The 57,104-nt window shown below is 71.8% G+C and carries 49 protein-coding genes, 1 tRNA gene and 2 pseudogenes (1 of these 52 running past the window's edge); 28 read left to right on the top strand and 24 right to left on the bottom strand.

The genetic code is table 11. From position 1 onward, the window contains the following. A protein-coding gene (locus ACTWQH_RS23765) for a sulfatase-like hydrolase/transferase (protein WP_443288742.1) crosses the window boundary here: on the bottom strand, positions 1 to 1,345 show its 5' portion. Its footprint begins 101 nt before the window's first position; the window shows 1,345 of its 1,446 coding nt (coding positions 1–1,345); the start codon lies at positions 1,343 to 1,345; its stop codon lies beyond the left edge, outside the window. Positions 1,346 to 1,366: 21 nt separating this feature from the next. Next, positions 1,367 to 2,329, bottom strand: a complete 963-nt coding sequence (locus tag ACTWQH_RS23760) for a TauD/TfdA dioxygenase family protein (protein WP_443288741.1) — start codon at positions 2,327 to 2,329, stop codon at positions 1,367 to 1,369. Between the two features lie 226 nt (positions 2,330 to 2,555). Here ACTWQH_RS23760 and ACTWQH_RS23755 point away from each other — a divergent pair, with 226 nt between their 5' ends. The 10 genes and pseudogenes from ACTWQH_RS23755 to ACTWQH_RS23710 form a co-directional block, all read left to right on the top strand. After that, the gene (locus tag ACTWQH_RS23755; protein ID WP_443288740.1) at positions 2,556 to 3,806 is read left to right on the top strand and encodes an ROK family protein; all 1,251 of its coding nucleotides are present in this window, start codon (positions 2,556 to 2,558) and stop codon (positions 3,804 to 3,806) included. 33 nt (positions 3,807 to 3,839) lie between these two features. Beyond that, positions 3,840 to 3,938 carry a putative leader peptide gene (locus ACTWQH_RS23750; RefSeq protein ID WP_443288739.1) on the top strand — a complete coding sequence of 33 codons (99 nt, stop codon included), beginning with the start codon at positions 3,840 to 3,842 and terminating at the stop codon, positions 3,936 to 3,938. A 181-nt stretch (positions 3,939 to 4,119) separates the two neighbouring features. Beyond that, the gene (locus ACTWQH_RS23745) at positions 4,120 to 5,658 is read left to right on the top strand and encodes an ABC transporter substrate-binding protein (protein WP_443288738.1); all 1,539 of its coding nucleotides are present in this window, start codon (positions 4,120 to 4,122) and stop codon (positions 5,656 to 5,658) included. 5 nt (positions 5,659 to 5,663) lie between these two features. Next, positions 5,664 to 6,610: pseudogene (locus tag ACTWQH_RS23740) on the top strand (ABC transporter permease). 4 nt (positions 6,611 to 6,614) lie between these two features. Further along, positions 6,615 to 7,505: an ABC transporter permease gene (locus tag ACTWQH_RS23735; RefSeq protein ID WP_443288737.1), complete on the top strand. Its 891-nt coding sequence runs from the start codon at positions 6,615 to 6,617 to the stop codon at positions 7,503 to 7,505. Next, positions 7,502 to 9,421, top strand: coding sequence for an ABC transporter ATP-binding protein (locus ACTWQH_RS23730; RefSeq protein ID WP_443288736.1), 1,920 nt, complete (start codon positions 7,502 to 7,504; stop codon positions 9,419 to 9,421). The genes ACTWQH_RS23735 and ACTWQH_RS23730 overlap by 4 nt, the downstream gene beginning before the upstream one ends. Further along, positions 9,418 to 10,359 carry a formylglycine-generating enzyme family protein gene (locus tag ACTWQH_RS23725; RefSeq protein ID WP_443288735.1) on the top strand — a complete coding sequence of 314 codons (942 nt, stop codon included), beginning with the start codon at positions 9,418 to 9,420 and terminating at the stop codon, positions 10,357 to 10,359. Before ACTWQH_RS23730 ends, ACTWQH_RS23725 begins: the two co-directional genes overlap by 4 nt. A 5-nt stretch (positions 10,360 to 10,364) precedes the next feature. Continuing rightward, a complete protein-coding gene (locus ACTWQH_RS23720) occupies positions 10,365 to 12,227 on the top strand; it encodes a sulfatase (protein WP_443288750.1) in 1,863 nt (620 codons plus the stop codon). Then, entirely contained in the window at positions 12,224 to 14,554 is a 2,331-nt protein-coding gene (locus tag ACTWQH_RS23715; protein ID WP_443288734.1) for an arylsulfatase, read from the top strand. The genes ACTWQH_RS23720 and ACTWQH_RS23715 overlap by 4 nt, the downstream gene beginning before the upstream one ends. 126 nt (positions 14,555 to 14,680) lie before the next feature. Beyond that, positions 14,681 to 15,775, top strand: a pseudogene (locus ACTWQH_RS23710) (glycoside hydrolase family 43 protein); the annotation flags it as partial. Between the two features lie 104 nt (positions 15,776 to 15,879). On the opposite strand, the gene ACTWQH_RS23705 reads toward ACTWQH_RS23710, so the two are convergent. The 3 genes from ACTWQH_RS23705 to ACTWQH_RS23695 form a co-directional block, all read right to left on the bottom strand. Continuing rightward, complete coding sequence (locus tag ACTWQH_RS23705; RefSeq protein ID WP_443288733.1) at positions 15,880 to 16,692, bottom strand: LLM class flavin-dependent oxidoreductase; 813 nt, start codon at positions 16,690 to 16,692, stop codon at positions 15,880 to 15,882. After that, complete coding sequence (locus ACTWQH_RS23700; RefSeq protein ID WP_443288731.1) at positions 16,689 to 17,543, bottom strand: alpha/beta fold hydrolase; 855 nt, start codon at positions 17,541 to 17,543, stop codon at positions 16,689 to 16,691. Before ACTWQH_RS23700 ends, ACTWQH_RS23705 begins: the two co-directional genes overlap by 4 nt. Before the next feature lie 639 nt (positions 17,544 to 18,182). Further along, positions 18,183 to 19,463 (bottom strand): MFS transporter, encoded by a 1,281-nt coding sequence (locus ACTWQH_RS23695; protein ID WP_443288730.1) that lies wholly within the window; start codon positions 19,461 to 19,463, stop codon positions 18,183 to 18,185. Between the two features lie 23 nt (positions 19,464 to 19,486). Between ACTWQH_RS23695 and ACTWQH_RS23690 the strand changes: the two genes are divergently transcribed. Together ACTWQH_RS23690 and ACTWQH_RS23685 are read left to right on the top strand one after the other, a co-directional pair. Beyond that, positions 19,487 to 20,425 (top strand): LysR family transcriptional regulator, encoded by a 939-nt coding sequence (locus ACTWQH_RS23690; protein WP_443288729.1) that lies wholly within the window; start codon positions 19,487 to 19,489, stop codon positions 20,423 to 20,425. 78 nt (positions 20,426 to 20,503) lie between these two features. Next, entirely contained in the window at positions 20,504 to 20,875 is a 372-nt protein-coding gene (locus ACTWQH_RS23685; protein WP_443288728.1) for a GNAT family N-acetyltransferase, read from the top strand. Between the two features lie 237 nt (positions 20,876 to 21,112). On the opposite strand, the gene ACTWQH_RS23680 is transcribed toward ACTWQH_RS23685, so the two are convergent. Beyond that, positions 21,113 to 21,547 carry a hypothetical protein gene (locus ACTWQH_RS23680; RefSeq protein ID WP_443288727.1) on the bottom strand — a complete coding sequence of 145 codons (435 nt, stop codon included), beginning with the start codon at positions 21,545 to 21,547 and terminating at the stop codon, positions 21,113 to 21,115. Between the two features lie 365 nt (positions 21,548 to 21,912). Further along, the gene (locus tag ACTWQH_RS23675) at positions 21,913 to 23,196 is read right to left on the bottom strand and encodes an FAD-binding protein (RefSeq protein WP_443288726.1); all 1,284 of its coding nucleotides are present in this window, start codon (positions 23,194 to 23,196) and stop codon (positions 21,913 to 21,915) included. A 117-nt stretch (positions 23,197 to 23,313) separates the two neighbouring features. Here ACTWQH_RS23675 and ACTWQH_RS23670 point away from each other — a divergent pair, with 117 nt between their 5' ends. The 4 genes from ACTWQH_RS23670 to ssuE all read left to right on the top strand — a co-directional run bounded on the left by ACTWQH_RS23670 (position 23,314) and on the right by ssuE (position 27,874). Next, positions 23,314 to 23,850 carry an NUDIX domain-containing protein gene (locus tag ACTWQH_RS23670; protein ID WP_443288725.1) on the top strand — a complete coding sequence of 179 codons (537 nt, stop codon included), beginning with the start codon at positions 23,314 to 23,316 and terminating at the stop codon, positions 23,848 to 23,850. Between the two features lie 522 nt (positions 23,851 to 24,372). Further along, positions 24,373 to 25,626 carry a vanadium-dependent haloperoxidase gene (locus ACTWQH_RS23665; protein ID WP_443288724.1) on the top strand — a complete coding sequence of 418 codons (1,254 nt, stop codon included), beginning with the start codon at positions 24,373 to 24,375 and terminating at the stop codon, positions 25,624 to 25,626. Between the two features lie 457 nt (positions 25,627 to 26,083). Beyond that, the gene (locus tag ACTWQH_RS23660; protein WP_443288723.1) at positions 26,084 to 27,262 is read left to right on the top strand and encodes an LLM class flavin-dependent oxidoreductase; all 1,179 of its coding nucleotides are present in this window, start codon (positions 26,084 to 26,086) and stop codon (positions 27,260 to 27,262) included. Positions 27,263 to 27,316: 54 nt separating this feature from the next. After that, positions 27,317 to 27,874, top strand: a complete 558-nt coding sequence (gene ssuE / locus ACTWQH_RS23655; protein ID WP_443288722.1) for an NADPH-dependent FMN reductase — start codon at positions 27,317 to 27,319, stop codon at positions 27,872 to 27,874. A gap of 48 nt (positions 27,875 to 27,922) precedes the next feature. On the opposite strand, the gene ACTWQH_RS23650 is transcribed toward ssuE, so the two are convergent. From ACTWQH_RS23650 to ACTWQH_RS23625, 6 genes are all read right to left on the bottom strand, one after another. Next, positions 27,923 to 29,263 carry a dicarboxylate/amino acid:cation symporter gene (locus ACTWQH_RS23650; protein ID WP_443288721.1) on the bottom strand — a complete coding sequence of 447 codons (1,341 nt, stop codon included), beginning with the start codon at positions 29,261 to 29,263 and terminating at the stop codon, positions 27,923 to 27,925. A 173-nt stretch (positions 29,264 to 29,436) separates the two neighbouring features. Next, positions 29,437 to 30,798 (bottom strand): LLM class flavin-dependent oxidoreductase, encoded by a 1,362-nt coding sequence (locus ACTWQH_RS23645; protein ID WP_443288720.1) that lies wholly within the window; start codon positions 30,796 to 30,798, stop codon positions 29,437 to 29,439. Between the two features lie 6 nt (positions 30,799 to 30,804). After that, complete coding sequence (locus ACTWQH_RS23640) at positions 30,805 to 31,596, bottom strand: ABC transporter ATP-binding protein (protein ID WP_443288719.1); 792 nt, start codon at positions 31,594 to 31,596, stop codon at positions 30,805 to 30,807. Beyond that, on the bottom strand, positions 31,572 to 32,471 hold the full coding sequence (locus ACTWQH_RS23635) for an ABC transporter permease (RefSeq protein ID WP_443288718.1): 900 nt from the start codon (positions 32,469 to 32,471) through the stop codon (positions 31,572 to 31,574). Before ACTWQH_RS23635 ends, ACTWQH_RS23640 begins: the two co-directional genes overlap by 25 nt. Next, on the bottom strand, positions 32,471 to 33,505 hold the full coding sequence (locus ACTWQH_RS23630) for an ABC transporter substrate-binding protein (RefSeq protein ID WP_443288717.1): 1,035 nt from the start codon (positions 33,503 to 33,505) through the stop codon (positions 32,471 to 32,473). Before ACTWQH_RS23630 ends, ACTWQH_RS23635 begins: the two co-directional genes overlap by 1 nt. A 165-nt stretch (positions 33,506 to 33,670) precedes the next feature. After that, positions 33,671 to 33,745, bottom strand: coding sequence for a putative leader peptide (locus tag ACTWQH_RS23625; RefSeq protein ID WP_443288749.1), 75 nt, complete (start codon positions 33,743 to 33,745; stop codon positions 33,671 to 33,673). Between the two features lie 309 nt (positions 33,746 to 34,054). Here ACTWQH_RS23625 and ACTWQH_RS23620 point away from each other — a divergent pair, with 309 nt between their 5' ends. The 4 genes from ACTWQH_RS23620 to ACTWQH_RS23605 all read left to right on the top strand — a co-directional run bounded on the left by ACTWQH_RS23620 (position 34,055) and on the right by ACTWQH_RS23605 (position 37,624). Next, the gene (locus ACTWQH_RS23620; protein WP_443288716.1) at positions 34,055 to 36,037 is read left to right on the top strand and encodes an ABC transporter ATP-binding protein; all 1,983 of its coding nucleotides are present in this window, start codon (positions 34,055 to 34,057) and stop codon (positions 36,035 to 36,037) included. Between the two features lie 306 nt (positions 36,038 to 36,343). After that, positions 36,344 to 37,024, top strand: a complete 681-nt coding sequence (locus ACTWQH_RS23615) for a DUF5753 domain-containing protein (protein WP_443288715.1) — start codon at positions 36,344 to 36,346, stop codon at positions 37,022 to 37,024. A 6-nt stretch (positions 37,025 to 37,030) separates the two neighbouring features. After that, positions 37,031 to 37,267: a DUF397 domain-containing protein gene (locus ACTWQH_RS23610; protein WP_443288714.1), complete on the top strand. Its 237-nt coding sequence runs from the start codon at positions 37,031 to 37,033 to the stop codon at positions 37,265 to 37,267. Between the two features lie 99 nt (positions 37,268 to 37,366). Further along, entirely contained in the window at positions 37,367 to 37,624 is a 258-nt protein-coding gene (locus tag ACTWQH_RS23605; RefSeq protein WP_443288713.1) for a DUF2087 domain-containing protein, read from the top strand. Between the two features lie 261 nt (positions 37,625 to 37,885). Here the strand turns inward: ACTWQH_RS23605 and ACTWQH_RS23600 are convergent, their stop codons facing one another. Together ACTWQH_RS23600 and ACTWQH_RS23595 are read right to left on the bottom strand one after the other, a co-directional pair. Then, on the bottom strand, positions 37,886 to 39,883 hold the full coding sequence (locus ACTWQH_RS23600) for a DUF2264 domain-containing protein (protein ID WP_443288712.1): 1,998 nt from the start codon (positions 39,881 to 39,883) through the stop codon (positions 37,886 to 37,888). Beyond that, positions 39,880 to 40,863 (bottom strand): hydroxyacid dehydrogenase, encoded by a 984-nt coding sequence (locus ACTWQH_RS23595; RefSeq protein ID WP_443288748.1) that lies wholly within the window; start codon positions 40,861 to 40,863, stop codon positions 39,880 to 39,882. The genes ACTWQH_RS23600 and ACTWQH_RS23595 overlap by 4 nt, the downstream gene beginning before the upstream one ends. 416 nt (positions 40,864 to 41,279) lie before the next feature. Here ACTWQH_RS23595 and ACTWQH_RS23590 point away from each other — a divergent pair, with 416 nt between their 5' ends. Next, complete coding sequence (locus ACTWQH_RS23590; protein ID WP_443288711.1) at positions 41,280 to 42,389, top strand: substrate-binding domain-containing protein; 1,110 nt, start codon at positions 41,280 to 41,282, stop codon at positions 42,387 to 42,389. 46 nt (positions 42,390 to 42,435) lie between these two features. Beyond that, positions 42,436 to 42,520, top strand: a tRNA-Leu gene (locus ACTWQH_RS23585). 157 nt (positions 42,521 to 42,677) lie between these two features. On the opposite strand, the gene ACTWQH_RS23580 is transcribed toward ACTWQH_RS23585, so the two are convergent. The 9 genes from ACTWQH_RS23580 to ACTWQH_RS23540 form a co-directional block, all read right to left on the bottom strand. Then, positions 42,678 to 43,283, bottom strand: a complete 606-nt coding sequence (locus ACTWQH_RS23580) for a recombinase zinc beta ribbon domain-containing protein (RefSeq protein ID WP_443288747.1) — start codon at positions 43,281 to 43,283, stop codon at positions 42,678 to 42,680. Positions 43,284 to 43,288: 5 nt separating this feature from the next. Beyond that, positions 43,289 to 44,176 carry an urease accessory protein UreD gene (locus tag ACTWQH_RS23575; RefSeq protein WP_443288710.1) on the bottom strand — a complete coding sequence of 296 codons (888 nt, stop codon included), beginning with the start codon at positions 44,174 to 44,176 and terminating at the stop codon, positions 43,289 to 43,291. Then, on the bottom strand, positions 44,173 to 44,874 hold the full coding sequence (gene ureG, locus ACTWQH_RS23570) for an urease accessory protein UreG (RefSeq protein ID WP_443288709.1): 702 nt from the start codon (positions 44,872 to 44,874) through the stop codon (positions 44,173 to 44,175). Before ureG ends, ACTWQH_RS23575 begins: the two co-directional genes overlap by 4 nt. A gap of 35 nt (positions 44,875 to 44,909) precedes the next feature. Next, positions 44,910 to 45,584, bottom strand: coding sequence for an urease accessory protein UreF (locus ACTWQH_RS23565; RefSeq protein WP_443288708.1), 675 nt, complete (start codon positions 45,582 to 45,584; stop codon positions 44,910 to 44,912). Positions 45,585 to 45,625: 41 nt separating this feature from the next. Continuing rightward, positions 45,626 to 47,422, bottom strand: coding sequence for an urease subunit alpha (locus ACTWQH_RS23560; RefSeq protein WP_443288707.1), 1,797 nt, complete (start codon positions 47,420 to 47,422; stop codon positions 45,626 to 45,628). After that, positions 47,415 to 48,077: an urease subunit gamma gene (locus tag ACTWQH_RS23555; RefSeq protein WP_443288706.1), complete on the bottom strand. Its 663-nt coding sequence runs from the start codon at positions 48,075 to 48,077 to the stop codon at positions 47,415 to 47,417. Before ACTWQH_RS23555 ends, ACTWQH_RS23560 begins: the two co-directional genes overlap by 8 nt. Positions 48,078 to 48,608: 531 nt before the next feature. Beyond that, complete coding sequence (locus ACTWQH_RS23550) at positions 48,609 to 48,782, bottom strand: hypothetical protein (RefSeq protein WP_443288705.1); 174 nt, start codon at positions 48,780 to 48,782, stop codon at positions 48,609 to 48,611. A gap of 511 nt (positions 48,783 to 49,293) precedes the next feature. Continuing rightward, the gene (locus tag ACTWQH_RS23545; RefSeq protein WP_443288704.1) at positions 49,294 to 49,611 is read right to left on the bottom strand and encodes a hypothetical protein; all 318 of its coding nucleotides are present in this window, start codon (positions 49,609 to 49,611) and stop codon (positions 49,294 to 49,296) included. A 63-nt stretch (positions 49,612 to 49,674) separates the two neighbouring features. After that, a complete protein-coding gene (locus ACTWQH_RS23540; protein ID WP_443288703.1) occupies positions 49,675 to 50,100 on the bottom strand; it encodes a recombinase family protein in 426 nt (141 codons plus the stop codon). A gap of 1,263 nt (positions 50,101 to 51,363) precedes the next feature. On the opposite strand from ACTWQH_RS23540, the gene ACTWQH_RS23535 reads away from it, so the two are divergent. The 6 genes from ACTWQH_RS23535 (at position 51,364) to ACTWQH_RS23510 (ending at position 56,932) form a co-directional block, all read left to right on the top strand. Beyond that, a complete protein-coding gene (locus tag ACTWQH_RS23535; protein WP_443288702.1) occupies positions 51,364 to 52,737 on the top strand; it encodes a family 2B encapsulin nanocompartment shell protein in 1,374 nt (457 codons plus the stop codon). Beyond that, positions 52,724 to 54,004, top strand: a complete 1,281-nt coding sequence (locus tag ACTWQH_RS23530; protein ID WP_443288701.1) for a SufS family cysteine desulfurase — start codon at positions 52,724 to 52,726, stop codon at positions 54,002 to 54,004. Before ACTWQH_RS23535 ends, ACTWQH_RS23530 begins: the two co-directional genes overlap by 14 nt. 289 nt (positions 54,005 to 54,293) lie before the next feature. Then, positions 54,294 to 54,803: a hypothetical protein gene (locus ACTWQH_RS23525; protein ID WP_443288700.1), complete on the top strand. Its 510-nt coding sequence runs from the start codon at positions 54,294 to 54,296 to the stop codon at positions 54,801 to 54,803. Continuing rightward, a complete protein-coding gene (locus tag ACTWQH_RS23520) occupies positions 54,800 to 55,396 on the top strand; it encodes a hypothetical protein (protein WP_443288699.1) in 597 nt (198 codons plus the stop codon). Before ACTWQH_RS23525 ends, ACTWQH_RS23520 begins: the two co-directional genes overlap by 4 nt. 322 nt (positions 55,397 to 55,718) lie before the next feature. Continuing rightward, positions 55,719 to 56,033 carry a pilin gene (locus ACTWQH_RS23515; protein WP_443288698.1) on the top strand — a complete coding sequence of 105 codons (315 nt, stop codon included), beginning with the start codon at positions 55,719 to 55,721 and terminating at the stop codon, positions 56,031 to 56,033. A gap of 227 nt (positions 56,034 to 56,260) precedes the next feature. Beyond that, positions 56,261 to 56,932 (top strand): helix-turn-helix domain-containing protein, encoded by a 672-nt coding sequence (locus ACTWQH_RS23510; RefSeq protein ID WP_443288697.1) that lies wholly within the window; start codon positions 56,261 to 56,263, stop codon positions 56,930 to 56,932. The last annotated feature ends 172 nt before the right edge of the window (positions 56,933 to 57,104 follow it).

Below are 57,104 nucleotides of genomic sequence, written 5' to 3'. Positions count from 1 at the left end.
GCACCTCGGCGGGCCTCTCGCCCAGGCGTTCCATCCAGGCGAGCAACGCCGCGCGCAGCCGGTCGGCCACGGCCCGGTGCGAGTCGAGCCCGGCGAGGTTGTCCAGCTCGTACGGGTCGGCGGCGAGGTCGTACAGCTCGGTCTCGACGTAGCGCGGGGCGTCCGCGTCGTGCCACGGGTCGGCCTCGCCCTCGGGCGCGGCCACCGCGTACTTCCACCGGGTGGTGCGCACCGCCCGCCCCACCTGCGACTCGCTGATCTGGATGAACACCTCCTCGGGACGCCCGGGGTCCTCGCCGCCGCCCAGCAGCGGCAGGAAGGAGCGGCCCTGCACCCCCTCGGGCACCGGCACCCCGGCGGCCTCCATCAGCGTCGGCACCAGGTCCACGGTGCTCACCGGATGCCGGATCCGGCCGCCGCCTGTGAAGCCGGGGCCGGTAAGCGCCAGCGGCACCCGCACCGAGGAGTCGTGCGCCGAGCGCTTGTACTCGGCGTTGCGGGTGCGGAAGTGCGAGCCGTGGTCGGCGGTGTAGGCCAGGATGGTGCGCTCGTCGATGTCGAGGCTGCGCAGCGCGTCCCGCAGCCGCCCGATTCCCTCGTCCACGCGCTTGATCTGGCCGAGGTAGCCGCCCAGGTGCCGCAGCGCCCCGCCCTGGGGCGCGCCGGGGCTGAGCGCCGCCAGGTCCGGCGGCAGCCAGCGCCCGGCGTATCGCTCGCGGTAGCCCTCGGGCGCGGGGTAGTCGTCGGTGGCGTTCTGGTGGTGCGGCTCCAGCAGCGACAGGAAGAGGAGGAAGGGCCGGTCGTGGTGGTCGGCGGCGAAGCGGATCGCCGCGTCGATCAGCGCGTCGGAGCGGTAGCCCGGCAGCCGCACGGCCCGCCCCTCCTCGTCGTACAGCACGGTGCGGTAGGCGTCGGAGGTGAACTCCAGCAGCTCGCTGGCCAGCCACCGCTGGTAGCCGGCGCGCCGCTGGGGCGGCACCGGCCCCGCACCCTCGCCCGGGCCCTGCCCGGCCAGGTGCCACTTGCCGATGTAGCCGGTGGCGTATCCGGCCTCGGCGAAGGAGCGCGCCAGGGTGGGGACGTCCTCCGGCAGCGGCAGTCCGTTGCGGTGCACCCCGGTGGCGGTGGGCCAGCGGCCGGTCTGCAGCGCCGCCCGGGCCGGGGCGCACACCGGCTGTGGGGTGATGGCGTGCTCCACCAGGGTGCCGGCGCGCGCGATCCGGTCGAACTCCGGGGTGACACCGGCGGGGTTGCCGTGCACGCCGGCGGTGTCCCAGCGCTGCTGGTCGGTCAGGACGACGATGACGTGGGGGTGGGTGCGGGGGTGCGGGTGGCTGGTGCTCATGGAGCGGGATTCTCCCAGGGGCTACCGGGCGGCGGCACTGGTCGCGGCGCCGGAGGGCTCGCCGAAGGACGGCGCGGGGATGTCGGTGGGCTCCAGCAGGACGCTCTCGCGCCCGTCGACGCCCTCCGCCACCGTGCCGTCGATGGTGATCCGGCGCAGCGTGCGCGTGTGGTCGTCGGAGTCGTCCACGCCGTAGTGCTGGGTGGCGCGGTTGTCCCACAGCGCGACGTCGCCCGAACGCCACTGCCAGCGCACGGTGTTCTCCGGGCGCTCGATGTGGCTCTGGAACAGCTCGAACAGCAGCCGCGAGTCCTTCGGCCCCACACCCGCGATCCGCTGCACGAAGTTGCCGAGCAGCAGGGTGCGTTCCCCGGTCTCGGGGTGGACGCGCACCACCGGGTGCTCGGTGCGGAACCGCGTGGAGACGAACACCTTGTAGTAGCGGTCGAGCTGCTCGCCGTCGGCCCCCGGGTGGGCGGCGGCGTAGTCGAACTCGTTGGAGTGCACGGCGCGCAGCCCGTCGGCGAGGACGCGCAGCGACTCGGGCAGCTTGGCGTAGGCGGCCGCGGTGTTGGCCCACAGCGTGTTGCCGCCGTAGGGCGGGACGGTCACGGCGCGCAGGATCGAGAACGCGGGGTAGGCGGGCACGAAGGTGACGTCGGTGTGCCACTGGTTGGCGCGGCCGCCGTGCTCGGAGTCGATGGGGAAGGCGTACCGCCCGTCGGCCGACGGCACGGTGGGGTGGGCGACGGGCGTGCCGAGCAGGCGGCCGAACGCCTCGTGGCGCTCCTCGTCGAGGTGCTCCTGACCCCGGAAGAAGATCACCTTGTGCCGCAGCACGGCCGCCCGGATGGCGGCGACGGTCTCCGGCGGCAGGTCCCCGCCGAGGCGTACGCCCTCGATCACGGCGCCGATCCGGCCGCCGAGGCGGGTGGTGGGCAGGGGAGTGGCGGGCTCGGTGGCTGCGGTGGGTGCGGTGGTCATGGTGGTGCCTTTCGCCGCGGGATTCGTCTCGCAGCGAGAGAAATCCTCGCGGTGCCGGGGCGTCAACACGCTTTCCGCCGCCCCACCGCCCGTTCGGTGCTTGAATCGGCGTCCTGAGCACGGCGATTGCGCCGTGCGGCACCGCCCGAATGTTCACGCAAACGAAAAGTCACGTCAAAAAGCCGTCACCGCCCGCGAGCGCGGACGGCACGAGGGGAGCCGCGCGATGAGCATGCCGTTCGCAGGCCCGGGAGCGCCCGCCGTGGGCGACGGGCGCCGGGACGCCAACGCCGCCGCCGTACTGCGCGCCGTCCTCGACCACGGCCCGCTGGCCCGCAGCCGCATCGCCCGGCTCTCCGGGCTCAGCTCCGCCGCCGTCTCCCGCCAGTACCTGGGGCTGGCCCGCCTCGGGCTGGTGCGCGAACGCCCCGAGCTGACGGTGGCCGGCGCGGTCGGGCGCCCGCAGGTGCCGGTGGACATCGACACCGACGGCCCGCTCGTGGGCGGCCTGCACCTCGGCGTGCCCTTGGCCACCCACTGCCTGCTCGACCTGCGGGGCCGGGTGGTGGCGCGCGGCCAGACCCGCTACGCCGGGCTGAGCGCCGAGGCGGCGGTGCGGGCCGCGGCCGGGCCGCTGCCCGCCTTCCTCGCCGAACGCGCCCAGGGCCGGCGGGTGCTCGGCTTCGGCGCGGTCATCGGCGGCTGGGTCGACCCGGAGGAGGGCAGCGTCGTGCGCCACCACCAGCTCCGCATGGACCGGCTGCCGCTGCGCGCCGCCCTGGAGCGGGCGTTGGGGCTGCCGGTGCGGGTGGACAACCACGCCCGCGCCATCGCCCAGTCCGAGATCCTCTTCGGCCGCCCGGCCGCCCGCCGCAGCCTGGTCCACCTCTTCGTCGGGAACGTGGTGGACGCCGCCGTCGGCATCGCCGGGGTGGTCCACCGCGGCCCCCGCTCCGCCGCCGGGGACGTGGCCCACCTGCCGGTGGCCGATGGGGGAGAGAGCGGCGGGGACGGGGAGGACGGCGCGCGCTGCGGCTGCGGGCGCGCCGGCTGCCTGGAGGCGTTGGCGGGCGACGCCGCGCTGTGCGAGCGCGCGGTGCGCGAGGGCATCATCCCCGAGCCCTCGGTGATGCTGCTGGTGGACGCCGCCGCGACCGGGGACCGGCGCGCCGACCGGCTGCTGCGGCGGCGGGCCCGGCTGGTGGGGCGGGCGGCGGCGCTGCTGACCGACGTGCTCAACCCCGAGGTGATCGTCGTCACGGAGACCTCCAGCATGCTCAACGCCGAATACCTCGCCGTGATGGGCGCCGAGCTGGCCGAGCGCTCGCACGTCTGCGACGACCCGGGACGCCTGGTCGGCCCGCACGCCGGGCCCGCGGTGCTGCCCGTCGCGGGCGGCACCCCGGCGCTGGCCGCGCTCTACCGCAGCCCGCTGCGGGCGGCGTCGGGCGGGGCATCGGATTCGGACGGATGTTGACCGAAGCGGAACGTTCCTGTCAGGCTTGCTCACGTGAAACACGATCTGCGCCTTGTGTCCCGCAGGCACGTCGACCTCCGTCGGCAGGCCAGCGCGATCTGTGCCGCGCGGATCCCCTCCCGCCCGTGCTGACGCGTTGATGCGCCGTTCCGGCTGATCCGCTCGCCCTTTCCCGGCGTTTCCCCTCCTCAGGCTCCTCAACCTCCCGACTCCGCTTCCGCCGCGCACCCCCGCATGCGCGGGTCATCACGATCACCGAGGCACACTCATGGAATCGTTTCCTACTTCTCCTATCGGAATTGCCAGGCGCGGCATGCTGCGCGCCGCCGGCGCCGGCTCCCTGCTGCTGACGCTCGCCGCCTGCCGCTCCGCCGCCCAGCACAGCGAGGGCGCCTCGGACTCCGCCACCCCCCAGCGCGGCGGCACGCTCACCATCGCCCACCACGTCGACTTCACCCCCGCGCTGCTGTTCACCCAGAGCGCCATGAACCTCCTGCAGCGGCTGGTGTTCAACACCCTCACTCGCTACGACGACAACCTGGAGCCCCAGCCGGAACTCGCCGAGTCCTGGGACGTCAGCGAGGACGGCACCCGCGTCACCTTCCGGCTGCGCCAGGGCGTGAGCTACCACGACGGGCGGGCGTTCACCGCCGACGACGTGGTCTTCGCCATCGAGAACCTCACCAACCCCGAGCGTTCCGCCCAGCTCCGCTCCACCGCCGAGGCCATCACCGGCATCGACAAGCGCGGCGACCACGAGGTCCGCCTCACCCTCGACCACCCGGTCAGCAACCTCTTCGACCTGTTCGAGTTCATGATCATCCCCGACCGGAACACCATCGAGCAGGCCGTCACCGGCGACCGGCTCAACGGCACCGGCCCCTTCCGGCTCGACGAGTGGCGCCCCGGCTCCGGCCTCGCCCTCTCCCGCAACGACGCCTACTGGCGCCCGGACCGCCCCTACCTCGACGGCGTCGAGATCCGCGTCATCACCCAGTCCGACTCCCTCGTCTCCTCCCTGCGCACCGGCCAGTCGCAGCTCGCCGTCGGCGAGGCCGTCGCCGGCCGCGACGCCGCCCGCCTGGAGAACGACGCGCAGTTCCGGATCACCACCTACGACATCGGCGGCGGCTGCTCCTACGTCGGCGCCAACGTCGCCGTCGAACCCACCAACGACAAGCGGGTCCGGCAGGCCGTCGCCTGGGCGCTGGACCGCGAACGCGTCGTCGAACAGGCCAAGGGCGGCTACGGCCTGCCCAGCGCCTCGCCCTGGCCGGAGTCCTCCCCGGCGTTCAGCGATACCCACCGCACCCACTACACCCACGACCCCGACCGCGCCCGCGCCCTGCTCCGCGAGGCGGGCCACGACAGCCTCAGCCTGCCGCTGGGCTACACCGCCGTGCCCGCCACCCAGACCATCGCCGAGATGGTCCAGTACGACCTCCAGCAGGTCGGCATCGACGTCCGGCTGGAGCCCTACGACTCCGCCGCCGCCCAGCAGCGCCTCATCGCCGGCGAGATGCCCGCGCTGTGGACCATGAGCCACGGCTTCGCCCAGGTCACGCCCTCCACCCTCGCCGTCAGCGCCTACCCCTTCAACGAGGCCCACAACACCTCGCACTTCAGCTCCGAGGAGTACACCGATCTCGTGCAGGACGCCTGGCGCCGCACCGACCCGGGCGACGACACCTCCCTCGGCCTCTACCGGCGGATATCCGAACTCCTCCTCGACGAGGCGTTCATCATCGACATCTGCGTGAACGCCAACGTCCAGGTCGCCAGCACGCGGCTGCACGGCGCGAGCATCAACAAGTTCAGCTACCTCACCCTCGACGACGCCTACCTCGCGTGACCGCCATGCGTACCTACCTCCTCAAACGCGTCCCCTCCGCCCTGCTGGTGCTGCTGCTCGCCTCCTTCGCGATCTTCCTCATCCTGCGGCTCATCCCCGGCGACCCGGCCGCCATCCTCGCCGGCCCCGACGCCTCACCCGACACCGTCGAGGCCATCCGCCACGGCCTGGGCCTGGAAGAGCCCGTCGTCACCCAGTACGCCGCCTGGCTCGGCGACCTGCTGCGCGGCGACCTCGGCCCCTCCTACACCATCGGCGGCGACGTCGCCGAGCTCATCGGCAACGGCCTCGGCGCCACGGCCGAACTCGCCCTCGGCGCGTGGCTGTTCGTCGTCGTCCTCGGCCTGGCCGCCGGCGTCCTCGGCGCCACCTCCCGCCGCCGCCCCGTCCGCGCCGCCGTCCGCGTCTTCACCACCGGCTCGCCCTGGCCGTGCCGCCCTTCGTCACCGGCGTCGTCCTCGTCCTCGTCTTCGCCGTCGGCCTCGGCTGGCTGCCCTCCGGCGGCCACCTGTCCATCCTCGAAGCGCCCGACCTCGGCGCCCAGTACCTGCTGATGCCCGCGTTCTGCCTCGCCCTCCCCAGCGCCGCCGTCCTCGGCCGCTACCTCCAGGACGGCCTGGAACGCGCCCTGGCCGAGGACTACGTGCGCACCGCCACCGCGCTCGGCGTCCCCCGCCGCCGCATCATCTGGCGCCACGCCCTGCCCAACGCCCTGCCGCCCGCCCTCACCGTCCTCGGCATGCAGACCGGCCACCTGCTCGGCGGCGCCATCCTCGTCGAGGCCATCTTCGCCTGGCCCGGCCTCGGCCAGCTCGCCCAGCAGGGCGTCGTCTCCCGCGACTACCCCGTGGTGCAGGCCCTCCTGCTGCTCCTCGTCGCGGTCTTCGTCGTCATCCAGCTCCTCACCGACATCGCCTACGCCCTGCTCGACCCCCGCATCCGGTGGGAGTGACGCCATGACCAGCACAACGACCAGCAAAACCACCAGCACAACGACCAGCACAACCGCCATCACCGCGCGTGCGGCGCGCGCCCGCAACCCCTATCTCGCCGGTCTGCTCTCCCCGCGCGGCCTCACCGGCCTCGCCCTCGTCGGCGTCATTGCCCTGGCCGGGCTCCTCGCCCCCCTCCTCGCCTCCCACGACCCGACCGCGCAGAGCAACGACGCCCTGCTCGGCCCCGGCGCCCCCGGCCACCTCCTCGGCACCGACGACGTCGGCCGCGACCTGCTCAGCCGCGTCCTGTACGGCATCCGCACCGACCTGTCGATCATCCTCATCGCCGTCCCCGTCGCCGCCCTCGCCGGCACCCTCCTCGCCCTGCTCTCCACCGCCTCACGCGCCACCGACGTCGTCGTGCAGCGCCTCTTCGACCTGGTGCTGGCGTTCCCGGGCCTGATCCTCGCCCTCGCCATCACCGCGATCATGGGCCCCGGCTACTGGCCCGTCATCATCGTCATCGCCCTCGCCGAGGCCCCCGGCTTCGGGCGCGTGCTGCGCGGCGGCATCCTCGTCCAGCGCGAACGCGAATACGCCGTCGCCGCCCGCGCCGGCGGCTCCTCCGCCGCCCGCGTGCTGATCCGGCACGTGCTGCCCAACGCCGTCGACCCGGTCGTCGTCCAACTCGCGGTCTCCCTCCCCGTCGCCGTCTTCATCGAGGGCGCCATGAGCTTCCTCGGCGTGGGCGTCCGCCCCCCGGACCCCACCCTCGGCAGCGTCCTCAGCCAGGCCATGCCCTACCTCTCCGACCACCCGCACCTCGCCGCCGCCCCACTGATCGCGGTGACCGGGCTCGTCCTCGGCTTCACCCTCGTCGCGGAGGCCCTGAACAGGGGGATACGCCGATGACTCCGGCCCTTGACGTCACCGACCTGCGCGTGGAATTCACCACCGCCCACGGCCCCGTGCGCGCCGTGGACGGCGTCAGCCTCCGCCTCGCGCCCGGCGAAACCCTCGGCATCGTCGGCGAGTCCGGCTCCGGGAAGTCCACCACCGCCCTCGCCCTGATGCGGATGCTGCCCGGCACCGGCCGCATCACCGGCGGCACGGTCCGCCTCGGCGACCTCGACCTCACCGCCGCCGACCCACCGCGGCTGCGCGCCGCGCGCGGCGCCCGCGTCTCGATGATCTTCCAGGACCCGATGACCGCCCTCAACCCGGTGCTGTCCATCGGCCGCCACCTTCAGGAGGCGCTGCGCGCCCACGGCCGCCCCTCGCGCGCCCGCGCCCTCGAACTCCTCGACCTCGTCGGCATCCCCGACCCCGCGCGCCGCATCGGCGACTACCCGCACCAGTTCTCCGGCGGCCAGCGGCAGCGCATCGTGATTGCCCTGGCCCTGGCCAACGAGCCGGAGGTGCTGCTCGCCGACGAGCCGACCACGGCGCTGGACGCCACCGTCCAGGACCAGATCCTCAGCCTCCTGGACCGCCTCAACCGCGAGACGGGCACGGCGATCCTGCTCATCACCCACAACATGGGCGTCGTCGCCCGCTCCTGCCGCCGGTTGCTCGTGATGTACGGCGGCCGCGTCGTCGAGGAGGGCCTCACCGAGCGCGTCCTCGCTCACCCCCGCCACCCCTACACGGCAGGCCTCCTCGCCGCCGTCCCCCGCCTCGACACCCCCTCCGGCACCCGCCTCACCGCCATCCCCGGCGCCCCGCCCGCTCGCCTGGACCGCACACCGGGCTGCGCCTTCGCGCCGCGCTGCGCGCTCGCCGAGGACCGCTGCGGGGCGGCGCCGCCGCTGGTGGCGACGGCGGACGGCACACGGACGGCCTGCTGGGTGACCGGCCAGGGCTCCGCCCCGGACCCCGCCGGAAGCCCCGCCCCCGGGCCCCTGGCCGCCCACATCCCGGCACCCCACCCGGGGCTGGGCGCCGCCGTCACCATCCCCCTCCAGGGAGGGGGTGGGGGAGGGCCCACCCCTCTCCTCGCCGTCACCGGTTTGCGCAAGACCTTCCCCCGTCGCGGCCACCGCCTGCGGAGCGACCCGCTCGTCGCGCTGGACGGCGTCGACCTCACCCTCACCGCGGGCGAAACCCTCGGCCTCGTCGGCGAGTCCGGCAGCGGCAAGTCGACGCTCGCCCGCACCCTCATCCACGTCCACCCCGCCACCGCCGGCGGCATCCGCTTCCGCGGCCAGGACGTCACCACGCCCACCCGCGCCGCCCTCAAGGAGCTTCGCCGCGAGGTGCAGATGGTCTTCCAGGACCCCTACGCCTCCCTCAACCCCCGCATGACGGTCGGCCAGATCATCGCCGAGCCGCTCATCGCCCACCGGATCGGCGACGACGCCGCCGCACGCAGCCGCCGGGTCGCCGACCTCCTGAAGCAGGTCGGCCTCGACCCGGAGGCCGCCGCCCGCTTCCCCCGCGACTTCTCCGGCGGCCAGCGGCAGCGCATCGGCATCGCCCGCGCCCTCGCGCCCAAGCCCGCCGTGCTCATCTGCGACGAGCCGGTCTCCGCCCTCGACGTCTCCGTGCAGGCCCAGATCATCAACCTCCTCACCGACCTCCAGCAGAGCCTCGGCCTGGCCATGATCTTCATCGCCCACGACCTCGCCGTGGTCCGCCAGGTCAGCCACCGCATCGCCGTGATGCGCGCCGGCCGCATCGTGGAGACCGGAGACGCCGACGAGGTCTGCGAACGCCCGCGCCACGACTACACCCGCGCGCTGCTGGCCGCGGCCCCCGTGCCCGACCCGGCCGTCGAGGCCGACCGCCGCCGCCGCGGCGACGCCCTCGCGAAGGCCGCCGCCTCATGACCGGCAACGCCTGCTGCGGACCACGGCGCGAGAAGACCGGACAGCGGCCCCCGCTCCTCCACCTCGCCGCGCCCCGACGCCCCTCACCGGCCGCGCGGAAGCCGCGCGAGCAGGTGACCCTCCCCGGCGGCGTCTTCGCCATGGGCGACGCCTTCGCCGAGGGCTACCACGCCGACGCCGAACGCCCCGTCCGCGAGGTCCGCGTCAGGCCCTTCCGCATCGACGCCACCGCCGTCACCAACGCCGACTTCGCGGCGTTCGCCGACGCCACCGGCTACACCACCGAGGCCGAACGCTTCGGCAGCTCCTACGTCTTCCACCTCCTCCTCGCGCCCGGCGCCGAGGCCGCCGTGCTCGGCCGCTTGCCGCAGGCCCCGTGGTGGCTCGGCGTGCGCGGCGCGAGCTGGCGCGCCCCCGAGGGCCCCGGGTCCGGCGTGGACGACCGGCCCGACCACCCGGTCGTCCACGTCTCCCACAACGACGCCCTCGCCTACTGCGCCTGGGCCGGGACCCGGCTGCCCACCGAGGCCGAGTGGGAGTACGCCGCGCGCGGCGGCGCCGAGGGCCTGCGCTACCCCTGGGGCAACGAACTCACGCCCGGCGGCCGCGAGATGTGCAACATCTGGCGCGGGACGTTCCCCACGCGATCCTCCCGGCCCGGCGGCCGCACCGGCACCGTGCCGGTCACGGCGTACGAGCCGAACGGATTCGGCCTCCACAACGTCTCCGGCAACGTCTGGGAGTGGTGCGCCGACTGGTTCGCCCCGGGCGAGAGGCTCATCCGCGGCGGCTCCTACCTCTGCCACGCCTCCTACTGCAACCGCTACCGCGTGGCCGCCCGCTCCCACAACACCCCGGACTCCTCCACCGGCCACGGCGGATTCCGCTGCGCCACCGACCTGCCCCACTCCTCCCCACAGGAAGGAACCCGCCCTTGAAGGCCGTGATGGTGATGTTCGACAGCCTCAACCGGCACATGCTCCCGCCCTACGGCGCCGAGTGGACGCACGCCCCCAACTTCAGCCGCCTCGCCGCCCGCACCGTCACCTTCGACGCCTGCTACGCCGGGTCCCTGCCGTGCATGCCGGCCCGCCGCGAACTCCACACCGGCCGCCACAACTTCCTCCACCGCGGCTGGGGCCCGCTGGAGCCCTTCGACGACTCCATGCCCGAACTCCTCAAGCGGCACGGCGTCCACACCCACCTCGTCACCGACCACCAGCACTACTTCGAGGACGGCGGCGCCACCTACCACACCCGCTACAGCACCTGGGAGTTCTTCCGAGGCCAGGAGGGCGACCCCTGGAAGGGCCAGGTCCGTGACCCCCGCCCACCGCGCGGCGGCGACCTGCACGCCACCCGCAACGCCCTCTACCGCCAGGACCTCGTCAACCGCCAGCACCTGGACGCCGAGGAGAAGCAGCCGCAGACCCTCACCTTCGACGCGGGCCTGGAGTTCCTCGCCACCAACCACGCCCACACCAACTGGTTCCTCCAGATCGAGACCTTCGACCCCCACGAGCCGTTCTTCACCCACCAGCGGTACAAGGACCTCTACCAGCACGACTACGACGGCCCCCACTTCGACTGGCCCGACTACGCCCGCGTCACCGAGACCGACGAGCAGGCCGCCCACGCCCGCTACGAGTACGCCGCGCTGCTGTCCATGTGCGACCACTCCCTCGGCCGCGTCCTCGACGCCTTCGACGAGTACGCGCTGTGGGACGACACCCTGCTCGTCGTCTGCACCGACCACGGCTTCCTCCTCGGCGAGAAGGGCTGGTGGGCCAAGGTCGTCCAGCCCTGGTACAACGAGCTGGCCCACACCCCCCTCTTCGTCCACGACCCCTGGCTGCCCCACCGCGACGGCACCCGCCACGCCGGGCTCGTGCAGACCATCGACATCGCCCCCACCCTGCTGGAGTTCTTCGGCGTCCCCCGCACCCCCGACATGCGCGGCCGCCCGCTCCGCGACGCCGTCGAACCCGACGACGCCCCCGGCCAGCCGCTGCGCGACGCCGCCCTCTTCGGCATCTTCGGCGGCCACGTCAACGTCACCGACGGCCGCTACGTCTACATGCGGGCCTGCGCGGGCGAGGACAACCAGCCGCTGTTCGAGCACACCCTCATGCCCACCCGCATCCGGGGCCGCTTCACCCCCGCGGAGCTCGCCGACGCCGAGCTGGTGCCGGCCGAGGCGTTCCCCTTCACCAAGGGCACCCCGACCCTCCGGATCCCCGCCGCCACCGCCCCGTTCCTGTCGCCCGCGCGCTTCGGCAGCCTCCTGTTCGACCTGGCCACCGACCCGGACCAGGAGCACCCCATCGCCGACGACGCCACCGAGCTGCGCATGATCCGGCTGCTGGTCGGGGCGTTGCGCGAGCACGACGCGCCCATCAGCCAGTACGAACGCCTCGGCGTGCCGCGGGACCCCGACGAGGTCGGCGAGGAACACCTGCTCGTCGCCGCCCAGCGCGCCACCGCCGACGCCGCCCGCCTGCCCGCCCCCCGCTCCGACGACTTCCCCGCCGGCCGCCTGAACCTGCGCACCCCGCTCACCGAGCTCCTCGCCGAGCCGCTGGCCGCCGACGCCGTACGCCGCCACCTGCCGGGACTGCTGGACTCCGAGCTCCTCACCGTGCGCGGCGGCGGCTCCCTGCTGCAACTCGCCGGCGCCACCGGCGGCGCCGGAGGCCTGGGCCGCGGGCGCCTGGCCGCCCTCGCCGAGGAGCTGGCCCACCTCTTCCCCACCCGCGAGGACAACCCGCTCCTCGCCCCGGAACACCCCGTGAGGAGCACGCCATGACGCCCCCGCCCCACCGACGCGACCCCTACGACGGCTTCCCCGGCACCGTCGGCCGCACCTTCGCCGAGTCGACCCCCGCCTGGCCGGCGCCGCGCCGCGCCCCCGAGCGGGCGCCGAACATCCTCGTCGTCCTCGTCGACGACATGGGCTACAGCGACATCGGCCCCTTCGGCTCCGAGATCCCCACCCCCACGCTCGACGCCCTCGCCGCCGGCGGCCTGACCCTCACCAACTACCACACCATGCCGCTGTGCTCCCCGGCCCGCGCCGCCCTGCTCACCGGCCTCAACCCGCACCGCGTCGGCTACGCCATGGTCGCCAACGCCGACCCCGGCTTCCCCGGCTACGGCATGGAGATCGCCGACGACATCCCCACCCTCGCCGAGACCCTCCACGACGCGGGCTACGCCACCTACGCCGTCGGCAAGTGGCACCTGGCCCGCGACTCCGCCTCCAACGCCGCCGACGACCGCCGCAACTGGCCGCTGCGGAAGGGCTTCGACCAGTACTACGGCGTTCTCGAAGGGCTCACCAGCCTCTTCCACCCCCACCAGCTCGTCCGCGACAACACCCCCCTGGACATCGACGCCTTCCCCGAGGGCTACTACTACACCGACGACATCACCGACCGGGCCATCGCCATGGTCAAGTCCCTGCGCGCCCACGACGCCGACAAGCCGTTCCTGCTCTACCTCGCGCACAACGCCGTCCACGGCCCGCTCCAGGCCAGGCCCGAGGACATCGCCCGCCACCGCGGCCGCTACGACGACGGCTGGGACCGGCTGCGCGCCCACCGCTTCGCCCGCCAGCTCGCCGCCGGCCTCTTCCCGCCCGGCACCGCCCTGCCGCCCCGCAACCACGAGGCCGGGCACGAGGTCGGCCCCTGGGAGGAGCTGGGCGAGGACCGGCAGCGGCTCTACGCCCGCTACATGGAGGTCTACGCGGCGATGGTGCAGAACATCGACGCCAACCTCGGCCGCCTCCTCGGCACCCTGGAGGCCCTCGGCGACCTCGACAACACCATCGTCGTCTTCACCTCCGACAACGGCGGCACCGGCGAGGGCGGCGCCGAGGGCACCCGCAGCTACTTCAGCCGCTTCGTGCACCACCCCCGCCTGCCCGAGGACTGGGTCCCCGACGTGGACCGCGACCCCGGGCTGATCGGCGGCCCGCGCACCCTCGTCCACTACCCGCGCGGCTGGGGCATGGCCTCCAACACCCCCTTCCGCCTCTACAAGGGCCAGACCTACGCCGGCGGCGTGCGCGTGCCGTTCGTCATCTCCTGGCCCGCCGGGCTGCGCCGACCCGCCGGGGACGACGGCATCCGCCACCAGTACCAGTACGTCACCGACATCGCCCCCACCCTTCTCGCCCTGGCCGGCGTCGAGCGCCCCGCCGAGCGCCACGGCCACCCCGTCGAGGAGCCGGACGGCGTCAGCTTCGGCCCCGTCCTCGCCGACCCCTCCGCCCCCAGCACCCACCCCGAGCAGTACTGCGAGATGACCGGCAACCGCAGCTACTACCGCGACGGCCTCAAGCTCGTCACCCTCCACCGCCCCGGCGCGCCCTACGACGACGGCGAGTGGGCGCTGTACGACATCCGCACCGATCCGACCGAGACCACCGACCTCGCCGCCGAACGCCCCGGCGACGTCAAGGAGCTGGCCGCCGCCTGGGAGGCCGCCGCCTGGCGCGACGGCGTCTTCCCGCTCGCCGACGCCAGCGGCGCCCTCGCCCTGCGCAACCCCGCCGAGCAGCGCCTCACCCGCCCCCTCACCCTGCTGCCCGGCACGCCCGAGCTGGAGCGCTACCGCTCCTCCCGCCTCATCGCCTTCCGCTCCTTCGCCATCACCGTCGCCCTCGCCCACCACGGCCCCGGCGACGCCGGCGTGCTCGTCTCCCACGGCGACCAGGGCGGCGGCTACGCCCTCTACGTCGCCGAGGACGGCCGCCTGCGCCTCGTCTACAACGAGTACGGCGCGCTGCACGACGCCGACGCCGGCCCGCTGCCCCCCGGCCCGCACACCGTCGAGGTGGCCGCCACCGCCCTGCCCGGCATCCGCTGGTCCTTCGACATCGCGGTCGACGGCGTACCCGCCGGGCGCCTCGCCGCCGTCCACCAGCTCATCGGCATGGCGCCGTTCCAGGGCATCAGCGTCGGCATCGACCGCAAGTCCCCCGTCTCCTGGCCCCTCCACGAGCGGCACGGCGCCTTCCGCTACACCGGCTCGCTCGCCTCGGTCACCTACACCCCCGGCGAGCCCGCGCCCTACGACCCCCAGCTCATCGCCCGGACCCTGCGGGAGGCCGCCGCGGCCTACGAGTAGCGGCGGGCGGGGCCGGGGGTCTTGACGCACCTATCACATTCCTCAACACTCTCGCACTGTTACGACCAGGTCTCGCCGCGATGTCCGCGCCGTCGCGTCACCCCCCACACCGGCAGGAGAACCCCGATGCCCCGCCTCCTCCCCACCCTCCCCGCACTCCGCAGGAGAACACCCTTCGCCCTGGTGGCGCTGCTCCTCGCGGCCCTCCTCACCGGCCAGCTCGCCTCCGCGGCCAGCGGCGACCCCAGCCACGCCCCCAAGCCCGGTCCCAGGCCGGTCCAGCAGGAGTACGCGGGCTACCTCTTCACGTACTTCACCGGCGAGGGCACCGCCGACGGCGAACAGGTCTACTTCGCCCTCAGCGAGGGCAACGATCCCCTCCACTGGCAGGAGCTCAACGGCGGCGCGCCCGTGCTGACCTCGAACGTGGGCGACCAGGGCGTGCGCGACCCGTTCATCATCCGCTCGCCCGAGGGCGACCGCTTCTACATGATCGCCACCGACCTCCGGATCTACGGCAACGGCGACTGGGACGGCGCGCAGCGCCACGGCAGCAAGTCCATCGTGGTGTGGGAGTCCACCGACCTGGTCAACTGGTCCGCCCCCCGCCTGGCGGAGGTCTCGCCCGACACGGCAGGCAACACCTGGGCGCCCGAGGCGTACTACGACGAGACGCTCGGCGCGTACGTCGTCTTCTGGGCCTCCAAGATCTACGCCGAGGACGACCCCGACCACACCGGCACCACCCACAACCGCATGATGTACGCCACCACCGAGGACTTCGTCACCTTCAGCGAGGCGCAGGTCTGGAACGACCCCGGCTACGCGGTGATCGACTCCACCCTCATCAAGGACGGCAACACCTACCACCGCTTCACCAAGGACGAGCGCGGCCAGGGCGAGAGCCCCTGCGGGAAGTTCATCGCCCAGGAGACCGCCACCGACATCCTCGACTCCTCCTACGACCTGGTCGCCGACTGCGTCGGCTCCGGCAGCATCAGCCAGGGGGAGGGGCCGCTGATCTTCAAGTCCAACACCGAGGAGAAGTGGCACCTCTTCATCGACGAGTTCGGCGGCCGCGGCTACGTGCCCTTCGAGACCACCGACCTCGACTCGGGCCAGTGGACCGTCTCGGCCGACTACGCCCTGCCCGCCAACCCGCGCCACGGCACGGTGCTGCCGCTGACGCAGGAGGAGTACGACCGCGTGGCCGCGGCGTTCTAGCGTCTGGCACCCCGGCGGGCACGCCCGCACCACCGTCCGCCGGACCGGCCCGCTCGGAGCGGGCGAGCTCCGAGTCGTCGTCGAACGATGCGATCGTCTCCTCATGTCGCCGGGCCGTCGCGGAGTACGCCCCGCACGGTGTCGAGCCGGACGCCCGGGTCGAACTCCTGTAGCCACCAGGTCGCGCCGGCGTTCGCGTACGGCTCGGGGTCGGTGCCGGAGGGCAGGCTGACGGCGATGTCGTAGGCGGCCATGTCGCCGTGGCGCAGCTCGGTGAGGGTGCCGACGACCTCGGCGAGCTGGTCGGGGTGCTCGATATTGACCGGGAAGAAGCCGTCGAGCCGGGCGGCCCGGCGCATCGGCTTGACGTTGCCGGGGAATCCGGCGGCCCACACCGGCACGCCGGGCCGCTGAACCGGCCGCGGCAGGAACGTGATGTCGTCGATGGTGTAGTGCTCGCCGCGGTGGTGCACCGGCTCGCCGGACCAGGCGGCGGCCAGGATCGCCAGGGTCTCGTCGAGCATCTGCCCGCGCCGCCGGTCCTCGAGCTGCTCGCCGGTCTTGGACAGCTCGCCGCCGAACCGGTCGCTGCCGATGCCGACGCCGAGGGTGAGGCGGCCGTCGCTGAGCAGGTCCAGCGCCGCGGTCTCCCGCGCGACCTTGGCCGGCCGGCGGCGGGGGAGCGCCGACACCATGGGGCCGAGCCGCAGCCGCCCGGTCGCGGTCGCGATCGCCGCCAGCGTGATCCACGGGTCGGCGACCTGGCGGACCGGCGCCCGCCAGCACAGGTGATCCCACACGAAGCAGCCGTCCCACCCGGCTTCCTCCGCGTCGGCGGCGAGACGCGCGATCACCCGTGGGTCGGCGAGGTCGTCGAAGAGCGGAAGCCACAGGGCCGACCGAAGCCGGTTCATCGGCGGTCACCTTCCGTGTGCCGCACCAGGGCCGGTACGAAGTCGTCCCACACCGGCCTGGGCAGGTCGTGTCCGGCCCTCTTGAGGACCAGCAGCTCCGCACCGGGGACCGCGTCGCGCAGCGCCTTGCCGTGCGGCAGCGGCAGGAGTGGGTCGTGGTCGCCGTGGACCACGAGCGTCGGCGCCGTGATGTCGCCGAAGCCGCCTCGGGCCGGCCCGTCGACCTCGATGGCGTAGTGGTTGACCAGAGTCGACGCGTAGCTCCTGGCGCGCGCCACGTCACGTTCGACCAACGCCCGGATCGCGGCCTCGTCGAAGTACGGCGAGCCACCGGCGTACGCCCTCGCGCCGGCGAGCACGTACTCGACGACCGCGGCCGTGTCGGAGGAATCCGGCTCGGCCGGCATGGCCAGGCCGCTCGAGGGCGGCGGCAGGTCGTCGGCCCCGGTCGAGGTCGAGACGAACGTCAGCGACGCGACCCGATCGGGATGGTCCACTCCGAGGATGAGTCCGGTCCCGCCGAACATCGATTGACAGACCACATGGGCGCGCTCGATGCCCAAGGCGTCCTGGATGCCGAGCACGTCCCGGGTCAGGTCGGTGAACGAGTACGCCGGCTGTCCCGGCGGGTAGCAGGTCGAGCGACCGGTGTCCCGATGGTCGTACCGGACCACGAACCGATCACGGGCGGCGATCTGTTCGCACAGTTCGGCGTCCCACCACAGCATCGAGGCAGCCGACCCGGCGACCAGCATGATCGCCGGGGTCGCGCGGTCGCCGAAGGTCTCGACACACAGCTCGACGCCGTCGATGTTGAGGAGTTGTTCGCCGTGGGATTGATGAATTGCCATGCCTGGCACGCTAAAGCCCGCGACTCCACCGCGAAAAGCGATGATTTACGATCGATTCGATCGCTCACGGCGATGGGCGCTGCGACGCCGGACCTCGCGACCGACGTCGAGTTGCGCCACCTGGCGGCGCTGGCCGCCATCGCCGAGGAGGGCTCGTTCGGCCGGGCGGTCCCAGGCCAGTACGGCTCACCCCACCCGGCTCCGTGGTCCTGGGCCAGGGTCGCGAACTGCTGGCGACAGCGGCGGCACTGGCCGACGGCCGGATCGACATCGGCACGTTCCAGAGCGTGTCCAACGTGATCCTGCCGACGGTCGTACGCCGGGCTGCGAGGAGGAATAGTCAAGACTTGTGGATCGGCTGTCACGGCTCGAGCGACGCCGCTGCTGGGTGACTCGCGGCAGACCTGGACGGGTTCGCGCTGACGGTGCCGGCCCTACATCCCACCGCGGTCAAACCGGCAACCATGCTGATCTGGGCCGAGCCTGTTTCGGGTCGGCTCGAGCCCTGCTAACGGTGGCGCTGTGTTGCAAGCGGCGAGCCCAGCTTCATGGCGCCTCACCGGTGTGTTCATGGATCGCGTGGACGATGGTTTTCCAGTCGGTCCGCTCGACGCCGCGCCGCGGTCGCGGTCGCGGCCGTCATGACCGACCTGCCTGCCGCTCGCGCAGGGATCCAGCGACGGCTTGCTGCGCCAAGAAGAGGAGGAGCCCGGTAGAGAGGGCGGTGGCGCCCAGCCAGAATCTGCCGGTGTCCTCCAGCAGTGCCGTTCCGACCACCGGGCCGAGGGTGATGCCGAGGCTCCAGGTGCTCGAAGCGATGCCCATGTATCCGCCGCGCAGATCGGGCGGCGCCAAGTCAGCGAACGTGGCGCCGAACTGGACCGCCATCCCGACCTGCGCGAGGGTGAGGATGAGGACCGCGGCGGCATAGCCGGCGCTGCCCTGAGCCACGGTGGCCAGACCGCCGCCCAGCCCCGCCAACAGCATCGAGGTGGCGAGTACGGTCCCGCGGTCGCGATGCGCCAGCACAACGGCGGCCAGCGGCTGAAGGATGACGATGGCGAGGCCGTTGAGGGCGAGCACGGCGCCGTACGTGGCCGGGCCGTGCCCCTGCGCCGTCATCAGCAGCGGCAGCGTGGCGAACGCCTGCATGAGCAGCGTGAAGTAGGCCACGTGGATCAGAGCCATGGTGACCATCAGGCGGTCGCCGAGCAACGCCGGGAGCAGCGCACGTCGAGGGTGGCTCGAGGTCGAGCGGGTCTCCGGCACCGCAGCCACCACGATCAACGCCGCGGCCAGCATGGCGACGGCGTTCAACCAGAACAGCAGGCCGTAGCCCCGACTTGCCAAGACCCCGGCAGCCGTTGCGGCGATGGCGTACCCGAGGTTCGCTGCCCAGTAGAGGAGGCTGTACGCCCGCACCCGCTGTTCAGGCGGAAGGTCCGCCACGGCCGCCGAGCCGGCCGGGCGGAAGAGCCCCGCGGTCAGGCCGTAGCCGACTGCCGCGGCCCAGATGACCGGCGTCGTGTCGGCCGATCCCAGGGCGGCCAGCGCGATGGACGTCCCCAGGAACCCCAGGAGCATCGTCTGTCGACGCCCGACCCGGTCCCCGAGCCATCCCCCCAGCAATTGCGACCCGAAGTCGCCGATGCCCACAGCCGCCACCACGGCACCGGCCGCCGTCGGAGCCATCCCCTGCTCCTGGGTCAGGTACAGCACAAGCATCGGCTGCACGAACGCGCCGGCTCTGGCAACGAGATGGACCGCCCCCAGGGTCCACGCCAGGGCTGGCAGCCCGAACGGTGGCCGGCGTGTGTGGTTCCCAGTACCGGCGTCGACTCTTGCTGTCGAGACTGTCATGCCGTCGACGCTACGAGCGATGAGTGATCGAGAAAAGCGAATGTTTTCGATCGAATCCATCGCGATGTGCTATACATGCACTCATGGCCAAGCTCGACCTGCGGCAGCTGGCGACGATGATCGCGATCGCCGAGGAGGGGACGTTCTCCCGAGCGGCGAACAGGCTGGGCTACACCCAGTCGAGCGTGAGCCAGCACATCGCATCGCTGGAGAAGACCCTTGGCGGCCCGGTGTTTGACCGGCCCGGTGGCCCAAGGCCGGTGCGGATAACCCCTCTCGGAGCCGTGGTGCTCGAGCAAGGCAGGGAACTGCTCTCCAAGGCCGAAGCGCTGGGACACGCCGTTGATCGATTCAAGGCCGGCGATGGCCGAATCGACGTCGGCACCCTGCAGAGCGTCTCCAACGTGATCCTTCCCACCGTGCTGCGCCGCCTTCGGGACGAGCATCCCAACTGCGAGATCAGGCTCTCGGAAGCGGAACCGGACGAGGCACAGATCGGCGATCTCGACGTCTTGTTCTACGACGGACCGATCAGCGACGAAGCGGAACACGTCCTGCTGATGGAGGACCCCTACCTGGTAGTGGCGCATCCAGGAGACCTGCCGGCCGGCCCCGTGCCCGCGAAGAAGCTGGACGGGAAGGCGATGGTGGCCTGGCCGGCGACCTGTGACCAGCCCAGATTGGAGAAGTCCCTGGCGCACGCGGGCGCACAGCCGCGCATCGTGTTCCGCTCAGCGGGCAACGAAACGATCCTGTCGATGGTGCGCGCCGGCATGGGGCTCGCCGTTCTGCCCTGGCTTGCGATTCACCACGTCGTGTGCCGCGACTGTGGCGCGATTCATGGACCAGAAGGCTGGCCAGATCTGCAGGTTCACGAGCTTGACCCCGCACCCACCCGCGAGATCTACCTTCACTGGCCCCCCGGACGCGGCGATCAGTCGCCGCTCGCGGCCCGCACCATCGAGATCGCCGTCGAAGTCTCGCGCGAGCTGGCTCAGCAGGCTCCACCAGCCCGAACCTAACCCGGGAACCAGCTGCTTCGGCGGTGACGGAGCACACCTTCACCCGGGGTCTGGCGTCACCCTCTGCCACCACCGAAAGTGATACAGGGCCGAAGGCTGTACAGACCCGGGCGTCGGGCAGCTGATAATGCGTTGTCAGCCTCAGCTCAGCTGCGAGAGCATCCGACGCATGGAAGCGCCAGCTGTATCGGTGCGGGTAGATTCGCCATCGGCTACTGGCTTCATTCTCGTTGGACTGGTCGCGGGCTTGCCACGATGGCGGCCGCGGCTCTTGTCAGCCAGGGTTTTCAGCTGGTGGGGATCGACCGGATCGAAATCCATCACGATGCTGCCAACCTTGCCAGCGGAGGGGTGGCCTTCCGGCTGGGATTCACCGAGGTCGAGCGCGGACAAGCTCCTGAAGGGCCGGTCGCCCCCGGGGAAGTGGGATTGATGTCGTCTGGCGGATGACCGCCGACCAGTGGAAGGCCAGAGTGGCTGAGCGAGCGAGCTGAACGAGGGCAACCGAGTGCCTTCTCTTGGGGCCCTGTCCCCTGTTGGGTCTGTGCGGGCTGCGAGCCACCGGGACGGTCGGTCGGGTGGTCAGCCGGCCTTGGCGGGTTCTTCGGCTCGGGCGCGGGTGCCAGTTGCCGGTGTCACCTAGCAGTATCCGTCTTCTGCGGTCTGGAAACACGAACAGCCAGGCGGTCAGCCAACCTCGGGCAGGACCGCCGCCATCGCGTGGCGCGCCTTGCGGTGGGGCAACGGGAAGATGATCTTCAAGCCCTGCTCGCTGCCCGGCGGGAAGATGATGAAGGACGAGTTGAGCAGGCGCTCCTTGATCGTCGAGCGAACCAGACCGGCGAGCGGAATCATCATCCGGAGATCCCCCGGCCATTCATTTTCCCCCCTCGTCCCAAAAATGAATATACGACGGCCGGTCATCGCCACATAGAAGGGAGCGCGCCTCGGGATCACGGTCAGTGTCCCGAAGCTGAGGAGCGTGGAGACCGTCGTCGACGCCACCAGCCTGGCCACTGAGACGGTGCTCAGGTTTACGATGGCCGTAACCTCAACCCGCTCGCCAGGTTCGAGCATGGGGCCGACGGCCTCGAACAGCAGCCTGCGGCGCTTTGCGAGCATAGTTCTGCTCCTGACGGTTGGCGTGAATGAGACGAACAGCCCCGTCGGCCTGTGGCCGAACGGCCTTGACCCGGGCAGAGACCCGGGCAGAAGGCCGGCCATCATCACGGCGCCGAGTAAGCGCCGCTCCCTGGTCCGGTGGTGTCAGTTCTCATCGATATTATCCGACGCCATGATGGCCGCAGCCGAGGAACTCGGCCTCGGCTGCATCGGCTGGTCCGGGAGCGGCAACACCGACCGATCCTGGACATGGTGCTCAACGTCGACCCGCGCAGATCACCGACTGGGGCGAGCGCGGCGCCGGCGGCGGCACGTCCTGAGCCGTCCTGACCCAGCCCGGCCGTCCTCCGGCAGGGCCGGGCCGATCAGCCGGCCCCGCCGGGAGCCGCCAGCAGCCCGTCCAGCAGGTCGTTGCGGAACTTCCCCTCCGGGTCGTGCTCCGCCGCCAGCCGCGTGAAGTCCGCCAGGCGCTCGTACCGCGCGGCCACCACCCCCGCCCCGGCCGTGGTCACCTTCCCCCAGTGCGGCCGGGCCCCCAGCGGCAGCAGCCGCTCCTCGACCGCCGCCAGCACCGGCGTCACCGCCTCGGCGTCCTTCACCCACGTGAAGTGGAACGCCACCGAGTCCCGCCCGTACGCCGGGCTCAGCCACAGCTCGTCGGCCGCGATCGTCCGCACCTCCGAGACCTGCAGCACGCCCGCGAACGCCGGACCCAGCCCCCGCAGCGCCGCGAACGCCTCCGCCGCCGCCCCCCGCGGCAGGAACAGCTCCGACTGCAGCTCCTCGCCGCGGCTCGGCGTGAACTCCGGCCGGAAGTGCGGCAGCCGCTCGTGCCACGGCCCCGGAACGCCGAGCTGCTCCGTGCAGAACTCCGCGGGCATCCCCGGCACCGGATGCCACGGCTCCCGCTCCAGGCCCCCGCCCTGCCAGCCCTCGCCCGGGTGCCCGGCGCCCTCCCGGTCGGTCCGCCGCTTGAGCACGATGTTCGCCCGCCCGCCGTGCCAGTCGGTGAAGACGCTGACGCTGTACGCCGCGCCCGCCACCTCGCCGACGAAGCGCTCGCCCAGCCCCTCCAGCGGCACCCCGCCGTACACCCACTGCGCCACCTCGAACGCCGGCTCGATCTCCAGCGTCACCCCGGTCACCACCCCCAGCGCGCCGAGGCTGACGACCGCGCCCGCGAAGCCCTCGTCTCCGGGCCCGAGCCTCGCGGGATCCCCCTCCGGCCCGACGATCTCCAGCCCCGCCACCGCCGAGGCCAGGCCCTTCAGCCTGTTCCCCGAGCCGTGCGTGCCCGTCGCGACCGAGCCCGCCACCGAGATGTGCGGCAGCGAGGCCATGTTCGCCAGCGCGAACCCGGCCGCATGCAACGCCGCCGCCACCTCGGCGTACCGCATCCCGGCGCCGACCGTCACGCGCCGCGCGCCCGCGTCGATCTCGATCCGGCGCGGCAGCCCGTCCACCAGCACCAGGTCCCCGCCGGTGTCCGCGAGGCGGTTGAACGAGTGCCCGCTCCCCAGCGCCCGCACCCGCTCGGCCCCGGCCACGATCCGCCGCAGCTCGTCCACGCTCGCCGGCCGGTGCACGCGCTCCGCGCCGAAGGTGATGTTGCCTGCCCAGTTGTGCGCGGGCGCGCTGATCGTCGTCATGCGCTGACCGTAGTACGAGCCCGGGAGCGCGAACAGATGCGTTGCTCTCGGCAACCCGCCGCCTCCGCTGGGCCAGTCCGCGATTGGGCGGCCGTTCGCGGGGGAAGAGCGAGGCACGTGCGCTGGAAGACCCACGGTCAGCGGCGGATCTACGCCGACCCCTGGCTGAACCTGGACCTCGTCGACGTCGAGCAGCCGGACGGGCGTCGCTACGAACATCACGTCGTGCGCCTGCGGAACCTCGCCGTCGCGGCCGTGGTCAACGACCGCCGAGAGGTCCTGATGATGTGGCGGCACCGGTTCGTCACGGACGCATGGGCATGGGAGCTGCCCATGGGGCTCATCGAGGACGGGGAGTCCCCCGAGCAGGCGGCGGCCCGCGAGGCCGAGGAGGAGACCGGCTGGCGGCCGGGCCGCATGCGGCCGCTGGTCTACGCCGAGCCGGCGAACGGCATCACGGACGCGCGACACCACGTGTTCCGCGCGGACGGCGCCACCCACGTCGGCCCTCCCACGGAGCGCAACGAGTCGGACCGGATCGAGTGGGTGCCGCTGACGTCGGTACGCGACATGATCGACGGCCGCGAGGTCGTCAGCGGTGCGTCGCTCGTCGGTCTGCTGTACCTGCTGCTGGACGAGGTCAGCCGCCCCTGAGCGTGGACAAGTGGTACGGCACGTCGTGGTCGGGGACTTGAGGGTCCAGCGGATCGAGGGAAGGGCGGGCGGCGGTCATGGACGATCGTCTGGCCTGAGGGCACGCTCCACAGGGAGGCGGACGGGTTCCTGCGTGAACATGAGGGCTCGGGACGGCGGCGCCCGGTGCACCACCGCGAACGCCTCGATTCTGACGGGGCGTTGAGTCGCCCCATCGACGTCCCCCCGCCTCCTCCGGATTGATACCTGAGGTCACGCGCGGCCAGCCAGGCGCAACGTTGGCGTGTCAGGATGCAGGTGTGACGAGGGAACACGAGCTCGTGGCGCATCGCCACGCGAAGCCGAAGGGTATAGGCAGCGGCCGCTGTTGACCGGTCGCCGGTGACCGCCGCGTCGCCACCCTCCCCTCCCGACCCCCGTCCTCTCCCACCCCGCCGCCCCGCGCCGCAGTGTGCCCGCACCCGCGTGAGGTCCGGCATCGCATCCGCGCCCTCCTCCCAGGAGTATCCGTTGAATTCAGCAGTGAGATCTGCCCTGCCGCGCCGCCGCCGCGCCCTGGCCACCGCCGCGCTGGCGCTGACCGGCGTGGCCGTCGCGCCCCTCACCCCGGCCGTCGCCTCTTCCGATCACCGCCCGCGCCAGGGCACCGGCGTGGCCCTCGAGTGGTACGACGTCACGGCCGAGACCATCGCCGCCGCTCCTGCCACGACCCAGGTCACCAACAGCCGCACCTGGGCCATCTCCTGGCTCGCCGCCGCGCGCGCCCTCGACGGCGGCCGCCAGTCGCCCGACTACCAGGACGCGGCGCTGGCCGGGGCCGTCCACCACGCCCTCACCTCCCTCGTCCCGGACCGTGCCGACGAGCTCGACGCCGCGCTGGAGGGCACGCTCGAGCGCATCCCGGACGGTCCGGCCGAGGACCAGGGCCTAGCCGCCGGCGAGGCCGAGGCACAGGCGGTGCTGGCCGACCGCGAGGGCGACGGGCTCGATCCGGCGTCGGTCAACGTGGAGTTCTCCGTGCCCGAGCCCGCGCCCGGCGTATGGCAGCCCACCCCGCCCGACCACGGCCCGCCGCTCCAGGCCGGCACCCGGAACGCCCGCCCCTTCCTCCTGAACGCCGCCGACCAGTACCGCCCCGGGCCGCCGCCCGCGCCCGGCTCCGAGGCAGCCCTCGCCGACCTGGCGGAGGTGCGCGAGTACGGGGCCGCCGACAGCACCGCGCGCACCGAGGAGCAGACCGAGGTCGCCCAGTTCTGGTACGGCTCCTCCCTCACCCTCTACACCGAGCCGCTGCGCGTCGCCCTGTCCCGTGCGGGGGAGTCCGGGGATCCCCTGACCGACCGGGCGAGGCTGGTGGCGCTCTTCCACGTCGCGCTGGTGGACACCGCGATCGCCACCTCCGACACCAAGTACGCCTATCTCGCCTGGCGTCCCGTCACCGCGATCCGCGCACAGGACGACCCGGAGTGGACCCCGCTTCACACCACGCCCTCGCACCCTGACTACCCCAGCGGCCACAACACCTACTCCGGCGCCGCGGAAGGCGTTCTGACCGCCCTGACCGGCGAGCTGACCGAGCCCTTCGACCTGACGAGCCCGACCGCCCCCGGCGTCACCCGCACCTTCACCAGCTGGCGCCAGCTGACGACGGAGAACATCGACGCCCGCGTCTACTCCGGCATCCACACCAGGACCGCCGACGAGGTGGGCGTCCAACTCGGCCTGGACGTGGCGCAACACACCCTCAGAAACGTGCGGCTGCTGTTCGACGAGTAGCACCGGGCGGCGTTCCTGCCCCCGCCCCGCCGCCTCCCCGCAAGCTCGTCCGGCGGGACGGGGGCAGGCCATCGCGGCAGGTCATCTCGTATGGCGGGCGCGCGTTGACGGGCCACACCGTACGTGCTTCCATGCGATACATGCCTGGTGCACAGACCCTGACACGCCGCCGCTGCGTGGACTTCGTCCGCGTCGCGGCCGCGATGTGTCGGGCCTGACGCCGGCCGGCCGCCGCTGAGCCACGCTCCCGGCCGTCTCCCACCCCGGGATCCACACCATCCACCTCAGTACCCACGCGTTTACCGGGCACCTTCCGGAGCTCCACCAGTGTCCAGGGGCGTCGCCGTGCCGCCGTGTGCGCCCCATGCCATCACCGCGAGCCGGGCTCGCCGTCGCCCACCTCCTCAACGGAACCCCGCCGCCCCGCCACGGCCTGCTCTGAACGGAGACGCACATCGTGACCCTCACCTTCCACTGGTTCCTGCCGACCAACGGCGACAGCCGCCACGTCGTCGGTGGCGGCCACGGCACGCCGGTCACATCCGCCGGGGGAGACCGTCCTCCGACCGTGGGCTATCTCTCGCAGATCGCCCGCGCCGCCGAGCAGCTCGGCTTCACCGGCGCGCTGACCCCCACCGGAGCCTGGTGCGAGGACGCCTGGCTGACGACCGCCATGGTCGCCCAGCACGCCGAACGCCTGAAGTTCCTCGTCGCCTTCCGCCCCGGCTTCGTCTCGCCCACCCTGGCCGCACAGATGGCCGCCACCTACCAGCGCCAGACCGGCGGGCGGCTGCTGCTGAACGTCGTCACCGGCGGCGAGAGCCGCGAGCAGCGCGCCTACGGCGACTTCCTCGACAAGGACGCCCGCTACGCCCGCACCAACGAGTTCCTGCACATCGTGCGCGAGCTGTGGCGCGGCAGGACCGTCGGCCTGGTCGGCGACCACCTGCGGGTCGAGGCGGCCCAGCTGACCCGGCTGCCCGACCCGGTGCCCGAGGTGTACTTCGGTGGCTCCTCACCCGCCGCGCTCGGTGTCGCCGCACGCCACAGCGATGTCTATCTCACGTGGGGCGAGCCGCCCTCCCAGGTCGCCGAGAAGATCGCCCGGGTCCGCGCCCTTGCCGAGGCGGAGGGCCGCACCCTGCGGTTCGGCATCCGGCTCCACGTCATCAACCGCGACACGACGGAGGAGGCGTGGGCCGAGGCCCGGCGGCTGCTGGCCGGCTTCGACGCGGAGACCGTCCGCAGCGTGCAGGAGGGGCTGGGCCGCAGCGAGTCGGAGGGGCAGCGGCGGATGCTGGCGTTGCACGGCGGCGGGCGGGACCGGCTTGAGGTCCACCCGGGGCTGTGGGCGGGGATCGGCCTGGTGCGCGGTGGCGCGGGCACGGCATTGGTCGGCAGCCACGATGAGGTCGCCGACCTCATCGCCGAGTACCACCAGTTGGGCATTGAGGAGTTCGTTCTCTCCGGCTACCCGCACCTGGAGGCCGCCTACTGGTTCGGCGAGGGCGTGCTGCCGCTGCTGAAGCGCCGGGGCCTGTGGCAGCCCCCGGCGGACGTCCCCGTCCACCAGTCGGTCGAGGCGCCGTTCGCCGCCACCTCCGCCACCCCGGCCGTGCCCGCCGGGCGGACCTGACGGCCGGCATCGCCGCTCCACCATCGAGCTCCCCACGAGAGGTCAACCGCTCCCATGGCAACCATCCTGTCCGTCTCCGGCAGCCCGTCCGCCACCTCCCGCACCTCCCGCCTGCTCCGGCACCTGGACTCCCGGCTCGCCGCCCAGGGCCACGATGTCGTGCCGCTGGACGTCCGCACCCTGCCACCCGAGGCCCTCACCGGCGGCGACCCCCGGCATCCCGCCATCGTCGAGGCCGCCGGACTGGTGGCATGGGCCGCCGGCCTGGTCATTGGCACCCCCATCTACAAGGCCGCCTACTCGGGGCTGCTCAAGTCCCTGCTCGACCTGCTGCCGCAGGGCGCCTTCGCGGGCAAGACCGTGCTGCCGCTGGCCACCGGCGGCACCACCGCGCACGTGCTGGCCGTCGACTACGCGCTGCGCCCGGTGCTCTCCGCCCTCGGCGCCACGCACGTCACTCCCGGCTGGTTCGTGCTCGACCGCGACCTGGGCACCACCGAGGACGGCTCCCTCACCATCGAGCCCGCCACGGCCGGCCCTCTGGAACGCGTCGTCGATCAGTTCTCCGCCGCACTCGACCACGCGGCCCCGGTGGCGGTCCAGGTGCGTTGACGTACTGACCACGAGCGCTGTCGACCGGCGTGCGGGGGCGCCGAGGCGCTAGGAGACGCCCGCCTTCGCCTCCCCGGCGCGCGGCCGGTGGGCGGGACCCGTGTCCGCCGCGCCGTCGGTGATCTCGAAGCTCGTGGCCGCGTCGTACGCCGCGCGGTCCAGGATCTTCTCCCGTGCCGCCACGATCACCGGAACGGTCGCCTGTCCGGCGACGTTGGTCGCGGTCCTGATCATGTCCAGGATGGGGTCGATGGCCAGGAGCAGGCCGACGCCCTCCAGGGGGAGGCCCAGGGTGGACAGGGTCAGGGTCGTGATGACCGTGGCGTTGGTCAGGCCGGCTGTGGCGGCGGAGCCGATCACCGAGACGAAGACGATGAGCAGGTACTCCCTCAGTCCCAGGTCGACGCCGAAAATCTCCGCGACGAAGATCGCGGCCAGAGCCGGGTAGATCGCGGCGCAGCCGTCCATCTTCGTCGTCGCGCCGAACGGAACGGCGAACGAGCCGTACTCGTGCGGGACGCCGAGGCGCTCGGTGACCTTCTGGGTGACCGGCAGGGTGCCGACCGAGGAGCGGGAGACGAAGGCGAGCTGGATGGCCGGCCAGGCGGCGCGGTAGAACTGGAGGGGGTTGACCCCGGCGGCCAGGCGCAGCAGCAGCGGGTAGACGCCCAGCAGCACCAGCGCGCAGCCCACGTACACGTCCACCGTGAAGGTCGCGTAGTCGCCGAGCAGGTCCCAGCCGTACTCGTTGATCGCGCGTCCGATGAGGCCGACGGTGCCCAGCGGGGCGAGCCGGATGATCCACCACAGGGCCTTCTGGAGAAGCGCGAGCGCGGTTTCGCCGAAGGTGATCAGCGGGGTGGCGCGGACGCCGAGTTGCAGGGCGGCGATGCCGGTGACGGCGGCGAGGAAGACGATCTGGAGGACGTTCAGCTCGGTGAAGGGGCTGACGACGTCGGTGGGGATGATGCCGGTGAGGAAGTCAAGCCAGGAGCCCTCGGCGTCCGGCGGCGCGCCGTCCGCCGGGGTCAGGCCGGTGCCGGCGCCGGGATCGGTGAGCAGGCCGATGCCGATGCCGATGGCGACGGCGATCAGCGAGGTCGCCAGGAACCACAGCAGGGTGCGGCCGGCCAGCCGCGCGGCGTTGGACACCCCGCGCAGCCGGGTGATCGAGACCGCGATGGCGAGGAAGACGAGCGGGCCGACGGCCAGGCGCAGGAGCTGGACGAAGGTGTCGGCGATCTCCTCAAGGGTGCGGCCGAGCCAGTCGACGTTCCAGGTGCGGGCGATCCAGCCCAGCAGCGCGCCGAGCGCGAGGCCCGTCAGGATCTGGGCCCAGAACGGCGGCAGGGGTATCCGTATCCGCCGAGCAGACGTAGGGGAAGACACAGGCACACTCCGGTGAGGGGTGGGTCAGGGGTGGGTCAGGGAGGCGCGCGGGCTGCCACCGCCGCGTACATGACAGGAACACAACGCCGGGCCTGGAGGGCGTCACGCCAGTGCGCGCATGACAGGCCGGGTGACGCCCACCACGCGCGGCGAGACGGCGGCCGGGGCCCGGGTCAGGGCAGAGCCGTTACGCCCGCGGCCGCCGCCTCGCGGGCGTAACGGCTCGGCGGCCGGGGGAGCCCGTAGTGCTCGCGCAGGGTGGTGCCGGTGTACTCGGTGCGGAACAGGCCTCGCCGCCGGAGGATCGGCACCACGTGGTCGGCGAAGAGGTCGAAGCCGCCGGTCAGCCACGGCGGCATGATGTTGAAGCCGTCCGCCGCCCCGTTCTCGAACCACTCCTGGATCTGGTCGGCGACATGCTCCGGCGTGCCCGCCACCACGCGGTGGCCGCGGGCCCCGGCGAGGCGGTGCAGCAGCTGGCGGACGGTGGGCCGCTCCCGGTCGATGATGTCGAGGATCAGCTGGAAGCGGCTCCCGAGGGCGCGTTCCCCCGAGTTCTCGATGAGCTCGCGCGGCACCGGCCGGTCCAGGTCGGCCACGTCGAGACGCATCCCGAGCAGGCGGTGGAGCAGGTCGAGGGAGTAGGCGGGCTGGGTCAGCTCGTTGAACTCCTCGTGCAGCGCGCGCGCCTCGGCCTCGGTGGACCCGATGAACGGGCTGATGCCCGGCAGGATCAGCACCCCGTCGGGGTCGCGGCCTTCCACGGCGGCGCGGCGTTTGATGTCGGCGTAGAACTCCTGGGCGCTGCCGAGGGTCTGGTGGGCGGTGAAGACCGCCTCGGCGTAGCGGGCCGCGAAGGACCGGCCGTCCTCGGAGGAGCCCGCCTGCACGTAGACGGGGCGGCCCTGGGGGGTGCGCGGGGTGTTGAGCGGGCCGCGCACCTTCAGGTGGCGCCCGGTGTGGTCGATGGTGTGGATCCGGTCGGTGTCGGCGAAGACGCCGGAGGCCGGGTCGTTGACCAGCGCCCCGTCCTCCCAGGAGTCCCACAGCGCGGACACCACGTCCAGGAACTCGCGGGCGCGGTCGTAGCGTTCGGCGTGCACGGGGTGGGCGTCGAGGCCGAAGTTCCGCGCCGCCTGCGGGGCGCCGGTGGTGACGATGTTCCAGCCGGCCCGGCCCCCGCTGAGGTGGTCCAGGGAGGCGAAGAGCCGGGCCAGGTTGTACGGCTCGGTGTAGGTGGTCGAGGCGGTGGCGATCAGCCCGATGCGCTCGGTGACGGCGGCGATCGCGGACAGCCAGGTGAACGGCTCCAAGCGGAACCGGCTGGCGTAGCGCACGTTGTCCGGCAGCGAGGGACCGTCTGCGAGGAAGACGCCGTCGAGGGCGGCGGCCTCGGCGCGGCGGGCGATCTCCTGGTAGTAGGTGATGTCCATGATCCGCTCGGGCCGGGAGGCGGGGTGGCGCCAGGCAGCCTCGTGGTGGCCGCCGGGATAGATGAAGAGGTTGAGGCGGAGCTGTCGGTGGTCGCGGGTCATGCTTCTTCAGTCCTTCTGGGCGACGGGATCGGGGGCGGCGTCGGCGGCGTCGGCGAGCGGATCGACGCCGAGCTGGGAGAGCAGCCGGGCGCGCAGGGCGGCGTACGCCGGGTCGCCGGGAGTGCGCGGGGCAGGCAGCTCGACCCGCAGGTCGGCGCCGATGCGCCCCCGGTCGAGCACCACCACCCGGTCGGCCAGCGCGATGGCCTCGTCCACGTCGTGGGTCACCAGCAGCACCGCCGGCCGGTGGCGTTCGCACAGCCGCCGCAGCAGGGCGTGCATCCGGATCCGGGTCAGGGCGTCGAGCGCGCCGAACGGCTCGTCGGCCAGGAGGAGGGCCGGGTCGCGCACGAGGGAGCGGGCGAGTGCGACCCGCTGCTGCTCGCCGCCGGACAGCTCGACGGGCCAGGCGCGCTCACGGCCCGCCAGGCCCACCTCGGCGAGCGCGATGCGGCCCCGGTCGGCGGCGTCGGACCCGGTGAGGCCGAGCACGACGTTGTCCAGCACCCGCTTCCACGGCAGCAGCCGGGCGTCCTGGAAGACGACGGAGATGCGGTCGGGGGCGGCGAGTTCGTCGAAGCCGGTGACCTCGTAGTCGAGGCCGGCCAGCACCCGCAGCAGGGTGCTCTTGCCGGAGCCGCTGCGGCCGATCAGCGCGACGAACTCCCCCTGGGCGATGGTCAGGTCGAGTTTGTCCAGCACCACGCGGTCCCCGAAGGACCGCACCAGGCCGGAGATCCGGACGGCGGAGGTCGTGGAGTCGCCGGAGAGATTCAGTCCGCCAGGATGCGTCGCCACGACAGCGCCCTCCTCTCCGCCAGCCGCACCAGCCCGTCGGAGCCCAGGCCCAGCAGCCCGTAGAGCACGAGGCCGACGATGATGACATCGGTCTGCCCGTAGGTGCGTGCCAGCTCCATCATGTAGCCGATGCCGCTGGTGGCGTTGACCTGTTCGACGACGACCAGGGACAGCCAGGCCGACGTCACCGCGAACCGCATCCCCAGGAGGAAGCCCGGCAGCGCGCCGGGCAGCACCACGTGCCGCAGGAACCGGGCGCGGCTGAGCCGCACCGCCTCGGCGAGCTCGACGTAGCGGCCGTCGATCGTGCGCAGGCCGTTGTGGGTGTGGATGTAGACGGGGACCAGCACCGACAGGGCGATGGTGATGACCTTCATCGACTCGCCGATGCCGAACCACAGGATCAGCAGGGGGATCATCGCCAGCGCCGGGATGGACCGCTTGATCTGCACCGGGCCGTCGATCACGCCCTCGCCGAACCGGCTCAGGCCCGCGACCACGGCCAGCACCAGGCCGGCGCCGGTGCCGAACGCCAGCCCGAGCAGGGCGCGTTCGGCGGAGGTCCACAGGTTCTCCTGGAGCCGGCCGTCCTCGATCAGCTCGGCCGCCGTGGCGACCACGTCCCAGGGCGCGGTGAGGTTGCGCTCGTCGATCCAGCCGGTGGCCGAGCCGACGGACCAGACGACCAGCAGCAGCACCGGGCCGATGGCCCAGCCGAAGGGGATGGCCCGGCCCGGCCCGAGCCGGCGCCGGCCGCGCCGTGGCGTCGCGGCCGGCGCGCCGCCGGGGGTGGTCGCCGCCGTCGGCTCCTGGCCCTGCGGCCGGGACACCGAGGCGACGCGGGCGGGCCGCCGTCCGGAGATTCCGGTGCTCATCACGCTCCCCCCGTCCCGTCGTCCTCCGCGATGGCGTCCGCGGCGACGGACTCGAAGCGTCGGTCGAAGAGCGTCTCGGCGTCGAAGGACTCGTTGCCGGTCGCCTCGGCGAGCAGCTCGATGGTCTCCTGCTGGCGTTCAATGGCGCCGGACCAGTCGGCGGGGATGTCCGGATCGCCGTTCAGCTCGACCAGGTACTCGCCGTCCTCGCGAGACAGGCCCTGGTCCTCCACGTAGTAGCCCTCGATCCACTCCTCGGGGTGTTCGTTGATCCAGATCTGCGCCCGGGCCCACACCTGGACGAACTCCCGCACGGCGGCCGCCTTCTCCGGATCCGCGACCGTGGAGGTGGGCACCCACAGGTGACCCGGGTCGTCGCGCAGCCCGTGCTTGATGGTCGTGCCACCGTCCGGCCCGTACAGGTCCAGGTAACGCCGGATGTTGACCGAGCCGATCGGGGCCGCGTCGACCTCGCCGTTGCCCAGCGCGGTCGGGTACACGTCGGCTGTGCTCGGCATCTCGACCAGTTCCACGTCGTCGCGGGTGAGCCCGGCCTCTTGGAGGATGCGCAGCACCAAGACGCCCTGGGCCTGGCCCGGGCTGTAGGCGATGCGCTTGCCGCGCAGGTCCTCCAGGGCCCGGATGTCCGCCCCCGGCGCGATGCCCAGCTCGTAGATGGGGTTGCTGACCGGGTCCTTGCGGAACACCGCCGCGACGAGCCTGGTGTCCAGGCCGGTCCAGTGGGCGTGGATCGAGGGGATCTCGGCGGACGAGCAGACGTCCAGCTCACTGGCGCGGAACGCCTCGGAGCACTGGGGCCCGCCCGAGAGCTCGGCCCATTCGACGTCGAAGCTCAGCTCGTTGATCAGCCCCGACAGCCTGAGGGCGACCTCGATCTCCGGCGTTCCGATCGTCAGCTTCGTGTCGGGGTCAACGGACTCGGGTATCTCGGCCTCGGCGAGTTCGGCGCCACTGACGGCCTCCTCCTCGCCGGCGCAGCCGCTCAGGAGGAGGGAAACGGCCAGGACGCCCACGGCCGCGGGGCGTCTCGTCGCGAAACGGGCAGGGGAAAAGAGGGCAGCAAAGCCAAAGGTGGGCATGCGTCATTCCAGGAATTGATCGGGCTTTCCCAGGAGCGGAGAAAGGATGCGCCTAAGAGAGGGAGTATCGCTGTGGGAAACGTTGGAGAACGTCGAGGATCAGCGACAGATGGCGGTGGCGACGCGCAGCAGGTCGACCGCGCGTCGCTGGAAGAACCGGCCTGAGGTGCGCATAGCGTGACGCTAACGAACACCTGGACGAATGGTCAAGCGTTCTCAAAGCGGCAGGAATTCACAGAGCGAAGAGCCGTCAAGGCTGCGTCAAGGCTCCCTTCATTCTTCGCCATCTTCCCTCATCGTGAGGCCATCGGCTTGTCACGATGTTTCCCGCGAGAGGTCCCTGGCCGGGCTTGCCATGTGCCTTCGTTGCGCCCTCTGACGCGCACATGGATGGCGGCCAACACTGCGTGAATTCCGGCCGACTCGCCCCGAACCGTACGCTCCGTGCATACCCGTCACTCTCACGAGGCACGTATACCTCATGTGAGCGACGACGCCAGCGATAGCACCGCCCCCGACCGCGAGACGACGCCCGACAGCCTCTCCCGTTCCGAGCAACTCCTCTTCGGCGGCCCGCTGTTGTACGACACCGGCTGGTCCAGCCACGACGGCGCCTTCTCCCGCCTCACCCTCGTCTCGATGCTGCGGACCATGCCGCGCCTGATCCTCACCACCGTGCGGCTGGCCCGCCAGGCCGACACCCCCGCCCTGCGCGTCGTCGCCGGCGCCGAGATCGGCCGCGGCGTCGCCCAGGCCGTCGGCCTGGTCGCGGTCAACGCCGTGCTGGAGGCGTTGCTCGCGGGCGGCCAGGTGCCCGACCGGCTGCGCGACGCCGCGCCCGCGCTCGCCGTCGTCGCCATCGCCGCCCTCGTCGGCGCCATCCTCGCCTCCGCCTCCACCTACGGCTCCGGCCGCCTGGAGCCCAAGGTGGAGCGGGTCGCCACCGAGCGGTACCTGGAGCGCGCCTGGCGGGTGGAGCTCGCGGCCATCGAGGACGACGAGTTCCACCGCCTCCTGGACGCCGCCCAGTACGGCGCGGTCTCCGCCCGCCGCATGATCCCCTACTGCGTGCAGGTCATCAACGCGCTGCTGTCGCTGGCCGCCTCCGCCAGCGTCCTGACGGTCCTTCACCCCATGCTGCTGCCGCTGCTGGTGCTCATGACCGTGCCCAGCATGTGGAGCACGCTGGTGACCGCCCGCCGCCGCTACGAGTCGTTCCGCGCCTGGGTGCAGCACCACCGCGCCAGCCGCGTCCTCAGCAGCGAGCTGACCGCTACCGAGCCCGCCGCCGAGATCCGCGTCCACCAGGTGGGCCCGTTCCTGCTCAAGCACTTCCGCGCCATGTCCGCCAGCTCCGAGGCCGAGCAGACCCGCCTGGCCCGCCTGGACGCCCGCACCGGCCTGTGGGCCTCGGCCTGGACGGGGCTCGCCGGCTGCGTCACCTACCTCACCCTGGGCGGCCTGGCCTGGAGCGGCGCGGTCGAGATGGCCGTCGCGGGCACCGCCGTGCTCGCCATCCGCACCGGCTCCGCCAGCCTGAGCGGCATGGTCCACGCCGTCAACGCCCTCTACGACGAGAGCCTCTTCGTCGCCGACCTCGACCGGCTGTGCGACCAGGCCGCCAACTGGACCATCCCCGTCGGCGGCAAGCCGATGCCGGAGAAGGTCGGCGAGATCCGCTTCGAGGACGTCACCTTCCGCTACCCCGGCGCCGACCCGGACGCCTCACCGGCGTTGCGCGAGGTGACCCTCAGCATCCCGGCGGGCCGGATCACCGCTCTGGTGGGGGAGAACGGCTCCGGCAAGACCACCCTGGTCAAGCTGCTCGCCGGGCTCTACCTCCCCGACAGCGGCCACGTCCGCTACGACCAGGTGTCCACCGAACACGCCGACCGCCACGAGCTGTTCGCCCGCATCGCCATGGTCGCCCAGGACTTCAACCGCTGGCGCTTCACCGCCCGCGTCAACGTCGCCATCGGCGACCCCAGCGCCCCCATCGACGACGAACGCCTCGCCGCCGCCGCCGGCCACGCCGGCGCCGACGAGGTCATCGGCGGGCTGCCGCGCGGCTGGAGCACCCTGCTGGCCCGCGGCTACCAGGGCGGCCACCAGCTCAGCGGCGGCCAGTGGCAGCGCATCGGCATCTCCCGCGCCCACTACCGGGACGCCGAGATACTCATCGTGGACGAGCCCACCGCCGCCCTCGACGCCAAGGAGGAGCAGCGCGTCTTCGACCAGATCCGCGCCCTGGCCGAGTCCGGGCAGACCATCATCCTCATCACCCACCGCATGGCCTCGGTCCGCCACGCCGACCTCGTCCACGTCCTGCACCAGGGACGGCTGGTGGAGTCCGGCAGCCCGGCGGAGCTGCTGCGTCTGTCCGGCGGCCACTTCCGCGAGCTGTACGCCATCCAGGCCGCCCAGTTCGGCGCGCCCCTCGCGTCCGAACGCGCCCCTTCTCCATGAGGCGAGCAAAGAGCCATGAGAAACGGATGGGCTGGGAAAGAGCCCCAGTGTGAAATGCGGCAGATCGCGGTGGCGACGGCGCATGGCGCGCTGTTGACGAACGCGCGGACGAATGGCCAAGTGCTTTGGGATTGGGCCGACTTCAGGCAATCGCCGACGCGCCCGCCGCGTGCCGTATGACATGAATATTAATCCAGCAGGGCTTTGAGAAATCGCATCACCCGTGCGGGTGAATCACAGCTCGCAGTCATCTCGTAGCGGATAGTGTGAAGGGCCTCAAGTCAGCTACGGGTGAGGGAGTTGGCCATGGACGCGGTGGAGCGCCTGATCTGGGACCTGCGCAGCAAGGATCAGTGGGGAGCGGGCAGGGTCGAGGCGACCGAGTACGGCGTGCCGAACATCGAGCGTCTCACCCGCCTGGACGCCCACGCCGCCGTCATTCGTTCGTGCAACATCCTGTACATCCCCGGCCTCCTCCAGCATCCCGCGTACGCCCTGGCCACCACCAAGGCCGCGTTCCCCCGGCTCCCCGAGGCGGAGCTGCGCCGCTGGATCCTGATGCGTTCGGCCCGCACCCATGCGTTTCTCGACCTGCTGCGGTCCGACCGACTGACGGGCCTCTTCGTCGTGGGCCAACAGGCAATCATGCACGAGGCCAGCGGAGATGCACACATCAGGCAGCTTGAGCACCTGCTCGACGTCATCGACGCCCACTCGCAGATCCAGGTGCTGATCCTGCCCTTTCACACGGTCCCCCCGGCTTTCACCACGCAGCTGTTCCTATGGGCTTTCAGGGGCGAGGGTTCGGGGGACACGGCGAACAGGACAACTCCCGCCTGCGCCTACACGGAGAGCGCCGCTGGCGGAACCTACACTACTCGCATTGACGATCTTGCCCGGATGCGGTCGGCATGGGCCGACTTGGTCAACGCCTCGATGGGGCCAGCCGAGTCGCGCAGCTATATCGCAGAAGTTCTTGGAGCCTGAGACCAAATGATCAACCCCCCCATGCACCACGGCGTTCCGTTCCGCACGTCGAGCCACAGCGCCAACGACTGTGTCGCCGTCGCAGTGCCCTTCCGCACCTCCAGCCACAGCAACAACGACTGCGTGGCCGTGGCCGCCACCCCCGCCACGGTCGCCGTTGCCGACACCAAGACCCGGCATGCCGAGGTCATGGAGGTTGCCCCTGCCGCCTGGGAGGCTTTCATCGAGCACGTGAGGAGCTGACCCGCATACGCCGGAGCCCGGTCGCGCACGACGCGACCGGGCTCCGCGCCGCGTAAAACCCCATTGCCCGGCCAGGGCCCACCTGCGACGCTTGCCGCCATGGCAACGGCCCACGACGTCTCCGCCCTCTTCGCCGGCGGCCGGCTGGTCGCGATCCCCCGCAAGAGGGCCCGCCGCGAGCAGTTACTCGCGCACCTCGCACGGACGCTGTTCGACCCCGACATCGCCTACACCGAGCAGGAAGTCAACGAGGCGCTGCTCACCGTCCACGACGACTGCGCGGCGCTGCGGCGCTACCTGGTCGAGGAACGCCTGCTGGCCCGCACCAAGGACGGCAGTGTCTACTACCGGCCCTAACGGGTGTCTCCTCGATCACGACAGCGGGCGGCTTGGGCCGGGGAGTTCTTCTCCCAGCCCTGCTTGGCCGACTCGCGGCATCTGTCGGGGGCGTCTCCGGCTCGGCACTCCGATCGTGATCGGAGAGACGGAGTCACCGACCGTGGTGTCCGCTCAGCTCTTGCGTGCGGTGACCAGAGCGAAGGAGAGGAATTCCCTCGGCCAGCGCCCGGCCCCACAGCAGCCAGTCACGCCAGCCGTCCTGCTCCTGTAAGACACGACCTAGGCGGAAGGCAGGCGGACCTCCGACACCAGACCGTCGGGCCAGGTGACCGCCACGCTGTCGCCCCCGTCCCCGCCGTCCCCGCCGGGCCGGACGGTCACCGCGACGGCCGGGTCGGGCCCGTCCGGGTCGCGGTCGAGGACGACCGCCGCCGCCAGCACCTCGCCGAGCGGCAGCGGCTCCGCCGCGCGCGTCGCCAGCCACGGGATCGCGGTCCAGGCCCCCAGCGGGCTGGTGCCCTGCTCCAACGCCACGCCCGCCTCGTCGAGTCCGCGCAACGCGACGAGCCGCGAGTGGAGCCGGTCAGCCGTGGCCGCCCGCGCGCCCGGGCCGGTGTGCGGGCGATCCGCCGCCGTCACCGGCCAGCCGCCGAAGCGGACCGAGCGCCACTCCGGGCCAGCGGCGGGCGCGTCCACCCGCGCCAGCCGCACCTCGACGCCGCCCCGCACCAGCGACGCGACCGTGACGACCGGTCCCGGCGTCACCTCGCCGTTCCGCCCCGAGCCGTGATCCGGCGAGGTGTCGGCGCTCGCGTCCACCCAGCGGACCGGGCCGCGCGAGGCGGCGGCCAGCACGCCGCCCGGCAACTCGTGGGCGTACAGCGTCGTGAAGCCCGAGCGGTGCGTGGCGCGGCCCCGGTCGTCGACGACCACCACGGCGTTGTCCACCGGGTCGGCCACCGTCGCGCCGGTCAGCGGCGGCACGGTCGCGGTGGAGTAGCCGAGCCGGGCGTAGAGCGGCGAGTCGGCGCACTCAGCGCCCGGACGGGCGTGATCCGTGCCGTGGTTGAGGACGGTGGCGATGCCGTCGGCGGAGCGGGCGGAGATCAGCCAGCCCGGCGCCGCCGCCACCGCCGTGCCCGGCCGTCCCTCCTCCACCGGCAGCGGGCGTTCCACGGCCGTCCACACCGGGTGGTCGGCGGGCAGTGCCAGCCCCAGCATCCCCTTCGCCGCCCAGTACGGCGAGCCGGGCCCGGAGTACGCCTGCCGCATCGCGGGCCACGCCTCGTGCCAGCCCAGGGTCAGCAGCCCGGCCGCGTTCGGCGCCCCGCGCTCCGTGAAGTGCCGCACCATGCCGCTGGCGGTCCGCCGCACCAGGCCCGGGTCGAGCCCGCCGACGCCCGCCCCGTCCACGCCCGCGTACGCCGCCACCCACAGCGGCCCGGCGGCCGCGAAGCGGTAGACGAGGCTGCGGCCCTGCATCAGCGGCGAGCCGTCGGCGCCCACCAGCCGCACCGCGTCGTCCAGATAGCGCGCCAGGTCCGCCGCCCACCGCTCGCGCAGCGCGGGCGGGCACAAGGTGCCGGTGACGTCGAAGAGTTCGGTCCACAGCAGGGGGTAGAGGTGCAGCGCCCAGCCGGTGTAGTGGTCGTACGCCCGCTCCTCGGCGCCGTCGCTGAGCCAGCCGCCCTCGCGCCGCAGCGCGGCGTGCACGGCCAGGTCCTCCTCGATGTCCTCGGCCGACCACGTCCCCCCCGCCTCGCGCAGGAAGGACTCCACGACAATGCGGAACCACACCCAGTTGATGGGCGGGTAGGGCTGACCGACGACCGTGCCCAGCCATGCCAGCACCCGCTCGCGCACGCCGTCCGCCAGCCGGTCCCACAGCCAGGGCTTGGTGAGCTGGAGCACCAGCGCGATGGAGGCGGCCTCCACCTTGGCCTGGCCGAGCTGGTCGGGACGCGGCCAGCACTCGGGGTGCGCCGGGTCGGTCCCGGCGGCCAGGCCCTCGGCGTAACGCTCCATCAGCCCGGCCGGGTCGGCGCCGCGTTCGCCCGCGACGCGGAACCCGGCGAGCAGGAAGGAGCGGGCGAAGCCCTCCAGGCCGTCGGAGGCGGGGCCGGAGACGCTGGCCGGGCCCGGCAGGTCGTAGCGCGCCCCGGCGGGGGAGCGGTGAGGGCCGAGCGCGGCGAGCATGCGGTCGGCGAGCGCGGCCCAGTGCTCCCGCGTCCACCCGGTGTGCGGCGACAGCTTCCAGTCCAGAGCCGGGTGCGTCATGCCTGCACCGCCAGGGTCTGCCGGGTCACCGGGTCGATCGGCGGCAACCCGGCGGCGTACCGCTCGAGTTCGGAGAGGGCGGCGGCGGTCATCCGGCGGGTCTCCGAGCCGAGGGAGCCGGCGATGTGGGGCGTGATCATCACGTTCGGCAGCTCGTACAGCGGCGAGTGGGCGGGCAGCGGCTCCGGCTCGGTGACGTCGAGGATGGCGTGCAGTCCGCCGTCCGCGCACGCCTCCTCCAGCGCGGCGGTGTCCACCAGCGCGCCGCGCGCCGTGTTGATCAGCACCGCGTGCGGCGGCAGCGCGGCCAGCTCGGCCCGGCCGATCAGGTGCCGGGTCTCCGGCAGCGCGGGCGCGTGCAGGCTGAGCACCTCGGCCTGCGGCAGCGCCTCCTGGAGCGTGACCGGCTCGGCCCCGGCCGCCGCGATCTCGGCCGGGTCGGCGACCGGGTCGACGACCAGCACCCGTGCGAGACCGAGCTGGAGGAGCAGCTGCGCGACCCGCCGTCCGATCCGGGAGTAGCCGACGAGCACGACGGTGCGATCCCGGCCGCTGAGCTCGCCGTGCCGCTCGCGGTAGCTCCAGTCGGCGCGGTGGCGGCGGGCGTCGACGGCGAGGAAGGGCACCTTCTTGAACGCCCACAGCACGGCGGCCAGCGTGTACTGGGCGACGGGCTCGGCGTTGGCATCGGCGGCGGTGGTCACCAGCGTGCCCCGGTCGAAGACGGCGTCGCCGACGTGGTAGCGCACCGAGCCCGCCGCGTGCAGCACGGCCCGCAGCCGGGGCGCGTCGCGCAGCACGTCCTCGCTCAGCATCGGGCAGCCCCAGGAGGTGATCAGCACCTCCACCTCGGCCAGCCGCCGCCGCACCGCCGGGGAGTCCAGCTCGTGGGCGACCAGCGGCTCGCCCAGCGAGGCGGCGGCCCGCAGCCGGGCCAGCTCCGCCTCGCCGAACTGGACGTGGAACCACTCCTCGCTCATCGCCAGCAGCGTCTCGGGGCGGCGGGGCACGGCGGCCGTCACCGCGGGCTGCCCGCGGCCAGGGCCGAGCGCCACTTGATCACGAGGGAGTTGTCGTCGGGGAACTGTGTCACGCGAGTGCTCCACTGATACGGACCGAGGGTGACGGGAAACGGGTCGGGATCGGTAGGCAAGACGAGGGAGAGGAAGAAAATGTTCCAGACGATCCCGGTGATCCAGATGATCCAGATGATCCGGATGCTGAGAAACCGGAGATCGGGACGGTCACCACGCCGGGGCCCATCATGGGCAGCGCGCCTCCTCGGTCTCGGGTCTCGTCGCACGCGTCTCGATGCGCCACTTGTACGTGTGGAATAGTGCAGAGGTCAATCAGCTCGAAGGAGATCGATCAGAATCGGTCGCGGCCGAAGGTAACGATGAGCGCTCAACCCACCACGGACCGCTCCCTCGCAGTGCGTCGCCAGGAGCTGATCCTCAGCGCCGTACGCCGCCACGGCGCCGTGCGCCTGGCCGACCTGGTGGACCAGCTCGGCGTCTCCGCCGTCACCGTGCGGCGCGACGTCACGGCCCTGGCCGACCGCGGCCTGGTGGTGCGCGTCCACGGCGGCATCACGCTGCCCTACCGGGGCGGCCCCGAGCAGCCGCCGATGACCGCCAGGGCCCTGGTCGGCATGGTCGTGCCGTCCGTCGAGTACTACTGGCCCCACGTCATCCAGGGCGCCCAGGCCGCCGTGGCCGCCGCAGGCGGGCGCCTGGTGCTGCGCGTCTCCCGCTACGACGCGGCCGAGGACCGCCGCCAGGTCTCCAAGCTCCTCGATCGCGGCGTCGACACCCTGCTGGCCGCCCCCGCCACCGCCGGCGGCGCCGGCACCGACCTGCTGCGCTGGCTCGGCGGTCTCCCCGTCCCCGTCGTCCTGGTCGAACGCCTCCCCCCGCCCGAGCTGCCCACCCTCGCCCTGGACGCCGCCACCACGGCCCACGCCCTCGGCGCCGGCCTCGCCGTCCGCCACCTGGTCACCCTCGGCCACCGCCGCATAGCCCTGATCACCTCCCGCACCAGCCCCACCAGCCGCGCCCTCCACGCGGGCTGGCGCGAGACCGTCGCCTCCCTCGACCTCCCCCCGCACGACGGCCTCGCCCACGACGTGCCGACGTACGGCACCCTGGACTGGACCGACGCCTACGACGAGGTGCTCCACGACTGCCGCGAGCGCGGCGCGACCGCCCTGCTCGTCCACTCCGACCGCGAGGCGATCGGCATGGTCGAACGCGCCCGCGACCGCGGCCTGGCCGTCCCCGACGAACTGGCCGTCGTCTCCTACGACGACGAGGTCGCCGCCGCTTCCGACCCGCCCCTGACCGCCGTCCGCCCCGACAAGCACCGCCTCGGCGCCCTTGCCGCCGAACTCGCCCTCGCCCGCGCCGCCGCCTCCGAAGCGCGACCGGTACATCGCACCCAGCTATGGCCCACCATCGTCGTCCGCGACTCCTGCGGCGCCCGCCAGTCCGCCACGGAAGTGCGGTGAGACCACCCTCCTCGCCTTGGTATCGTGGACTGCGCGCACACACCTTGTCCGGGTGGCGGAATGGCAGACGCGCTAGCTTGAGGTGCTAGTGCCCGATTAAGGGCGTGGGGGTTCAAGTCCCCCCTCGGACACACACTTCCCCCACGGGTCGTGATTCGTGGGCAGGCGGAACCGGCACCCGCCTCCGGCTCCCGGCCGGATGCGGGTGTTCGGCGTCTCAGGGCTGTGACCCGGCCTTCCTCCTCTCACAGAGGGCGGGAGCTTGGTGTCCGGTTAAGCAGGGAGCGTTCAGCCGATAGTGATCCTTTCTCCTCGCGGGGTGTCGGCGGTCAGGGTCTGGGCCGCCGGATCGAACGTCAGTGACACCTGCTCAGCGCGCACGTGCGCCACTGCGTCCGCCGGCGTGACCGCCCGAGTCGCTGTGGGCGGCGACAGGCGGCCATCCTGTTCGGCGGACAGACGGATCACCAGGGCAGGCAGGTGGAGCAGCACCTGGTCCTCTCGGACGTAGGCATTGGGCGGGCGGTCGGGATCGGGCCGCGTGGCGCTGGTGTGGCCGTGGCGGCAGCGGTAGGCGGGCCTGCCGTGGGTCCAGCAGGACTCCATGAGCCGCTCGCACACCCCGCAGCGCAGCAGCCCGGCCAGGAGGTAGGTCCGCTTCGGGACACTCTCGCGGGGAGCGTGGAGGTGCTGGACGGTGACGAAGTCGGCCTCACTCACCAGCGCCGGATGCGCGGGCTTGGCGGAGATCACCCAGTCCTCAGGCGTGTTCCAGCGCATCACGTCCCGGTGCCCGAGGCTGGTGTTCTCCGGATCGAGCAGGTCGTGATCCGTGCGTTGCCGGTTCCACACTTGGCGGCGGGTGTAGCGAGGGTTGGCCAGAATCGCCCGCACCGCCGTCAATGCGGTGATGTGGCTGGAGGGGGGTGAACCCCGGCCGCGATTGACATGGCACACCCCCGCCACGGCAGCAGGTCGGCCTCGTCCAGGAGGCGTCGCAGCTGTGTGGCTGTGGGGGCGACGGCGGTGGCCAGGACGGCGGGGCCGGCCAGCGGCAGGAGTGCGACCTGGCCGCGTGCCGGGTCCTGGCCGAGCGGGCGCGGCCCGGGGTGGGCGGCGTTCGCGAGGCCGGCCGAGCCATGAGGGTCGACCACCAGGATCTGGCCCGTGGCACGGTGGCAGTTCAGGACGGCTGGTCCGTCCCAGCCGGGGGCGGAGGCGCCGAAGGTGGTGTGCTGGTCGAGGAGGGGACGCCCGTCGCGGCGCACGGTGAGGCGGCTGGCCAGCTGGCCGGGGGGTTCTGCCGCGCGGCCGAGGACGAGTTCTTCGCGTAGCACGAGCCGTGCGGTGGGGGCGAGATCGACGGTGTAAGTCTGCCGCAGGTCGCTGCCGTGGGTGCTGATCAGCGGCTGGGGCAGCCAGTGGAGAGTCGCGTCGTCGTCGACGGTGAGGCGCACGTCGTAGGTGGCGTGGTCGGGCGTGGGACCGGGGCCGGGAAGGGCGAGGGCGGCGGCGGCGGTGGTGATTTCGAGTTCGGCGCCCGTCTCGACGGTGACATCGAAGGCCAGCCGGTCGCCGCCCAGGGGTGCGCTCATTGCGCTGATGACGCAGACCCGTGCCCGGGTGCCGTGGGGGTGCAGGCGGCGCAGGTGGAAGGGTCCGTCGTTGTGGAGCAGCGGCAGCGTGGTCAGGCCGCCGCCGCTGGTGGCCCGCACGCGGGCGGTGGCACGGACACCGCCGCCGCCCGCGCTGCCCGTGTGTCGCGTGTGGGGGGAAGCGGTGGTCATGCGATGACGCTGGCCGTCTGCCAGGCGGTGAGACGTTCGGTGACCCAGTCGGCCACGGGCCGCACGCCGTCCTGGGTGGTGAGGGAGGTGAACGCGACGGGCAGGTCTTGGCGTTGCTTCGCGGCGTCGGCGGCCATGGTGGTCAGGTCGGAGCCGACGTAGGGGGCGAGGTCGGTCTTGTTGATGACGAGCAGGTCGGCGGTGGTGATGCCGGGGCCGCCCTTGCGGGGGATGTCGTCACCGGCGGCCACGTCGATGACGAAGATCTGCGCGTCCACCAGGCCCTTGGAGAAGGTGGCGGTGAGGTTGTCGCCGCCGGACTCGACCAGGATGAGGTCGAGAGGCGGGAGCGTCTCCTCCAGTTGTTCGACGGCTTCGAGGTTCGCGGAGATGTCGTCGCGGATGGCGGTGTGGGGGCAGGCGCCGGTCTCCACGGCCTGGATGCGTTCGGGTGGCAGCACGGCCTCGCGCCGCAGGAACTCGGCGTCCTCGCGGGTGTAGATGTCGTTGGTGACGACGGCGATGGACCGTTCGTCGCGCAGGGCGCGGCACAGGGCGGCGACGGTCGCGGTCTTGCCGGAGCCGACCGGTCCGCCCAGGCCGATGCGCAGCGCGCGACGGGAGCCGTCGTCTCGCCGTGTATCGGCGGCGCTGTGGGTGTGCCGGTGGGGGAAGGCGCCGGGTGGGTCGCGATGCACGGGATCTCCAGGCGTTGGTCAGGGTCGGTCTCGGTTCAGGAGGCGAAGAGGCGCACCGGCCAGTCGGCGTGGTGCTGGGCGGTGATGTCGAGCAGCGGGGCGGACGCCGAGGGGAGGGCGGTGGTGCCTTCCGTCTCCGTTCGGGCTGCCGCCCGTGCCGCGCGCTCGGCGACCTGGCCCAGCTCTCCTGAGAGGCGGGCCAGCGCGGCGGTGGCCTCGAACGGGTCCAGGCTCAGCAGCCGCACCGCCGCGGTCGCCGGGCCACTGGTGTTCTCGTATGCCGCCGCGTGGGCGGCGTCCAGGGGTGTCAGCCCTGCCGTGCGTGCGGCCAGGCCCAGCACGATGGGCTGGTGGGCGCCTCGGGGTCGGGCGTGCGCGAGGGCGGTCAGCTCGGGTGACGGCCAGGTCGCCTGGGCCGCGCGCACCATCTGCCGCCCCAGTCGTCGGGCCACGTTGCGCAGGGCGGGGGCGGGGGTGCGGGCGTCGGCGGCCTCGTCCAGGGCCAGCGGGTCGTATCCGGCGGAGGCCGCGGCGGCGAGCGCGGCGGCGACGAGCCCGGCCGTGTGGAGCCGGCCCCGGCAGAACTCCTCCAGGCCGCGCGCGTCACGGACGGCTCCCGAGGCGACGGCGGCCTCGACCCCGCCGGAGTGCGCGTGCCCTCCGGCGGGGAAGCGGCCGTCGGCCAAGACAAGCAGAGCAGCACGGCTCATCGTGTGGCGACGCACCTTCCGGGTCGTTCGGCTGTCGGCATTCAGAACAGGAAGTACCGCTGGGCCATCGGCAGTTCCGTGACGGGTTCCAGGACCATCTCCCGGCCGTCGACCGACGTCTTGGTGTCGCCGGTAGTGGCTCCCCCGATGGTCACCTCGTAGGTGTCGGGGTTGACGACGACTTCGGGGGTGGCGTTGTTCTCCTTCATGTCCGTCTTTCGCACGGTGCGCGTGTCGCCGATCGGCTCGAATCCCTTGCCCAGCCCGAGGCGTTCGGCCAGCCCCTTGTCCAGCGCCCGCTGGGTGGCGAAGTTGAACGAGTTCGCCGCCGGGGCCCGGCCCTTCGCGCCCCACACCGCGCGGGGCAGGACCGGCTGAGGGGTGGGGATCGAGGCGTTGGCGTCCCCGACCTGGGCATAGGCGATCTGGCCGCCCTTGACGACCATGTGCGGCTTGACGCCGAAGAACTTCGGTTCCCACAGCACCAGGTCGGCCAGCTTGCCTGCCTCCACCGACCCCACCACGTGGTCGATGCCCTGGGCGATCGCCGGGTTGATGGTGTACTTGGCGACGTAGCGGCGGGCGCGCAGGTTGTCCGCCTCGCCGTCGCCCGCCAGTGTCCCGTACCGGTTCTTCATCACGTGCGCCGTCTGCCAGGTGCGCATGATCATCTCGCCGATGCGGCCCATGGCCTGTGCGTCGGAGGACATCATCGAGATCGCGCCCATGTCGTGCAGCACGTCTTCGGCGGCCATCGTTGAGGGCCGGATGCGGGAGTCGGCGAACGCCGCGTCCGCCGGGATGTTCAGGTTGAGATGGTGGCAGACCACCATCATGTCGATGTGTTCCTTGACGGTGTTGATCGTGAAGGGGCGGGTCGGGTTGGTCGAGGCGGGCAGCACGTTGTCCCGGGAGACCATGGTGATCATGTCGGGGGCGTGGCCGCCGCCCGCGCCCTCGACGTGGAAGACGTGCAGACAACGCTCGCCGATGGCCTTGATCGTGCTCTCGACGAAGCCCGCCTCGTTGAGCGAGTCGGCGTGCAGGGCGAGCTGCACGCCTGTGTCGTCGCAGACGCGCAGGCACGCGTCGATGACGGCGGGGGTGGCCCCCCAGTCCTCGTGGATCTTGAAGCCGAGAACACCGGCGTCGACCTGGTTGTAGAGGGAGGCCGCGGAGACGGTGCTGCCCTTGCCCAGCAGACCAACGTTGACCGGGAAGGCGTCCAGAGCCTCAAAGAGCCGGGCGAGATGCCAGGAGCCGGGCGAGACGGTGGTGGCGGTGGAGCCTTCCGCCGGGCCGGTACCACCACCGATCAGCGTCGTCACGCCGGCCGCCAGCGCCTCGCCGATCTGCTCCGGGCACAGGAAGTGCACGTGTGTGTCCACGCCGCCGGCGGTGAGGATACGGCCGTTGCCTGAGATGACCTCGGTCTCCGGTCCGATCACGATGTTCGTCGGCGTCCCGGTCGGCGGGTGCGGCGGGTCCATCGTCTCGGGGTTGTACGCCTTGCCCAGCGCCTGGATCCGGCCGTCGCGGATGGCGACGTCCGCTTTGACCACGCCCCAGTGGTCCAGCACCACCGCACCGGTGATGACGGTGTCCGCCGGACGGCGCGCCTCACGCGGGCCGGGATCACGCGGCACATGGGACTGTCCCATCGACTCGCGGATCACCTTGCCGCCACCGAAGACCACCTCGTCGCCGCAGCGTCCGGGGCCGCCCGACCAGTCCTCGGTGACGCTGACGAACAGCGCGGTGTCGGCCAGCCGGATCCGGTCGCCGACCGTCGGCCCATACAGGTCGGTGTACGCCTCACGGGAGAGAACCTCAGGCATCGAGCTCCCCCTCCACCTCGCCACGCAGCCCCCGGACGACGCGTTCACCCGCGATGTCCACCAGCTCCACCCGACACCCCTCTTCCTCTTCCTCGTCGATTCCCTCCTGCGGCTCGAAACGCCGCGAGGTGCCGGCCGCCATGTTCAGCCGCTTGCCATTGGCCGCCTCACGGTCGAACTCCAGACCCGGATTGGCCTCCGCGAAGTGGTAGTGCGAGCCGACCTGGACGGGACGGTCGCCCGGATTACGCACGAACACCGTCGTGACCTCACGCCCCTCGTTGACGACGATCCCCTCCGCAGAGACGGGATGCACCACCTCCCCCGGATGCAGCCGCTGCTCCTTGGTCGTCACCTCGACCGGATTGTGGATCGTCACGAGCTTCGTGCCATCCGGGAAGGTGGCCTCCACCTGCACGTTCTCGATCATCTCGGCCACACCCTCCATCAGCTCCCCGGGCTTGAGGAGCTTGCGAGCGGAGTCCATGATGTCGTTGACCGACTTCCCCCTCCGGGCCTGTTCGTAGACGTGGACGGTCAGCAACGCCACGGCCTCCGGGTAGTTGAGCTCCACCTTGTCTTTCCTGCGGCGCTCGGCGACGTCCGCCGCCACATGAATCAGCAGGCGCTCCTGCTCATGCGGAGTGAGATGCATGGCACCCTTTCCCGGACCGGGCACACGCCCATGTGGCCGACACGACGCACCGATCATGACTACCAAGCCCGACCTCGAACGGAGAACGCCCCAGAGTTCGCCCGTAGGAGTGAAACCGGACAGCTAAACCACGAAGACGAACACGAACGCCCCGGAATCCACCAGCGGCCGGCGTACTCCTCCCCGCCACCTCCGCTGCCCACTCCGCTTCCCGCTCCCGCATGTCGCCCGAGCCGGGGGCGGCCAGGCAGGGGCGTCGACTCACCCGAGCCACGCAGCCTGCCGAAGAGTCACCACAATCTGCGCGGTGGGAAAGCTATCTCCAGCCGCCGGATGCGAGCCAATCGTGAACAAACCCCGGCCGAGCGGGCCGGCAAGCCACCAACGCCGCTGGCACGCCATTCGCCGACTGTCCGCAGAAACGAATGAATCCCATGGCCACGGAGGCATTCGATGGCATCAAATAGTGGGCCCTGCCGTTGCGGTGAGACAGCAAGGTGATCGGCGGCTGAACCGCGAGCCTCGACGGCCTCATCCCACGCGGTCGATCTGACGATCGACCGCGTCCACCTCGTGCATCAGCGGCAGGACCAGAGCAGCGGCATCTCCACCTGGGATGTGGTCGAGGAGCTCTGCTTCGGTGTCGTCTCCCGAGCGCCGCCCGCCGCGCGGGAAGTAGGTGCGCGTAGCGGGCCTGGAGATCACAAGTCGGGTGCTCGCCGCGGAGCCCCCGCCCCGTCTTCCTGATCACTTTCGAGGACACACCGGACGCCGCGTCGCTGCGGGACCGTCGGTGATCGCCTTCCTCATCGAGCCGGCCCAGGACATCGTCTCGCTCCCTCGGATCAAGCAAGATCCGGTATCAGCGTGTCCATCACACAGGGGGAGGCCCCATGAGGCCGTGCACAACGCATGAACACCAGCAGTCGCACACGCCCGTAGAAGCCCAGCTAACAGGCACAGCGACTGCGATGTCCGATCGGTTCTGGGAAAGGGCGTTTCCGCAGGTGAGAGACACAAAGGCGGAGTGTCCGAGGGGAGAGTTCAAGTCTCGGACACACACTTCCCCCACGGGCTTCGGTTCGTGGGCAGGCAGAACGGGCACCCGCTTCCGGCTCCCGGCCGGACGTGGGTGTTCCTCATCCCAGGGCTGTGACCTGGCCTTTCTCCTCTGACGACGGGCGGGATCTTGGTGTCCGGGTCGGCAGGTGAGCGTTCAGCCGATAGTGATCTTTTCCCTTCTCTGGGTGTCGGCGGTCAGGGTCTGGGCCACCGGATCGAAGGTCAGTGACACCTGCCGGGCGCGCACGTGCGCGCCCGCGTCCGCCGGCGTGACCGTCCCGGTCGCCGTGGGCGGCGGCAGGTGGCCGTCCCAGTCGGCGGACAGGCGGATTACCAGGGCCGGCAGATGCGCCAGCACCTGGTCCTCGCAGACGTATGCGTTGGGCGGGCGGTCGGGATCGGGCCGCGTGGCGCTGGTGTGGCCGTGGCGGCAGCGGTGGGCGGGCCGATTCCAGATCCAGCAGGACTCCACCTCCGCTCACACACCCCGCAGCGCAGCAGGCCAGCCAGGAGGTAGACCCGCTTCGGGGCGTTCTCACGGGCGGCGTGGATGGTCCGAACGGTGACGAAGTCGGCCTCGCTGACCAGCGCGGGGTGCGCTGGTTTGGTGGAGATGATCCAGTCGTCGGGGGGTGTTCCAGCGCATCACGTCCCGGTGCCCGAGGCTGGTGTTCTCCGGGTCGAGCAACTCGTGGTCGGTTCGCTGCCGGTTCCACACCTGGCGACCGGTGCAGCGGGGGTTGGCCAGAATCGCCCGCACCGCCGTCAGCCTCCACTTCTCAGCGGATGCGCCGAGGTAGCGGCCCTGGTCACGAGCCTGCACCGTCATCGCCGAGCGTACCCGCATGCGGGTACGGGCGATCTCCCGCTTGGACAGGATGCCCAGCAGGATCATCAACTCCTCATGCCCGGCGGCCTTCGGGTCCACCAACCCGCCGAGTTCCGGCACCCACAACTGCACGCCGAAGTGCCTGGCGGGCGGCCCGCGCGTCGGCGCCCGCGATCCACCGGTAGGAGCCCGAGCGGGACACGTCCAGCACCCGGCACATACGCTTGATACCGAAGGACTCGGCATGGGCGGAGATGAAGTCCCAAGCGGCGGTCCTCGCTTCATCTCCCGTGCGAAATACGCGGCCGCCCGGCGCAGGATCTCCCGCTCGAGATACCACTCCTTCTCCGCCTTGGCCAGACGCGCGTTCTCCGCCCGCAGCCGGGCCAACTCGTCCTCCACGCCCCGCGGCGCACCGCCGGCTGCCGGACGGCCATCCGCATCACGCACCCACGTACGCAGCGTCTCGGGATTGACGTTCAGATCGGCCGCGAACGTCCTTGAACGTCCGCCTGCCCGCCGAAGCCCGCCACAACGCGATCGCGTCAGACCGGAACTCCGCACTGTACTTCGAGGGCCGTGCCACGTAGATCTACACCTTCCAGGACCAAGAAGATCCATCGTCAGGTGTCCACACCACGGGGGTCACCTCAGCCGTTCCTGATCCCGTGCAGGAGTACGCGGAGGTGTGTCGAGGTGGTCGCGATGTCATGTCGGGATCTTCACTCTCGCGCACGTACTTCGGCAACCTGGGCGTCCGCCGGGCCCGCCGCCCCGTTCCGCCGCCTGGACCACCTGAGCCATCCGACCCACCGCCGCCCGTCTCGTCCGGTACGACGTCTTCATCGCCTGCGGCGACGACGACCGCGACTGGGTGCGGACATTCGTCCAGCGTCTGGCAGAGGTAGAGGCGGGGGGTGTGGGTGGCGTACGACGAGGTGGTGGAGCGGCTGGGAGCATACGGGTGCACGGCGTCAAGGATCTCCCGGGATCTCACACCGACAGCTGGCGGCGGCCATGGGAGTACTGCCCCCACGCAGTCCGGGGCCGCCGGGCGGGCGACCGCTTCGCGCACCGCCGCCAGTCCGCGAACGCAAACCGAGGGGTGAAATCGCGTCATGAATTCATTTCTGACCGAGTGATCGGCAGGCACCTCGACAAGGAGGCTCCGGGGCGTGCCGCGCGTCCCGGAGCTGAAAATCGGTTCTTCATTGGTGATGGGTTCACCGCTCTCACATACACCTCGATGAAAAGTTCGATTATTTCTCGACTCGTCAGGATCGCTGCCCTCTTGAGGCCCCCTATGGATGATTGGACGATCGGTCCGCGTCCAACCCGCGTGGGCGGCCGGCGGCTCGTCTGCCGGAGCTCACGCCTGCTCTTGGGAGGTCCCGCATGACCGATCGGCTCAGCCTCAGCCCCGATGTCGCACGGCAGTTGGCCACCACCACCAAGACCCGCCCGCAGATGCGCGGCATCACCCCCCGCTACGTGCTGCGCGCGCTGCCGTGGGTGGACATGGAATCCGGCATATACCGCGTCAACCGACGCCGGACGTTCGTCCTGGGCGACGACCGGGTCAGCAGCTACACGGACGACGGCACCCCCCGCATCATCCCCGAGGACCTGCGGGAACTGCCGTACCTGCGCGAGGCCGATCCGGCGCTGCTCTCCGAACTGGCCGCCGCCTTCACCGAAGCGAGCTTCCAGCCGGGCGAGCAACTGGCCGCGGAGGGCGCACCCGCCGAAAAGCTGTGGGTGCTCGTCAAAGGCCGGGCCGAGAAGCACATCACCGGCCCCTACGGAGACGATTCCGTACTCGAAGTCATCAGCGACGGCCAGTTCTTCGACCTGGGAGCCTGGAGCCGGAACGAGCCGATGCCCTACCAGGTCCGGGCCGTCAGCCCAGGCGTGGCGCTCTGCGTCGACCGCGCCGTGCTGACCGCGCTGGCCGACCGCGACGACACACTGCGGGCGGCCGTGGACGCCTTCACCGCCGGGGACGACACCGCCGGTGCGGAAGTCCCGGTGGACCTCGCCTCCGGCCACATCGGCGAGCCGGAACTCCCCGGCACCTACGTCGAGTACGAGGACGCACCACGCGAGTACCACCTGAGCCTGGCGCAGACCGTGCTGCGCGTGCACAGCCGCGTCGCCGACCTCTACAACGAGCCCATGGACCAGACCCGGGTCCAGGCCGACCTGACCGTCCAGGCGCTCCGCGAGCGTCAGGAGTCGATGGTCCTCAACCATCCCGAGTTCGGGCTGTTCAACAATGTCGCGCCGGGACAGCGCGTACCGGCCCGGCGCGGCCGACCGACCCCCGACGACCTCGACGAACTGCTGATCAAGGTCTGGAAGCAGCCCGCCTACTTCGTCGCCCACCCCAGGGCGATCGCCGCCTTCGGCCGCGAGTGTACCCGCCGGGGCGTGCCCCCGGTCATCGACACCCGGTTCGGCAGCCCGCTGCTGACCTGGCGCGGTGTACCGCTGCTCCCTTCCGACAAGGTGAAGCTGAACAGCGCGCACGGCACCACCGAGATCCTGCTCATGCGGGTCGGCGAAGCCCAGCAGGGCGTGGTGGGCCTGCGTCCCTCCAGCGTCCCCGATGAGGTGGAGCCCGGCCTGGCCATGCGGAACATGGGGGTCGACAAGAGGGGCATCACGTCCTACCTGATGACGGCCTATTTCAGCGCCGCCGTGCTGGTGGAGGACGCCGTCGCCGTACTCAAGGACGTCGAGGTGTCGCGCTTCTATGACTACGACTGACCTGCCCGGGGCCGGGCTCACGCCCCGGGCCGTGGCTCCGACCCCGACCCCCGGGTTCTCCCCGGAGAAGGCCCGGAAAGACGTTCCGATCCTGCACCGGACCGTCAACGGCCGCCCCTTGGTCTGGCTGGACAACGGCGCCACCACCCAGAAGCCGCGCCAGGTCATCGAGGCGCTCACCGCCTATTACAGCACCGCCAACTCCAACATCCACCGCGGCGCCCACACCCTGGCCCGGGAGGCCACCGAAGCCTACGAGTCGGGCCGGGCCAAGGTCGCCGACTTCCTCGGTGCCGAGTCTCCGGGCACCGTCGTCTTCGTACGCGGCACGACCGAGGCGATCAACCTGGTGGCGCAGAGCTGGGGACGGGCCAACCTCGGCCCCGGCGACGAGGTCCTCGTCCCGGTGCTGGAGCACCACTCCGACATCGTCCCCTGGCAGCGTGTCGCCGCCGAACGGCGAGCCCGGGTGGTCCCCGTCCCCCTGCTGCCGGACGGGAGCATCGACCAGGACGCCTACGCGGACCTGCTGTCGTTCCGCACCCAGCTCGTCGCCGTCAGCCACGCGTCGAACGTGCTCGGCACCGTCTCGCCAGTACGCGAGATGACCGCCCTCGCCCACCGCTACGGAGCGAAGGTGCTGGTGGACGGCGCGCAGGCGGTAGCCCACATGCCGGTGGACGTACAGGACCTCGACGCGGACTTCTACGTGTTCTCCGGGCATAAGATCTTCGCCCCCACTGGTATCGGCGCGCTCTACGCCAAGCCGGACGTGCTGGCCGCCATGCCGCCATGGCAGAGCGGCGGCAACATGATCGACGCGGTCGACTTCGACCACACCACCTACGCTCCCGACCCGCACCGGTTCGAGGCCGGCACCGGCAACATCGCCGACGTCGTCGGACTGTCGTCGGCCCTCGACTGGCTGACCTCCTTCGACCGGAAGGCGGTCGCCGCCTACGAGACGGAGCTCCTGGCCTACGCGACGCAGGCCCTCGCCACCGTCCCCGGCCTGGACCTGCTGGGCTCGGGACCGGACCGGATCGCCGTCCTGACCTTCACCCTGGCCGGACACGACCCGACAGCGGTCGCCGACTGGCTCGACCAGGACGGCATCGCCATCCGAGCCGGTCACCACTGCGCCCAACCGCTCCTGCGCCACTACGGCCTGGAAAGCGCGGCCCGCGCCTCACTCGCCCTCTACAACACCACAGAGGAGGTGGACCAGCTGGTGACCTCCCTGCACGAACTGCAGCAGACCGGCTGACCCGACGCACAGGTGGCCATCGGTGCGCGAGAGGACGCTGTTGGTTAATGCGGGGGCTATCTCGGTCCCGCTGAACATCGGCTCGGCGGGACCGAACGGTGCGAAGTGGCGGGGTGCGGGGCTCGGGTGCGCTGGTCCGCTTGGCGGCCCCGACAAGGGCTCCGACCAGCCGGGCCAGCACGCCGGGAGCCCTGCTTCCGGTCTCCTCGGCTGCGGCTCTCGTTACCGTGTACGCGCTGATCCGGCAGAGTGGCCGCCCTACCGGCGACGGTTCGGGACGTGGAGCCGGGTGCTGGTGGCCAAGGCGATCGTGTTGTGGGCCGTCACCTTCGTCGCCGGGCTGGCGGGAACGCTCGTCGCCACTCCGCTCGGTGAGCGGCTCGCCCGGGGCAACGGCGTCTACATCTTCCCAGTGTCGCCCTCGACCGAACTGCGGGTAGGGCTCGGGACCGCGGCGCTGCTCGCGACCGCCTCGGTCCTGGCCCTCTCCGTCGGCGCCATCTTCCGGCACAGTGCGGGCGCGGTGACCACCGTCATCGTGGCCCTCGTGCTGCCCTACATCCTGATCGCCATCCCGTTCATGCCCGCCAGCGTCTCGGACTGGCTTGCCCGGGTGACGCCGGGGGCGGCCTTCGCCCTCCAGCAGACGCTGGTGCCATATGACCAGGTCGCAAGCAATTACACGCCCTACTGCGGCTACTACCCCCTGGAACCGTGGGCCGGGTTCGCCGTCCTGGCCGGCTACGCGATGGTCAGCCTGGCCGCGGCGGCCTTCCTTCTCCGCAGGAGGGACGCATGAGAGCGGCCCTGCACGCCGAATGGACGAAAATGCGGACCGTCGCCAGCCCGCTGTGGCTGCTATTCGGCGCTATCGCGGCGACAGTGGCCCTGAGCGCCGGGGCGGCCTCGGTGGTGACCTGCACGTCCGCCGGCTGCGACGGCGACATGACCAAGCTCAGCCTCATGGGCGTCTATCTCGGCCAGGCGCTCGTCGCCATCCTGGCCGTGTTGGTCATCAGCGGCGAGTACAGCTCGGGCATGATCCGCACCACCCTGACGGCGATGCCGCAGCGGGCCACCGTCCTCGCGGCCAAGGCCATCACCCTCACCGGCGTCGTGGCCGTGGCCGGAACCGTCGCCGTCCTCGGGTCGCTGCTGGCCGGGCGGCTCATCCTGCCCGGCCCCGGCCACCAGGCCCTGTCTCTGGCCGAGGGGCCGACGCTGCGCGCGGCCTGGGAGACTTTCCACCTGGACGAGCTGTGCCCGCTGCTGGAGCGCGACTACGGCGCCGCGCCCCGGCGGGCGGCGGCCGGGCTGTCGATTCGTCGACGACGATCGCCATCGAGGCCGATGAGAACGACCCGGTCGGCGAGCACGTCACCTCCCACCTGACCGGGCTCGACGCCGACCAGCGCCTCACGGCCGCCCTCCGAGCAGTCGTCACGGAATGTGGTTTCCCCCTCAAAGGGGGCGCGAGTAGAGCAAAGAGAAAAAGCTGCGGATGCGGTGTCCAAAACAGGCTCGGATTGCGGCCCTTTCTCATGCGGGCCCACCACGCCCGACCAACCGGAAGCCGAGACCTCGGAGGTCCCCCGATCCGCCTGATACCCCCATCCACCGTGTCCGTCCCGGCCGCGCCCCGGCCACTACCCCAGCTCCGGCCGCCGACCGGCATGGCCCGCGCCGTGCGGGTCGGCGTGGGCGTCGGCTGCTGGTGACCGCGACGGCGACGGTGGCCGTCTGCCTGATGATCGCCGGCCCTGCCCAGGCGCAGCCGGAGACGATGCTGGCGGCAGCGGACTCGCTCGACACGGTGCTCAACAATCTCCGCAACTGGATCATGGGCATCGCCGCGACGCTGGCGACGGTCATGCTCAGCGTCGGCGGCGTGATCCGCATGATGGCCGGCGGCGACCCCGGCGAGATCGAGCGCTCGAATCGGGCGTTCAAGTCGGCGGCCTGGGGATACGGCATCGCCGCGCTCGCGCCGCTGGTCGTGGAAATCCTCAAGGGCATCGTGGGCGAGTGAGCCCGTGATCACCACACTGGGTTTCCGCCGCCGCCGCGCGGCGGCGGCGGCGCGGGCGTGCCGTCCGGCTGCTGGCCACCGCGGCCGGGGTGGTGCTGATCGGGCTGGCATCCGGCCCGGCTGCGGCCACCCCCGGCCACGACGCCGTGCCGGCCGCCGCACCCATGGCGGCGCCGGCAGCGCCCTGCGATAACCTGGACCGAGAAGCCCTCAGGAGATGAAATCCAGTGAAAGCACACGCGGCGATAGGCGCGCGCTTGCGAGCGGCCCGCGAGGAACGCGGTTTGACCCTGAAGGCGCTCGCTGACTCCATGGGCGTGACCTCCAGCCTTTTGTCGCAGATTGAGACTGACAAAGTCCAGCCATCTCTCAACACGCTTTACCAACTCGCGACTCGCCTCGACCTCTCCGTTGACGACCTGCTCGGCCTCAGTTCCGGCAAGCCCACCGCTGCGGACCCCGCCGTCGTCATCCAACACGCGTCGGAGAATCCGTCGCTCGAGATGTCAGGGGGCGTTCGCTGGGAGCGCCTCGCCAGCAGGTCGGGCCTGGGCTTGGAGCCCCTTCGCGTGACTTACCCCCCAGGAGCCGCGAGCTCCGCCGATCAGGAGATGCTCGCCACGACCGGCTTTGAGTTCGGTGTTGTGCTCTCCGGCAAGCTGACGCTGAGCATCGGATTCGAGACTCATGTACTCGGGGCAGGCGACTCAGTCTTTTTCGACCGGACCAGGCCGCACGTGTACATCAACGAGAGCGACGCCGAGGCGGGTGGCGTCTGGTTCGTCATTCGAAGTCTCTCCTCTATCACGACCGATTCGCCTCGAGGCGCGCACGACGCGACGCAGATCAGTTCGCTGATCGACGTGCTGCGCGTTCTCGACGCCAGTGACGACTGGTAAGGGCCACGCCGGCCGTTTGTCGGGCCGCTGCTCGAAGCCGCTGCGAGAGGGCGGAATGTGAGTGCATAGGTGATTTGTCGTCACGTGAACGTGTAGCGGGATGGTATCCCGGCCGGTTAGCGGCCATCGGGGCCGGTACGCGATGCGGGAGATCGTCAAGGCGCTGTTCTGC

The organism is Streptomyces sp. 6N223 (assembly GCF_052246635.1).
In the GTDB taxonomy this organism is placed as follows: Bacteria; Actinomycetota; Actinomycetes; order Streptomycetales; family Streptomycetaceae; genus Streptomyces.
Note: the sequence above shows the minus strand (reverse complement) of the source record. Positions and strands in the feature narration are given on the sequence as shown.

Bases quoted from the DNA above. Each gene is read 5' to 3' on its own strand.
- ACTWQH_RS23760 (WP_443288741.1), bottom strand. From the start codon at position 2,329: ATGACCACCGCACCCACCGCAGCCACCGAGCCCGCCACTCCCCTGCCC.
- ACTWQH_RS23755 (WP_443288740.1), top strand. From the start codon at position 2,556: ATGAGCATGCCGTTCGCAGGCCCGGGAGCGCCCGCCGTGGGCGACGGG.
- ACTWQH_RS23745 (WP_443288738.1), top strand. From the start codon at position 4,120: ATGCTGCGCGCCGCCGGCGCCGGCTCCCTGCTGCTGACGCTCGCCGCC.
- ACTWQH_RS23735 (WP_443288737.1), top strand. From the start codon at position 6,615: ATGACCAGCACAACGACCAGCAAAACCACCAGCACAACGACCAGCACA.
- ACTWQH_RS23730 (WP_443288736.1), top strand. From the start codon at position 7,502: ATGACTCCGGCCCTTGACGTCACCGACCTGCGCGTGGAATTCACCACC.
- ACTWQH_RS23725 (WP_443288735.1), top strand. From the start codon at position 9,418: ATGACCGGCAACGCCTGCTGCGGACCACGGCGCGAGAAGACCGGACAG.
- ACTWQH_RS23715 (WP_443288734.1), top strand. From the start codon at position 12,224: ATGACGCCCCCGCCCCACCGACGCGACCCCTACGACGGCTTCCCCGGC.
- ACTWQH_RS23705 (WP_443288733.1), bottom strand. From the start codon at position 16,692: ATGAACCGGCTTCGGTCGGCCCTGTGGCTTCCGCTCTTCGACGACCTC.
- ACTWQH_RS23700 (WP_443288731.1), bottom strand. From the start codon at position 17,543: ATGGCAATTCATCAATCCCACGGCGAACAACTCCTCAACATCGACGGC.
- ACTWQH_RS23695 (WP_443288730.1), bottom strand. From the start codon at position 19,463: ATGGATTCGATCGAAAACATTCGCTTTTCTCGATCACTCATCGCTCGT.
- ACTWQH_RS23690 (WP_443288729.1), top strand. From the start codon at position 19,487: ATGGCCAAGCTCGACCTGCGGCAGCTGGCGACGATGATCGCGATCGCC.
- ACTWQH_RS23680 (WP_443288727.1), bottom strand. From the start codon at position 21,547: ATGCTCGCAAAGCGCCGCAGGCTGCTGTTCGAGGCCGTCGGCCCCATG.
- ACTWQH_RS23675 (WP_443288726.1), bottom strand. From the start codon at position 23,196: ATGACGACGATCAGCGCGCCCGCGCACAACTGGGCAGGCAACATCACC.
- ssuE (WP_443288722.1), top strand. From the start codon at position 27,317: ATGGCAACCATCCTGTCCGTCTCCGGCAGCCCGTCCGCCACCTCCCGC.
- ACTWQH_RS23645 (WP_443288720.1), bottom strand. From the start codon at position 30,798: ATGACCCGCGACCACCGACAGCTCCGCCTCAACCTCTTCATCTATCCC.
- ACTWQH_RS23635 (WP_443288718.1), bottom strand. From the start codon at position 32,471: ATGAGCACCGGAATCTCCGGACGGCGGCCCGCCCGCGTCGCCTCGGTG.
- ACTWQH_RS23615 (WP_443288715.1), top strand. From the start codon at position 36,344: ATGGACGCGGTGGAGCGCCTGATCTGGGACCTGCGCAGCAAGGATCAG.
- ACTWQH_RS23610 (WP_443288714.1), top strand. From the start codon at position 37,031: ATGATCAACCCCCCCATGCACCACGGCGTTCCGTTCCGCACGTCGAGC.
- ACTWQH_RS23605 (WP_443288713.1), top strand. From the start codon at position 37,367: ATGGCAACGGCCCACGACGTCTCCGCCCTCTTCGCCGGCGGCCGGCTG.
- ACTWQH_RS23600 (WP_443288712.1), bottom strand. From the start codon at position 39,883: ATGACGCACCCGGCTCTGGACTGGAAGCTGTCGCCGCACACCGGGTGG.
- ACTWQH_RS23595 (WP_443288748.1), bottom strand. From the start codon at position 40,863: ATGAGCGAGGAGTGGTTCCACGTCCAGTTCGGCGAGGCGGAGCTGGCC.
- ACTWQH_RS23590 (WP_443288711.1), top strand. From the start codon at position 41,280: ATGAGCGCTCAACCCACCACGGACCGCTCCCTCGCAGTGCGTCGCCAG.
- ACTWQH_RS23575 (WP_443288710.1), bottom strand. From the start codon at position 44,176: ATGACCACCGCTTCCCCCCACACGCGACACACGGGCAGCGCGGGCGGC.
- ACTWQH_RS23565 (WP_443288708.1), bottom strand. From the start codon at position 45,584: ATGAGCCGTGCTGCTCTGCTTGTCTTGGCCGACGGCCGCTTCCCCGCC.
- ACTWQH_RS23560 (WP_443288707.1), bottom strand. From the start codon at position 47,422: ATGCCTGAGGTTCTCTCCCGTGAGGCGTACACCGACCTGTATGGGCCG.
- ACTWQH_RS23555 (WP_443288706.1), bottom strand. From the start codon at position 48,077: ATGCATCTCACTCCGCATGAGCAGGAGCGCCTGCTGATTCATGTGGCG.
- ACTWQH_RS23535 (WP_443288702.1), top strand. From the start codon at position 51,364: ATGACCGATCGGCTCAGCCTCAGCCCCGATGTCGCACGGCAGTTGGCC.
- ACTWQH_RS23530 (WP_443288701.1), top strand. From the start codon at position 52,724: ATGACTACGACTGACCTGCCCGGGGCCGGGCTCACGCCCCGGGCCGTG.
- ACTWQH_RS23520 (WP_443288699.1), top strand. From the start codon at position 54,800: ATGAGAGCGGCCCTGCACGCCGAATGGACGAAAATGCGGACCGTCGCC.